Below are 54,989 nucleotides of genomic sequence, written 5' to 3'. Positions count from 1 at the left end.
TTCGGGAAGTATAGTCGGAATCCGCTTTCAAAGGCAATGGAGTGAATCGAAGTTCGTGAATTTCTTGGGGCGGCGGGCTCGTTCAAGCCCGGTTTACACGCCCGCCCGTACGGTCCGGGCATGAGACGAATTGCGGCGATGCTCGCGGCGGCCGTGCTGGCCGCCGGTTGCACGATCGAGGACGACCCGGACACGACCGAGGAGGCCGGCGGCTGCGACCCGGCGCTGGTGAGCGGGCTGGGGCGGTGGGCCGACGCCGGGTTCAGCGGGACCGTGGCGATCACCGGGGAGGGTGTGGAGTGCAGGGCCGCGTTCGGGACCGCCGACGGGACGGCGCCGGTCACCGATGAGACGGTGTTCGCGATCGGGTCGGTGAGCAAGGCGTTCACGGCCGCCGCGGTCCTCGGCCTCGCGCACGACGGGCTCCTGTCGCTCGACGACACGGCCGGGTCGCTGCTGCCGGGCCTGTCGGGCCCGGCCGCCGAGGTCACCGTGGAGCAGCTGCTGCTGCACACGAGCGGCCTCGAAGGCGAGCACGGCCGCGACCACGAGCCGCTCGACCGGGACGCGGCGGTCGCGGCGATCAGCGGCCTCGCGTCGGCGTTCGAGCCGGGGAGCGACTTCCTGTACTCGAACGCCGGGTACTCGCTGCTCGCGCTCATCGTCGACGAGGCGACCGGGAACTACCGGGACCACATGGCGGACAACATGCTCGTGCTCGGCGGGGAGCGGTTCGGCGGGTTCTGGGACGGCGAGCCCGCCGCGCCCGGGCCGCGCGCGGTCGGGCGGGTCGACGGGGCGCCGTCGACCGCGAACGGGGACTTCGCGGGGCCGTTCTGGGCCATGGAGGGCAACGGCGACCTCGCCATGACCGCCGGGGAACTCGCGGACTGGACGCGGGCCCTGTTCGAGGGCGAGGTGATCGATCCCGAAGCGGTGCAGGCGCTGCTGGACACGACGTTCGACAACGGGGACGGCACCGCCGAGATCCCCGGGTGGGTGTCCGTGGGGCCCGAGCTGCTCGGCACGCCCGTGATCACCGCGTCCGGGGGCGGCGGCGACACCGGGCACAACGCGGTCGCCGCCTGGCTGCCCGAGCAGGAAGTGAGCATCGCGGTGGCGTCGAACGGCGAGGACGTCACCGCCGGGGACCTGGTCGACGCGATCGGGCCCGCACTCGCAGCCGGTGAGCCGATCCCGCTGCCGGAGGGGCACGCCGAAGTCGATCCCGAAGAGCTGCAAGCAAGGGAGGGCACCTACGTGCTCGACTCGGGCGGGTCGTACACGGTGACGGCGGGCGAGGACGGCCTGGAGGCGGCCGCGACGGGCGCCGACGCGGTGGCGGCGATGTTCGCCTCCGCGGACTTCACCGCCGAGGACGTCGCGGCCCATGAGGCCCTGGTGGAAGCGCTGCTGGGCGGCGAGACCGAGGCCGGACGCGAGGAGCTGGAGGCCGTCGAGGGCGACATCGGCGCGATCGAGGAGGTCCGCCTCGCCGGCACGGCGGTCGAGCAGGACGAGCTGCGCACCTACGTGGAACTCGTGACGGCCGAGCAGACCGTGCTCGGCTGGTACGCGCTCGACGAGCGCGGCGGGATCGGCGGCGTCTGGCTCGGGGCCGAGCGGCCGGTGTTTACGCTGGTGCCGACCGGTGAAGGCGAGTACCGCCGCGAACTCGCCGGGGTCGGCGACGGCGTGCGGGTCGTCTTCGACGGCGACGCGATGACGGTGACCGGCCCGGCCGGGACCGCCGCGGCCCGGCGCGAGTGAGAGGAGCGGGCGTGCGCATCCTGCTGGTGGAGGACGACCCGGACCTGGGCCCGGTGCTCGCACTGGGCCTGCGGAACGAGGCGTACGCCGTGGACCTCGCGGCCACGGTCGCCGCGGCCGAGGAGCTGCTGTGCGCCAACGACTTCGACGTGGCCTGCCTCGACCTGGGGCTGCCGGACGGCGACGGGCTGGCGCTGCTGCGGCGGCTCGGGTCGGAGGCGCACCTGCGCCGCCCGCGGCGCCTGATCGCACTCACCGCCCGCGACGCCGTGGAGGACCGGGTGGCCGGGCTCGACGCGGGCGCGGACGACTACCTGGTCAAGCCGTTCGAGTTCGCGGAGCTGGCGGCGCGGCTGCGGGCCCTGTCGCGCCGCGCCGACGTCAGGGACGCGGTCCTCGAAGTCGGGGACCTGCGGCTCGACGCCGCCGCCCACCGGGCCTGGCGCGGCGACGCCGAACTCGAACTGACCGCGAGGGAGTTCTCGATGCTGCGGTACTTCATGCACCACCCCGGCGAAGTGCTGTCCACTGAGGACCTGCTTGAGCACGTGTGGGACGCGCAGGCCGACCCGTTCACCGCCTCCGTGCGGGTGATCCTCAGCCGCCTGCGACGCAAGCTCGGCGAGCCGGGTCCGATCAGCACGGTCACCGGCGCGGGCTACCGCCTGGAGGCGCGGTGAACTCGCTGCGGGTCCGCTTGGCGCTCACCGGGTTCCTCGCGATCTACCTCCCGGTGGTCCTGGTCTTCGCGGTCACCTCGATCAACCAGGAGGAGGTGACCGAGACCGGCGCCGACGGCGTGGCGCGCACCATCATGCGCACCGGCGTCGACCCCACGGCGTGGGCGGTGCTCACCGTGGCGCTACTGCTGCCGGTGACCGCCGCGCTCGCGTGGTGGTGGTCGGGCCGGGCGGTGCGCCCGTTCGAGCGGGTGCGGGCCGCGGCCGAGCGGATCGGGGCCTCGGACCTCGCGCTGCGCGTGGGGAGCGCGCAGGGGACGGCCGAGGCGCGGGCGCTCGCGGCCGCGTTCGACGCGATGCTCGACCGGCTGGAGCAGTCGGCCCTGGTGCAGCGCAAGCTCGTCGAGGAGGCCAGCCACGAACTGCGGACGCCGCTCGCGGTGCTCATCACCGGCGCCGACGTGGTCCTGGCGCATCCCGATCCGGACCCCGACCTGTACCGGGAGGGCTTGGAGCGCAGCCGGAACGCGGCGCTGCGGCTGCGCGACGTCGTGGGCGAGCTGCTGGTGGACGCCCGCGGGCGGGCCCGGGTGATCGACCGGCGGCCGGTGGACCTGGCCGCGCTCGCGCGGGAGGTCGCGGCGGAATTCGCGCGGCCGGTCGAGGTGACCAAGGCGGCGAGTGCGGAGGCCGCGGTGGACGGCCCGAGCGTGCGCCGCGCGGTGGCGAACCTCGTCGGGAACGCCGTCCGCCACGCTCCTGAAGGGACCGCGGTGCGGATCGAGGTCGAGGCGGGCCTGGACGCGGTGGCGCTCACCGTGGTCGATGAGGGCCCGGGGATCGCGGCGGCGGACCGGGAGCGCGTGTTCGAGCGGTTCTGGCGCGGCGGCCGGGCCCCGGGGACGGGGCTCGGCCTGCCGATCGCGCGCCAGATCGCGCAGGCGCACGGCGGGGACGTCGCGCTTCTCGACAGCACTGAAGGATGCCGGTTCCGGCTGACGCTGCCGCGCGGGCCCGGGGTGCGGCCGTTAGGGACCGCCGTTGGCCTCGCGCTCCTTCTCCATGTTGGAGATCTGGTTCTCGCCCGCGGCCGTGGAGTTCGCGGTGTACTTCACGGTCTTCATCTTGTCGATGGGGTTCTTCCAGCTGTTCTTCAGCGGGTCCAGGGACTTCGCGAGCGGGGTGTTGGAGAGGCCCCGCAGGTTCTGCGCGCCGTCCATGACCCTGCTGCCGCCGCGCATGAGGCCCGTGGAGGTGCCCTTGAGCATCGTGTCGGTGGCGCCGTCGAGGGCCTTCTTCAGGCCGGTGGACTGAGTGCCGAACTTGCGGAGCGAGGCGACCCAGCGGCCGAGCTTCGACATGAGCTGGCCGAGCTTGCCGACGAGGTTCGCGAAGACCGACACGGCCTTGGAGACGACGCGGGCGACGGCGGCGGCCGCCGTGGCGCCGAAGGTGAACCCGGCGGTGGCGAGCGCGGAGAGGATCCACAGGATCGCCTCGGCGATGAAGTTGGAGATGATCTCCAGGAACATGGTGCGGAAGATCGCGACGAGGACGCCCGCGCCGGTGATGAGGTTCGCCGTCCACTTCGCACCGTCGGCGGTCCCGGCGATGACAGAGCCGAAGGCGGCGGCGCTCTGGCGGTACGCGTCGGCGTCCTGGCCGTCCCAGTCGGCGGTGGACTGGAGCTCGGCGTTCCAGGCTTCGGAGGCGTCGTGGAGGGCCATGGAGATGTTGTTCCAGGTCATCGCCAGGCCCTCGATGGCGTTGGGGTTGCCCGCCAGCCAGTCGAGGGGTTCGCGCAGGAACGAGATGTGCTCGAACAGCCAGGAGACGCCGGCCTGCACGAGGTGCTTGAAGGGGTTGGAGATGAACGAGAGCGCGTCGAGGCCGAGGGAGAACGTCGAGGAGGCGATGTCGCCGACGTCGACCTGGCCCTGGGTGATGGCGTTGCCGTACGCCTGCCCGGCTTTGTAGACGCCGTAGAAGATCTTGGAGCTCTGCGGCATCGAGGTGGGGGTCTCGCCCTCGATGAGGGGGTTCGCGGCGTTCACCGGTCGAGCTCCTTCTGGAGGGCGTCGAAGACCGCGGCGACCTCGTCGTCGACGGTCTGGTACTGCTGGGCGGTGGCCTGGAGGGCCGTGGTGAAGCCGGTGCCGAGGTCGTCGATGGAGTCGAGGGTCTCGGACCCGTCGTCGAGGAACAGGTCCAGGGCGGGCGGGATGAGCTGGGCGAAGACGATGCCGTAGGCGTTCTCGTCGCCGAGGCGCACGGTCTTGGCGGCGTCGGCGGCCTGCACTACGAGGGGCATGGGGCCGTTGACGAGCCGCGACGCGTGGTCGCGCAGCATCTGGGGGTCGACGTGGACCATCTAGGACTCCGTCCGGGGCTGGGTGAAGCCGGTGATGACGCTCATGGCCTCGGAGTCGCCGCCGAGGAGGCCGGACATGATCTCCGCGGTCTTGCGGCCGGACGCTTCGAGGGCCTGGCCGTAGACCTCCAGGACGAGGTCGGCGAGGCCGGTGCCGGAGAGGCCGCGCGCCTGGGGCGAGAAGCGCAGGCCGGTGAGGGTGCCGCCCGCGTTCACGGTGACGGTGACGATCTCGTCCTCGTCGGCCGCGGTGGTCTCGGATTCGGCGAGGAGCGATTCGGCGCGCCCGGCCTGCTCCTGGATGACGGCGACGCGGGACTCCAGCTCCTGCATGATCTCTTCTGGCGTTCGCATTCGTCCTCCTTCCTCGTTGTGCCGTTGGGGCGGATGTCAAGCTAGCCAACGAGAGTGAACCGGAGGTGGCCCCGTGCTGAACGGGTGCGCTCAGTCAGGGCGCACCACGGCCGCAAGGAGTTCGGGGCCGGTGAAGTCGCGGCGGCCCCCGGCCTCGGCGGCGTGGACGAGCGCGGTGAGGCGTTCGTTGACGGGCGCGGCGGCGCCGTGCTCGGCGGCGAGCGCGGCGATCTCGCCGTTGAGGTAGTCGACCTCGGTGGGGCGGCCCGCGGCGAGGTCGTCGGCGGTGGAGGAGCGGGCGTGGGGGTCGACGGCGAGCATCCGGGCGGCGATGCGCGTGAACAGGGCGTCGGGCAGGCCGAGGACGTGGGGGACGAGGCGCGGATCGGCCCCGGCGGTCTTCGCGGGCCTGATCCCGGCGGCCTTGTAGGCGGCGAGGGCCTCGCGCTGGGCGCGGGCGAGGACGCGCCGGTAGGGCCGCTGGGACAGCTCGGTGCGCAGCGGCAGTCCCGAGAGGGCGTTGACGGCGTTGTTGAGGTTGAGGAGGAGCTTCGCGGCCTGGACGCCGAGGAGGTCGTCGTGGAGGGCGAGGGGCATTGCGGCCCTGGCGAAGGCGTCGAGGTGGGGCGCGAGGGCGGGGTGGGCCTGGGCTTCGAGGCCGCCGCCGGTGCCGCGGTGGAAGGCGCCGTCGCCGCGGTGGACCACGTTGAAGGCGACCATGCCCGGGATGACGACCGCCTCGGGGAGTCCACTGCGGAGGGTCGCGGCGTTGCGCAGGCCGTTCTGGAAGGACACGACGGGCGTGCCGGGCCGCAGGAGCGGCGCGAGCTGGGCGGCGGCGTCGGCGGTGGCGGCGGACTTGACGGCGACCAGCACGAGGTCGGCGTCCGCGGCGGCGGCCGGGTCGGTCTCGTAGCGGGGGGCGGGGACTCGTTCGTCGGCCCCGTCGAGGTCGGTGAGGCGCAGGCCGTGGGCGCGGACCTCGGCGGCGATGCGCTCGCGCCCGACGAACACGACGTCCGCCCCGGCGGCGGCGAGCCGCCCGCCGACGTAGCACCCGATGCTCCCGGCCCCGTAGACGCAGATCATCCCCGGATGCTATCGGCGCCGGGCGGTTATTGAGGAGGCGGCCGGAGCCCGGGAGGCATACAGTGGACTGGCCCGTCCCCTCTTCGCCCCTCGGGAGCCCCCATGGCGTGGCTCGACGCCGTCCTTGAAGGCGTGCAATCGATCCTGTCCGATCTCGGCGCCGACGTCGAGCTGCCGGTGCTGCGGTCCCTGTTCTGGCTCCTGGCCGGGATCTTCGCCGCGTACTGGGCGTACCGGGCGATCCGGTGGGCCGTCGACGCGGGGGTCGCGGTCGGCCGGTTCGCGAAAGTCCAGGTGGACCAGAAGTTCTGGCGCGACCCCGGCAAGCTGCGGCTGATCATCGGCGTGCTGCTGTTCGCGGTGGCGTACGGCTTCTACGGCGCCGACCAGTCCCGGCCGCTCGGGCAGGCGCTCGGCGACACCGTGCGCGGGCAGGTCCTCGCGTTCATGCCGCTCGCGATCACCGCGCAGTGGCTCCTGCTGCTGCTGTTCTGGCTGCTGCTGGGCCTCGTCATGGGCGTGCCGTTCCTGAAGCTCGCCAAGCCGATCGGCGACGTCCTCATCGGCACGGTCGTGATCGCCGCCGAGGTGCTGTGCTACACGCTGTGGGTCGCGGCGCTGCGCGACGGGCGGTACGCCGAGTCGTGGGGGTGGCTCGCGGCGTTCGCGGCGATCAACCTCGTCCTCATCGGACTCGCCCAGGCGAGCCCGCGCACGCGCCGCTCCTAGCCCGCGGCGCTCGGCGTCTGGCTGCTGCTCGACGTCCTGCTGATCGTGCTGTTCTCGATCGTCGCCGGGGTCATCGCCGCCGTCCGCGCCGCGATGGACCTGCCGCCCTCGGACCAGGCCGGGATGGTGCGGCTCGCGCTCATCGCCATGACCGTGGTGTTCCTGATGCTGTGCTTCGCGTTCCGGTCGACCTACCTCAACGAGGTCGAGGTCCCCGAGTCGCTGCTGTACTTCATCGACTTCAGCCTGGCCCTCGCCGCCGGGATCGTGGCGGTCGCCGGGGTCCAGCAGTCGCCGGTCACGCTCGGGCCGGTCCCCGCGTGGGTCGTCGCCGTCGGGCCGCCCCTGATCGTGGCCGGGATGCTGTTCACGGTGCGGCTGCGGCGCCTGCGCGAGTCGACGCCCAGGTGGACGGCGGTCCTCGTCGTCGCGATCGGCGCCGCGTTCCTGGTCCTGCCCGCCACGATCCTCATCAGCAGGGCGCTCGCCCCGCTGCTCCCCCAACCGGACCTGCCGTTCCTGTAAGCGGGGCTCATGCACCGTTTCGACCCGCGTTCGACATCCGCCGTTCAAGATGGGGTCATGGGATGACACCCCGCGAGGAGTGGAATCTCCGGGTGCCATACTCCAGGCATCCCCGCAAGTCAGGTGCTGAACAAGGAGCGACCCCGAATGCCAGCAGTCAACCGCAGAACCCTCCTCGGCGCGTCGGCCGCCGGGGCCGCGGCCGCCGTCGCCGCCGCCTCGCCCGCGGCCGCGAAGTCCTCCACGAAGCGCTACTCGTTCACGGTCATGGGCACCACCGACCTCCACGGGAACGTCTTCAACTGGGACTACTTCAAGGACGCCGCGTACACCGACGCCGCCGGGAACACCCGCGGCCTCGCCCGCGTCGCGACCCTCGTCGAGGAGATCCGCGAGGAGGTCGGGAAGCAGAACACGATCCTCATCGACGCGGGCGACACCATCCAAGGCACGCCCCTCGCGTACTACTACGCGCGCGTCGACCCGATCGCCGCCGACGGCGGGCCCGTCCACCCCATGGCCCAGGCCATGAACGCCGTCGACTACGACGCCGCCGCGCTCGGCAACCACGAGTTCAACTACGGCCTCGACACGCTCCGCAAGTTCGAGTCGCAGCTCGACTTCCCGCTCCTGGGCGCCAACGTGATCGACACCGAGACCGGCCGCCCCGCGTTCCCGCCGTACCACATCGTGCGCCTGCGCACGCCCCGCGGCCGCGACGTCAAGGTCGCGATCCTCGGCCTGTGCACCCCCGGCGTGACCATCTGGGACAAGGCCATCGTCGAAGGCGTCCTCGAATTCCCGAGCCTGGAGACCGAGGCCGCCTACTGGGTCAAGCACCTGCGCGAAGAGCAGTGCGTCGACGTCGTCATCGTCTCCGCGCACTCGGGCACCTCCGGGACCTCCGCGTACGACACCTCCACCGGCCTGGGCATCGAGAACGCCTCGAAGATCGTCGCCGAGACCGTCCCCGGCATCGACGCGATCCTGGTGGGCCACGCCCACGTCGAGATCGCCGAGACCCGCGTGGCCGGCCCCGACGGGCGCGAGGTGATCCTCTCCGAGCCGCTCTGCTACGGCCAGCGCCTCACCCGCTTCGACTTCGACCTGGTGTGGGACAAGGGATCCTGGAAGGTGGAGGCCGCGGGCGCGACGGTCCTCAACTCGAACACGGCCGAGGAGCACCCGGCGATCACCGAGATCCTCACCGCCGAGCACGACGAGGTCGTCGCCTACGTCAACCAGGTCGTCGGCCAGGCCTCGATCGACCTCGACACGGCCGAGGCCCGCTACAAGGACGAGCCGATCATCGACCTCATCACGAAGGTCCAGGAGGACGTCGTCAAGGGCGCGCTGGCGGGGACCGAGCACGCGGACCTGCCGGTGGTGTCGCAGGCGTCGCCGTTCTCGCGGACCTCGCTGATCCCGCAGGGCGACGTGAAGATCAAGGACCTGTCGAGCCTGTACATCTACGACAACACGCTGGTGGCGAAGCTGCTGACGGGCGCCGAGATCCGGGACTACCTGGAGTACTCCGCGCAGTACTACGTGCAGACCGCCGCGGGCGGGGCCGTGGACCCGGATGCGATCACGAACGCGGACAACCGGCCCGACTACAACTACGACTACGTCTCGGGCTTCACCTACGAGATCGACATCGCCAAGCCAGCGGGGTCGCGGATCGCGAACCTGAAGCACGCGGGCGCGGAGGTGGACGACGCGCAGCAGTTCGTGTTCGCGGTGAACAACTACCGGGCGAACGGCGGCGGGAACTTCCCGCACGTGGCCGCGGCCGAGGAGATCTGGAGCGAGTCGATCGAGATCCGCACCCGGATCATCGAGTGGGTGACCGCCAAGGGCGCCCTGGACCCGGCCGAGTTCGCGTCGGTGGACTGGGTGCTGACCCGCGACGGGGCCCCGGTCTTCTGAGCACCGACCCTATAGGATATATCCTATAGGATTAAGGGCGCCGCGGCCGATTGCCGCGGCGCCCTTTCACGTTCGGGGCGGACGTGGCAGTATTGCGTCCACCAGGCGAACTGACCGCCCGGCTAGCAGACGAGAACCCAATACGCCAGGAGCGCACATGGACTTCCGGGAAGAGGCCGCCGCCATCGAGGGCGAGCTGATCGCGCTGCGGCGCGAACTCCACCAGATCCCCGAGATCGGACTCGACCTGCCCAAGACGCAGGCGGCCGTGCTCGCCGCCCTGGAGGGCCTGCCCCTCGAAATCACGCTCGGCGAGTCGTCGACCGCGGTGACCGCGGTGCTGCGCGGCGGGAAGCCGGGCCCGGCGGTGCTGCTGCGCGGCGACATGGACGCGCTGCCGGTGACCGAGGAGAACCCCGCCGAATGGGTGTCGAAGCACGTCGGGACCATGCACGCGTGCGGGCACGACCTGCACACGGCCGGGCTCGTGGGCGCCGCGAAGCTCTTGTCCGCGCACCAGGCCGAGCTGGCCGGGGACGTGGTGTTCATGTTCCAGCCGGGCGAGGAGGGCTGGGACGGCGCCGGGCACATGATCGCCGAGGGCGTGCTGGAGGCGGCGGGCCGGAAGGTCGACGCGGCGTACGGGCTGCACGTCATCTCCGACACGGTGCCGCGCGGGGTGTTCACCACGAAGCCGGGGCCGATGATGGCCGCGTCCTCGGGGCTGTTCGTGAACGTGATCGGCAAGGGCGGGCACGGGTCGCGCCCGAACACGACGCTCGACCCGATCCCGGTGGCCGCCGAGATCATCACGGCGCTCCAGGCGCTGGTGACGCGCCGGTTCAACGTGTGGGACCCGATCGTGATCACCGTGGGGACGTTCAACGCCGGGACCCGGCACAACATCATCCCCGACAACGCGAAGTTCGCGGCGACGGTGCGCACGTTCTCGGAGGAGGCGCTCGCGCAGGTCGAGAAGGAGTCGGTGAAGCTCGCCGAGGACATCGCGACCGCGCACGGGCTCACCGCCGACGTGCGGTTCGAGCGCGAGTACCCGGCGACGGTCAACGACGCGGACGAGGCGGCGTTCGTCGCCGAGACCGCGAAGGACCTGTTCGGCGAGGACCGGTACGTGGAGATGCCCGACCCGGTCATGGGCTCGGAGGACTTCTCGCGCGTGCTGGAGGCGGTGCCGGGGAGCTACATGTTCTACGGCGCCACCGTGAAGGAGGACCCGGCGGACGCGGCGTCGAACCACTCGCCGCGCGCGGCGTTCGACGACTCGGTGCTGGCCGACGGCGCGGCGCTCCTCGCGGAGCTGGCCGTGCGCCGCATGAACCGCGGTTAGAAGACGAAATGGAGGGGAGGCGGGCCGCGGCCCGCCTCCCCTCGCTCCCTCAGTGAATCAGCTTGCGAGCTGTCAGCCTGCGAGCGTGGCGATCCCGTAGACCGCGCACGCGAGGCCGAAGCCCAGGAGGCCGATCGTGGTCTCCATGACCGTCCAGGTCTTCAGGGTGGTCTTGACGTCCATGCCGAGGAACCGGCCGACGAGCCAGAACCCGGAGTCGTTGACGTGGCTGGCCATGACCGAGCCCGCGGCGAGCGCGAGGACGATCGCGGCGAGCTGCACGGCGTTGTAGTCCCCCGCGCCGACGACGGGCTGGACGAGCCCGGCCGCGGCCGTCAGGGCCACGGTCGCCGACCCTTGGGCGATGCGCAGGGCGGTGGCGATCACGAAGCCCGCCACGATGACCGGCAGGCCGATCCCCGAGAGCGCGTCGGAGAGCGCGTCGCCGATGCCGCTGGTGCGCAGCACGCCGCCGAACATGCCGCCCGCGCCGGTGATGAGGATGATCGCGCAGACCGGGCCGAGGGCGTTGTTGAGGAGGTCCTCGACCCAGGCGCGGGTGCGGCCGCGGCGCTCGCCGAGGACGTAGGACGCGACGAACACGGTGACGAGCAGGGCGATCGGCGTGGAGCCGAGCGCGCGGGCGATGCTGAACCAGGAGGCCTCCGAGTCGACCCAGCCCGCGGACCCGGCGGTGTTCAGGCCGGTGTCGAAGAAGATCATCACCAGCGGGAGCAGCAGCAGGAGGATCACGGTGCGGGCGCGCGGCGGGTTCTCGGCGTCCTCGACCTGCGGGCCGCCGGAGAGCACGTCGGGCACGGGCAGCTCGATCCGCCTGCCGACCCACAGGCCGTACAGGTAGCTCGTCAGGTACCAGGTGGGGATCGCGACGAGCAGGCCGAGCGCCACGACGAGGCCGACGTCGGCGCCGAGCAGCGACGAGGCGGCGACCGGGCCGGGGTGCGGCGGCACGTAGATGTGCATCACGGAGAACGCGCCCGCGGCGGGGAGGGCGTACTTGAGGACGCCGCCGCCGAGGCGGCGCGCGACCGCGAAGATGATGGGCAGCATGACGACGAGCCCGGCGTCGAAGAAGATCGGGAAGCCGAAGATCAGCGACGCGACGCCCAGGGCGAGCGGCGCGCGGTCCTCTCCGAACTTCGCGATGAGCATGTCGGTCAGGGCTTTCGCGCCGCCGGAGACCTCGACGAGGCGCCCGAGCATCGCGCCGAGGCCGACCAGGAGCGCCACGCTCGCGAGCGTGGTGCCGAAGCCCGAGGAGATCACGGGGATGAGCTGATCGGCGGGGATGCCGGTGGCGAACGCGGTGAGCACCGAGACGGTGACCAGGGCGAGGAACGCGTGTACGCGCAGCCAGATGATGAGGACGAGCAGCAGGGCCACGGCCCCTGCGGCTATCCCCAGGAGCGGTCCCGCTCCGAGGGTCTGGGTCCAGTCCATTTCCATGGGGTGCAAGCTCCTTTGCATTGCGGGGGAATCGGGAGGAAAAGGGGAGGGGACGGGGGTCGAGGGGACCGGGGTCGGAGGGGCCGGGTCAGTGTTCGAGGAAGGCGAGGACCTGGTCGGCGATGTCGGCCGGGGTGTCGGCGACGTTCACGACGAGGCCGTCCTCGCCGGGGCCGAGCGGTTCGAGCGCGGCGAACTGGGAGTCGAGGAGGCTCGGGGGCATGAAGTGGCCGCCGCGGTGGGCGAGGCGCTCGCCGATGAGCTCGCGGGAGCCGTCGAGGTGGACGAAGCGGACGCGGGCGTCGGCCTCGCGGAGGATGTCGCGGTAGGCGCGGCGTAGGGCGGAGCAGGTGACGACGGTCGAGCGGCCCTGGGAGGCTGCGGCGCTGATGCGGTCGCGGATGATCCGCAGCCACGGCTCGCGGTCCGCGTCCGTCAGGGGGATCCCGGCGCTCATTTTCGCGATGTTGGCCGCGGGGTGGAGCTCGTCGCCCTCGGTGAAGGGCCAGCCGAGCCGGTCGGCGAGCAGCTCGGCGACGGTGCTCTTCCCCGAGCCCGACACCCCCATGACGACCAGGCAGGTCGCGGACATGGACCCCTCCTCCTTGAAAGGTAATACTTTTCAGACGGAAAGGTAACACCATTCGTACCGCGGCGCAACCCGGCCCCGGATAGGATTCCGGCATGGGCGACACGCGAAACCCCCTGGGCCTCCACGATCCCGTGCTCGACAAGCTCGGGCTGGAGATCGCCTCCGGCGAGCTCCCCGACGGCCGCGTGCTCACCCTCGACTGGATCCAGGAGCGCTTCGGCGTCTCCCGCACCGTCGCCCGCGAGGCCATGCGGGTCCTGGAGAACATGGGCATGGTCCGCTCCCGCCGGCGCGTCGGCATCACCGTGCGCCCCATCGCCGAATGGAACGTCTTCGACCCCAAGGTCATCTGGTGGCGCCTGGCCGGGCCCGGCCGCAACGCCCAGCTGCGCACCCTCACCGAGATGCGCATCGCCGTCGAGCCCCTCGCCGCCGGCGCCGCCGCCCGCGCCGCCACCGCACCCCAGCGCGCCCGCGTCGTCGAACTCGCCGCGGCCCTCCGCGACCTCGGCGAGGCCGCCGAGCTCACCGAGTTCATGGAGCGCGACGTCGAATTCCACGACCTCCTCCTGCGCGCCAGCGGCAACGAGATGTTCGGCGCCCTCGCCGACCCCGTCGCCGCCGTCCTCCGCGGCCGCACCCAGCTCGGCCTCATGCCCCACAAGCCCGTCCCCGAGGCCCTCGACCTCCACGACGCCGTGGCCGCCGCCGTCGCCTCCGGCCGCTCCGAGGACGCCGAGAACGCCATGCGCGAACTCCTCGCGGAAGTCCGCACCGCCATGCTCCCCCGCTTACGACGCGACCGGCCTCCACCCAGAGCGAGCCCGAGGCAACCCCCGGGAGGCCTGACAGCGCCTTCCAAGCGACAGGGGCGCACCCGTGTTCGCCCACCGCACACCAGGACCACCACACGCGCGGTCGGCAACCCCACGCCGCGCGCGCACCACTCCGCTGACGGCACCGGCGTGTTTGGGCCGCGACACGGCGTTTCGCCTGGTCTGAACAGAGAAGTACACGCAGTAACCGATTAGCATGAGCCCCAAAGACACCACGGCTCACAAGGCCGCGACTCCACCGCAGATCGGACTAGCCATGCCCGAGTTCGCACCCGTGCGATTGCCGCACTACGACGGCCGGGGCCCCGGCCCCCGCTCGCTCCTCGACGACGTCGCCGCCTGGGTCGAATCCGCGCCCATGGCCGCCCTCCTGCACCGCTTCGGCGGCGCGCTCCCGGGCACCGGCACCGCGACCGACCTCGCCTACCTCGAAGCGTTCTCCGCCGTCCACTGGGACTTCCGGGCCGGACGCGAACGCCACGAGACCGCGCCGCAGCCGCTCGACCCCGAGCAGGAGCTCGCCGTCACCGAAGCCGCGCTGGCCCTCGGCCTCGGCGCCGAGCTCAAGCCGCGCCTGGACCACTACACGCACGTGCTGGTCCTCGGCGGCCTCGTCGCCTCCTGCCTGTTCCGCACCCGGTTCGCCGCCGAGATCCTCGCCGCCGGGACCCGCGCCGACCACGTCACCGGCGTCGGCGGCTTCCGGCCGCTCGGCCCCGCCGACCTGGAGGCCGCGCGCCTCAGCGGACTCCACTGCGGCGCCTTCGAAGTCGACGCCATCGAAGCGTCCCTCAAGCGCGCCTTCGGCATCGACGGCCGCCCGCACATCGCCGAAGGCGGCGACCCGCACCGCGAACCCGGCCGGTCGTGGAAGGTCGCGACCTACGAGACCGGCCGGATGACCGTCCGCGCCGTCGCCGCCCCCTCGTCCGTCCCCGACCGACGCCGCGCCGACACCGTCGACACCTGCCGCTTCTGGGCCGACGAGATCGCCGACCTCACCCCCGGCGACAGCGTCCTGGTGGTGACCTCCGCGCCGTACACGGCGTTCCAGCACTGCGACGCCATCGCCCACATGGGACTGCCGTACGGCGTCGCGATCGACACCGTCGGCCTCGACCCCGCCGTGCTCCCCGAACCGCACTTCCGCAAGGCGCACAGCGCGAGCGGCTACCTCCAGGAGATCCGCTCGGCGATCCGCTCGATGCGGCGCCTCCACTACGCGGCCGCCACGGCCGAGGCGGAACTCGCGGTCGAGGCGGCGCGCGCATTACTGCGCGACGACGAATGAGCCGCTTAGGAGACGGCGCTCACGACGACCGACTCGACGACCTCCCGCACCGCGGACTCGTCGGGCAGGCCGCCCAGCTCCCCCGCGAACAGCAGGTGCCCGGTCCCGACGAGGGTCATCGCGAGCGTGCGCGGATCGGCGTCCGGCTTGAGGCGCCCCACGCGGCGCTCGGCGTCGAGGTAGGCCGCGAGGGACGCGCTGGCCTCGTTGAGGATCGGGAGCCCTTGCGGGGTCGTCTCGCGCAGGCGCGAGCGCAGCCCGTCGCGGGCGATCACGGCCTTCACCAGGCCCAGGTTCACGGGCGTGAACACGGAAGTAAGCGCCTGGGCCAGGTTCTCCACGAGCGGTTCCGAGCCCTGGAGCGAGCCGATCTCGTTCTCGGCCAAGGCGATGCGGGTGCGCACGAGCTCGGCCAGGAAGTCGTCGAAGTCCGCGAAGTGCCGGTGCAGCACACCTTTCGAAACTCCGGCCTCCTCCGTGACGGAGCGGCTGGTCAGCGCGTTCTGGCCGTCGCGCAGCAGGACCCGTTCGGCGGCGGCGAGCAGCCGCTCCCGCGCGTCGTGCATGGCGATACCGGTCGGCATGGGTCCTCCTCCAGGCGGCTCACTCTACCGCCAGGGGTGCAAGGTAGTCGGCGACGGACCGGTCGTCCCAGGCGCCTCCCGCCAGCGCGATGTAGCCGTCGGGGCGGACGAGCACGAGGCCGCCGTCCTTGACGCCGTAGCGCTCGAACGCCTCGTCCCCGGCGATCCGGTGGACGCGGACGTCCTCCCCCGCGACCGGTGCGGGCCGGGACCCGAAGAGCAGCAGGGTGAAGTGCGTGCCGCGGAACAGGTCGAAGAGCCGCACCCGCTCGCCGGTCCCGGTGTCGGTGCCGTGCGCGTCGGGGGCGCGGTCGCCCGCGCGGACGCCGATGCCGTCGTCGAGCTGCCGGGCGAGGCTGGAGCCGCGGTAGTGGAGGCTGAGGCCGCTGACGTCGCTGAACGGGTCCTTGCCCTCGAAGGTGCCGCGCATGCGGTCGGCGACCTGCGCGGCCCCGGCGGCGGCCCAGTGGCGGCCGCGGGCGACGGTCGTGTCGAGCACGTGGCGGGCCACGGGCATCCGTTCTTCCTCGTAGGTGTCGAGGAGGGACTCGGGGGCGCCGCGCAGGACGCGGGCGAGCTTCCAGCCGAGGTTGTAGGCGTCCTGGACACCGGTGTTCATGCCCTGGCCTCCGGCGGGCGGGTGGACGTGGGCGGCGTCCCCGGCGAGGAGCACGCGGCCGGAGCGGTAGCGGTCGACCATGCGGATGTTCACCTGGTAGACCGAGAGGTAGACGGGGTCGCGGAAGCTGACGCCGGGCAGGCCGACCCGTTCGGCGAAGATGCCGGCGAAGGCCTCCACCGAGACCGGTTCGCCGCCGCCCTCGGAGGGGAGCGGCGCGGTGAAGAACCACGTGCCGCTCTTGGGCATCGGGGCGAGGCTGAGCATCCCGCCGGGGCCCGCGGCCCACAGGTGCGCGACCGAGTCGTCGAGCCCGTCGACGGTGAGGTTCCCGAACAGCATCCGCTGCCGCTCCCACGTCTCGCCGAGGAAGCTGATCCCGGCCTGCTTGCGCACGGTGCTCCCGGCGCCGTCGCAGCCGACGAGGTACCGGGCCCGGATCTCCTCGCGGCGCCCGGCGAACCGGACGTCCGCGGTGACGCCGTCGCCGTCTTGCCTGAAGCCGGTGAACTCGCCGCCGAGCTCCACTGCGACCCCGTGGGACGCAAGGCGTTCGCGCAGTACGGCTTCGGTGAACTGCTGCCCGGCCATGAGGCTCCCGGGGTAGGGCGCGCCGGGGACGGGCGGGGCATCGTACATGACGACGTCGCGCACCACATTGCCGTCCTCGTCGTAGAAGCGCGAGGTGCCCGGCGCTTCCGCGTGCTTGCGCAGCTCGTCGAGGACGCCGAGGTCCTCGAAGACCTCCTGGGTGCGTCCGCGGACGCCCCGCGCCCTGGTCCCGACCTGGAACTGCTCGGCGCGGTCGATGATCCGCACTCCCACTCCGCGGCGGGCGAGGTCGCACGCGAGCGTGAGCCCGACCGGTCCGGCGCCGACGATGACGACCTTGGTCGCCGTTGCATCCTCCATGGGCACTTCCCTCCTCGCAGCCGATAATGACCGTGTGCCCATTATGAGTGGGCGGTTGCCCACTTGTCAATTCGGGAAGGCCGCTTACATCGATTCCGACATATATCTTGTGATCCCCGGGGGGCGGCCGACCCCGCGCGCCAGCATGCGGGGTCGGCCGAGGGAGTCGGCCCTCAGATGAGGAACCGGGTGTACGCGGGCAGGGTGAGGAACGTCGGGTAGTCCTCGCCCAGCGCGCACTCGGTGAAGACCGACAGGGCGTCGTCGAAGCGGTCGCCGTCGAAGCGCTGGAGCGACGCGTACTCCTCCTTGAGGAGCTGGCCGACCCAGTCGCGGGTCACGGTGCGGCCGTCATCGGTCTTGGCTCCGGCGTTGATCCACTGCCAGATCTGCGAGCGCGAGATCTCGGCGGTCGCGGCGTCCTCCATGAGGTTGTTGATCGCCGCGGCGCCGACGCCGCGCAGCCAGGACTCGATGTAGCGCACGCCCACTTCGAGGTTCTTGCGGATGCCGGCCTCGGTGATCTGTCCGGGCGTGGCGGCGACGTCGAGGAGCGCGGCGGCGTTCGGGACCACGTCCTCGCGCTGCCGGTCGATCTGGTTCGGCAGCCCGCCGAGGGTCTCGTCGAAGACCTCCATCGCGACGGGCACGAGGTCGGGGTGGGCGACCCAGGAGCCGTCGAAGCCGTCGTCGGCCTCGCGGGTCTTGTCGGCGCGGACCTTCTCCAGCGCGACCGCGTTGGCCTCGGGGTCCTTGCGGGAGGGGATGAACGCGGCCATGCCGCCGATCGCGGAGGCGCTGCGGCGGTGGCAGGTGCGCACCAGCAGCTCGGTGTAGGCGCGCATGAACGGCGCGGTCATGGTGACCTGGTCGCGGTCGGGCAGCACGAAGCGGGCGCCGCGCTCGCGGAAGTTCTTGATGACCGAGAAGATGTAGTCCCAGCGCCCGGCGTTCAGGCCCGAGGAGTGGCGGCGCAGCTCGTAGAGGATCTCCTCCATCTCGAACGCGGCGGTGATCGTCTCGATGAGGACGGTGGCCCTGATCGTGCCGCGCGGGACGCCGAGGAGGTCCTGGGCGGTGTCGAACACGTCGTTCCACAGGCGCGCTTCGAGGTGCGATTCGAGCTTCGGCAGGTAGAAGTAGGGGCCGCGGCCCAGTTCCAGGAGCCGGTGGGCGTTGTGGAAGAAGTACAGGCCGAAGTCCACGAGGGACCCGGCGACGGGCAGGCCGTCGACGCGCAGGTGCAGTTCGGCGAGGTGCCACCCGCGGGGGCGCACGATGATCGTCGGCAGGTCGGTCAGGGTCTCGCCCTTCAGGCGGTACTCCTTGCCCTGCTCGGAGGTGAAGTCGATGCGCCGCTCGATGGCATCGCGCAAGTTCACCTGCGAGTCGATGACGTTGTGCCAGTTGGGGGTGGAGGAGTCCTCCAGGTCGGCCATCCAGCATTTCGCGCCCGAGTTGAGCGCATTGATCGTCATCTTCCGGTCGCAGGGGCCCGTGATCTCGACGCGGCGGTCCTCCAGGCCGGGGGCGAGGGTGGCGACGCTCCAGGAGAAGTCGTCGCGCACGTCGGCGGTCTCGGGCAGGAAGCCGGGGTCGGCGCCGTTGGCGATGCGGATGCGCCGCTCCTGCCGGGCCTGGAGGATCTCCTGGCGGCGGGGCGCGAACTTGCGGTGCAGGGCGGCGATGAAGTCGAGCGCCTCGGGCGTGAGGACCTCGTCCTCGCGCGCGACGCGGGGCCCGTTGACCGTGATGCCCGCGTCGGTGCGGATCTGGGAATCGATGACCACTGGTAACTCCTCATGTGGTTGGGCGGGACCGGCTCCGGCCCCGCCCGAACGGACTGGTCGCCGGACGGCTAGTGGAACTGCCCCTGCTCGGTGGACCCGGCGAGCGCGAGGGTCGCCGAGTTCGGGTTGAGCGCGGACGTGACGAGGTCGAAGTAGCCGGTGCCGACCTCGCGCTGGTGCTTCGTGGCGGTGTACCCGAGTTCCTCGGCGGCGAACTCGCGCTCCTGGAGGTCCACGTAGGCGGTCATGCCCTCGCGGGCGTAGCCGTGGGCGAGGTCGAACATGGAGTGGTTGAGCGCGTGGAACCCGGCGAGGGTGATGAACTGGAACGTGAACCCCATGGAGCCGAGCTCGCGCTGGAACTTCGCGATCGTGTCGTCGTCCAAGTGGCGCTTCCAGTTGAACGAGGGCGAGCAGTTGTAGGCGAGCATCTGGTCGGGGCGCTCGGCCTTGATCGCCTCGGCGAAGGTGCGGGCCGCTTCGAGGTCGGGCGTGCCGGTCTCCATCCACAGCAGGTCGGCGTAGGGCGCGTAGGCGAGGCCGCGGGCGATGCACGACTCGATGCCGTTCGCGACGCGGTAGTAGCCCTCGGCGGTGCGCTCGCCGGTGAGGAACCTGGCATCGCGCTCGTCCACATCGGAGGTCAGCAGGGTGGCGGCCTCGGCGTCGGTGCGGGCGACGATGACGCTGGGGACGCCTTCGACGTCGGCGGCGAGCCTGGCGGCGTTCAGGGTCCTGATGTGCTGGCCCGTGGGGATGAGGACCTTGCCGCCGAGGTGGCCGCACTTCTTCTCGGAGGCGAGCTGGTCCTCCCAGTGGACGCCCGCGGCGCCGGCGGCGATCATGCCCTTCATGAGCTCGAAGGCGTTGAGGGGCCCGCCGAAGCCCGCTTCGGCGTCGGCGACGATCGGCACGAGCCAGTCGTCCACGGACTGGACGCCTTCGGCGGCCTCGATCTGGTCGGCGCGCATGAGCGCGTTGTTGATGCGGCGCACCACCTGCGGGACGGAGTTCGCCGGGTACAGGGACTGGTCGGGGTAGGTCTGGCCCGCGAGGTTCGCGTCGGCGGCGACCTGCCAGCCGGACAGGTAGATCGCGTGCAGGCCGGCCTTGACCTGCTCGACGGCCTGGCCGCCGGTCATCGCGCCGAGCGCGTGGGTGTACCCGCCGGTGGCGGCGTCCTCGGTGAGCCGGGACCAGAGGCGCTCCGCACCGCGGCGGGCGAGGGTGTGCTCCTCGGTGACGCGGCCGCGGAGGCGCACGACGTCGGCGGCGGTGTAGTCGCGGGCGGTGTCGGCCCAGCGGGGGTCGGACGCCCACTCGATGGCGAGGCGTTCGGCGGCGAGTTGCGTGTCGATCGGGTCGCGCTTGCTGTCGGACATCGTCGGCTCCGAGAGTCGGGACCGCCGCAGCGGTCATTACTTGCAGGTAACAGCAATCTTTCATCGATCGGGACGACGCATCAGAGGTTCCCGGTAGAAAGATTCGCGTTTCTTCGCGATACTGGGGAAATGACGAACCTGCCGCCGCGCCCCTCCGAGGCCCCGCACCGCCCGTGGGGCGCCGCCGAGGCCGCCGAACTGGCCGCCGACGACGTCTCGGTCGACCTCATCAGCCTCGGCAAGCAGATCCGGCACCTGCGCAAACAGCGCGAGATGAGCCTCGACGACCTCGGCGCGGCCGTCGGCGCCGCGCCCTCGCAGCTCTCGCTCATCGAGAACGGCAAGAAGGAGCCGAAGCTGTCGATGCTGCGGGCGCTCGCGAAGGCGTTCGGCGTTTCTTCCGACGAGCTGCTCGGCGCGGAGCCCCCGAACCGGCGCGTGGCGCTGGAGATCGAGCTGGAGCGGGCCCAGCGCAGCAGTCAGTACCGGTCGCTGGGGCTGCCGTCGGTGAAGCCGTCGAGCCGCATTCCCACCGAGGCACTCGAAGCCCTCGTGGGCCTGCACCGGGAAGTGGACCGCCAGGTCAACCTGCACACGGCCACGCCGGAGGAGGCCCGGCGCGCGAACACGGAGCTGCGGCGGCGGATGCGCGACAAGGACAACTACTTCGCCGACATCGAGGCCGAGGCGCGCACGCTGCTCGGCAAGGTCGACTACGCGGGCGGCCCGCTGTCGCAGCACCAGATCGCCGACCTCGCGGCGCACCTGCGGTTCACGCTCCACCACGTGGACGACCTGCCGCATTCGACGCGGTCGGTCACCGACCTCAAGCACCGGCGGATCTACCTGACGCAGGTCGGGACCGGCTCGCACGACCCGCGCACGGTCCTGCTCCAGGCCCTCGCGAGCTACGTCCTGGAGCACGAGGTGCCGCGCACGTACCTGGAGTTCCTGGGCCAGCGCGTGTCCACGAACTACCTGGCCGCGGCGCTGCTGATCCCGGAGTCGAGCGCGGTGGCGTTCCTGCGGAGCGCCATGGCGGACAAGGAGGTCGCGGTCGAGGACCTGCGCGACAACTTCGCGGTCTCGTACGAGGCGGCGGCGCACCGGTTCACCAACCTCGCCACGCACCATCTGGGCATTCGCACGCACTTCCAGAAGGTCCACAAGTCGGGGATCATCTTCAAGGCGTACGAGAACGACGACGTGGCGTTCCCGGCGGACCCGACCGGCGCGATCGAGGGCCAGCCGATCTGCCGGTACTGGACGAGCCGCCAGGTGTTCGACGTGCCCGACAAGTTCAACGCCTTCAACCAGTACACGGACACGGCGACGGGCACCTACTGGTGCACGGCCCGGACCGAGCGCAGCGCCGACGGGCTGTTCTCGCTGTCGATCGGCGTCCCCTACGAGTCGGCGAAGTGGTTCCGCGGCAAGGAGACCAAGGCCCGCTCGGTCTCCCGCTGCCCCGACCCCGACTGCTGCCGCAACCCGCCCCGCAACCTCGCCAAGACCTGGGCCGGCCAGGTCTGGCCCACCGCCCGCGCCGCCAGCTCCCAACTCGCGGCGATGCCCCTGGGCTCCTTCCCAGGCGTCGACGAGACCGAGGTCTACCAGTTCCTCGAAAGGCACTCCCGACCCTGACCCATATATTGACTTTCTTCGATGAAAGTGGTTACCGTGGCATTCGGGACGGCAAGCGCCTTCCCGATCTCGTACCCGGCACCAGCGAGAAAGTCACCCTCACATGACCCACCAGCATTCGGGCCGACTCCGGAAGGCGGTGTTCGCCATCGCAGCGGTCGTCGCCGTCGCGGCCGGCACCGCCTCCGCGTTCGCTTCGACCTCCGCCGCCTCCGCCCAGACCACCACGATCACCGTGGCCGTCAACGGGAACGACGCCAACGCGGGCACCGTCGCCGCGCCGCTCAAGACCATCCAGGCCGCGGTCGACAAGGCCGTGCCCGGCACCGTCATCCAGATCCGCGGCGGCACCTACGCGCCGAGCACCAACATCCAGGTCAACTCCAACGGCACCGCCGGTGCCCCGATCACCATGCGCGCCTACGGCACCGAGAAAGTCGTCATCGACGGCGAGAACATGCCGTACACGCCCGGCGCCGTCGACTCCTCGATCCCCCGCGCCGACCGCGGCGCGCTCCACGTCGAAGGCGACTTCTGGCGCTTCGAGCGCCTGGAGATCGTCCACGGCCCGTACGCGATCTTCGCGCTCGACGCCAGCGGCAACGTCTACGACCGCCTCGTCACCCGCGACAACTACGAGTCGGGCCTCCACATCCAGGGCGCCTCGGCGAACAACACGATCCTCAACCTCGACTCGTACGGCAACCGCGACCCGCGCAAGAACGGCGAGAGCGCCGACGGCCTCGCGATCAAGGAGGGCTCGGGCACCGGCAACAAGGTGATCGGCGCGCGCCTGTGGAACAACGCCGACGACGGCTTCGACGCGTGGGAGTTCCTCTCGCCCATCCGCATCGAGGACACCGCCGCCTGGGGCAACGGCTACAACTACTGGAACCTGCCGAACTACTCCGGCGACGGCAACGGCTTCAAGCTGGGCGGCGGCGACGTCGACCCGCCCGCGAACCACGTCGTGGTGAACTCCATGGCGTGGAAGAACTCCGCGCACGGCTTCACCGACAACGGCAACCCCGGCTCGCTCCAGATCAGCCGCTCCACGGCGTGGAAGAACGGCAAGACCGGCTTCGACTTCGACTCCTCGACCTCGACGCTCACCGCGAACCTCGCGGTGAACAACGCGACGCCGGTGGCCCTCGGCTCCTCGACCGGCTCGGGCAACTCGTGGAACATCAAGTCGAGCTGGGTCGACGCGGACCTCGCGAACACCAGCGCCGCCGTCGTCACCGGCGCGCGGGCCGCCGACGGCTCGATCGCCTCGACGAACTTCCTCGTCCCGAAGAACTACCCGAACCTAGGCGCGACGTTCGCCTAGCCCCAGGGGGCCGGGCCGCGGACGCGGCCCGGCCCGGCGCCTCCACCCTGGTCCCCCACCCCGCCGACCTGCCCCGCTGTCCCGTCACACACTGCCGCCCACCGGGGCCACCACGGCATCGACGTCTTTGCAATCATGAGCGCCATGACACCGACGTTCGTCCTCATCCACGGTTCCAACGCCAACTCGTTCTCCTGGGCCCCGCTCATGCGGGAGCTGGCCCTGCGCGGCCACCGCTCCCTCGCGGTGGACCTGCCGGGCCACGGCTTCGCGGCGGGCATGCCGTCCGCGTACCAGACCCAGGACGCGGCGGAGCTGGCCGTGGCGGCGTCGAAGCTCGACGGCGTGGGCCTCCAGGCGAACGTCGACCACGTCACCGCGATCCTGGAGCGCGCGAGGGAGCACGGGCCGGTCATCGCCGTGGCCCACAGCCGCGGCGGCGTGACCCTCACGGCGGTCGCCAACCGCCGCCCGGACCTGCTCGACCGGATCGTCTACGCCTCGGCGTGGTGCTGCGTCGACCACACCCCGCGCGAGTACGTGGCCCGGCCCGAGAACGCCGGGAGCGTCCTCGACCAGGCCATGGGCGTGGCCGCGGCGAACCCGGCCCGCCTCGGCGCGGTCCGCATGAACTGGCGCACCGCCGACCCCGTGCTCCTCGGGGCGCTCAAGGAGTCGATGCTCGCCGACGGCACCGACGACGAGTTCCGCGTGTTCCTCTCCACGCTCACCCCCGACGAGAGCCTCGACGCGGGCGGACCTGAAGACCGCGCCGACGCCGCCACCTGGGGCCGGATTCCGCGCAGCTACGTGCGGCTGACGCAGGACACGTCGATCCCGATCGAGCTCCAGGACCTGTTCATCAAGGAGGCCGACGCACTCACCCCGGACAACGTGTTCGACGTCCACACCATCGAGACGAGCCACGTCGGCGCCCTCGTCCGCCCCGAGCGCTTCGCCGAGATCCTGGCAGGCCTCGCCTGAGACCTGCCGCGCGCGGGGCAAGCCCTCTGGCACACCGCGTGCCATCTTTCCGGCCGGTCCGGCCCCGCAAAGGCGGCCGAACCGGCCGTTAGTCCTCATCGGACACTTGAGTTACGGTCGGGCACACCGGCGTGTACCCACGGTCAGCGCGCGGCGACTCCATACTGAGGCGGCAATCCACCCTTCCCCCAAGGAGTGCCATGAGCCTCGTCAGACGCCTCATGATCGCGGTGACGCTCGCCGTCTCCGCGGTCTTCTTCATCCCGGCCCCCGCGCAGGCGGGCGGCTACTGGATCGAGGTCTGCTTCCCCGACACCAGGACCGACGACCCCTTCGACCTCATCTGCGTGCCGGTTGAGGTCCCCGTCGAGGGGCCGCGCAAGTGGTGGCCGCCCGAGTGCTGGGTCTGCCTGCCGTCCTTCGACTTCTGGAGGGACTACGTCGACCCCGCCGTCCGCTACGACTTCAACGAGCGCTTCGGCAAGGGCCTCGGGCTCCTCGCCGAATCCCACCTCACCGACGACGAAAAGCTCGCCGAGCAGCTGCGCGCCGAAGCGGGCGGCCAGTTCCTCGCCGCCGCCGAGATCGTCTCCGAGTACGAGATCGGGTTCGACGGCTTCGCCTGGACCGACCCGGTCAACGGCGAGTACCTCGGCGACCCGCAGCCCGACCCCGGGATCGCGGCCGGGTACGCGATGGCCGAAGGCGTCCGGATCCTCCAGAACACCCTCGGCAAAGAGCCCGACATCGAAGGGGCCCTGAAGGAGTTCGACGCGGCCTACGAGAGCCTGTCCGAACTGGCGGCCGCGTGATGAGCGCCCGGACGACACTGCGCCGGACCCTCCGGCTCGCCGCGGGCCTAGCGGCCGCGCTGGCGCTCGCGCTCTCCACCGCGCTGCTCGTGCAGGCCCCGGCCCAGGCGGGCGGCGGCACGTTCAGGTACTGCTTCTTCGTCATCGACGAGGAGACCGGCACCGTCGAACGCGTCTGCCCCGAGTGGGAGATCCCCGTCGAGGGGCCGCGCAAGTGGTGGCCGAAGGACTGCTGGGTGTGCCTGGGGCTCTTCGACTTCGAGGACTACGCGGTCAACCCGGCCGAACGCGTCTCGTTCTACGAGCAGCTCGGGCAGGGACAGACGCTCCTCGCGCAGGCGGACCTGACGAAGGACGAGAAGCTCGCCGAGCAGCTGCGATCCGAAGCGGCGGCGGCGTTCTACTCGGCCGCGAAGCTCATCGACAAGGGCGGCGCGGTGTCCTATAAGGGCTTCAGCTGGTTCGACCCGCAGTCGGGCAAGGTGTACGACGATCCCGATCCGCAGCCGAACCTCGAATTCGGGTCCTCGGTGGAGGCCGGGCTCGCGTACATGCAGCAGGCGGTGCTGGAGCCCCAGCCCCATCCCTGGATCGAATCCGCGATGAAGGAGTTCGAGCAGGCGAACGCCGCGATCGAGGCCATCGCCGCGGGCTGAGCCGCGTCCGCGGGCCGGGGGCGGCGTCCCCGGCCCGTGGACGATCACGCATCGAACGTGGCTCTGCGGCCATTCATCCGCTACCGAATCGACGGTTGACTGGTCCCATGAGCGAACACACCCACACCCGAACCATCCTCGTCACCGGCGCCACCGGCAAGGTCGGCCGCCGCCTCACCGAACTGCTCCGCGCCGGCGGGCACGACGTGCGCGCGGTCTCCCGCAGCACCGCGATCCCCCTCGACTGGACCGATGAGTCCACTTGGGACGCCGCCCTGGAAGGCGCTGCCGCCGTCTACCTCGTGCCGCCGGACCACCCGTTCCCCGCCGACGCGTTCGTCGCCGCCGCGGAGAAGGCGGGCGTGCGCCGCATCGTCGCCCAGTCGGGCCGCAGGGTCCAGGACCTGGCCGCGGCGGCCGGGGTCGGCCCCGAGGCCATCGGCATGTACGCGGCCCAGACGGCCGTGCAGGCGTCGGGGATCGAGTGGACCGTCTTGCAGCCCAACAACTTCAACGAGAACTTCAGCGAAGGCGACTACTACCCAGCGGTGCTCGCCGGGGAGCTGGCGCTGCCGCTGGCGGGGACCGCGGAGCCGCTGATCGCCGTCGCCGACATCGCCGCGGTGGCCGCCGCGGTCCTCACCGGGGACGGCCACCACGGGCGCGTCTACGAGCTCAGCGGCCCCGAGTCGCTGTCGATGGACGCGGCGATGGCCGCCATCGCCGCCGCCTCCGGCAAGCCGGTGGCCTTCCGCGCCGAGGCCCCGGAGGAGCACGACGCGGCCCTCCGCGCCGCGGGCCTCCCCGAGGACCTCGTCGTGTTCCTCAACCTCATGTACGAGTTCATGCGCGGCGGCGCCATGGCCGCGACCACCGGCGACGTCGAACGCGTCCTCGGCCGCGCCCCGATCCGCTTCGCGGACTGGGCGGCCGAGACCGCGAAGACGGGCGTCTGGTCCGGCGCCTAGACCGTGCGCGCCGCGGCGAGTTCGGGGTAGAGGGCGGCCGGGTCGGCGTTGAGGACCGCCTTGAAGTCGACGGTGACCTGGTCGGCGAGGACTTCGAGCGCGCCGGTCTCGATGCCGTCGAGGCCGGCGCGGGCGATGTCGGCCGGGTCGCTCTTGTCGGCGGGGATGCCCTTGAGCATGTCGGTGTCGATCCCGGCGACGTGCAGCCCGGTCACCTGCGTCCCCTGGGCGGCGAGTTCGAGGCGCGCGCCGTTCGTGAGGCTCCACGACGCGGCCTTCGCCGCCGAGTACGCGTGGCCCATCCCGGCCGAGCGCCACGACAGGACCGACAGGATGTTGAGGATCGCGCCGCCGCCGTTCGCGCCGAGCACGGGCGCGAAGGCCCGCACCATGTTCAGGGTTCCGAAGAAGTTCGTCTCCATCTCCAGGCGGATCGCGTCCTCGGGGCCGCCGACGAGGTTCGCGAACGTCGCGATCCCCGCGTTGTTGACGAGGATCGTCGTGTCGGACGCGGTCGCGACGGCCGCCGCGACGGACGCCGGGTCGGTGATGTCGAGCTGCACGGGCTCCACGCCGAGCAGGTCGACCGAATCGATCCGGCGCGACCCGGCATAGACCTTGGCCGCGCCGCGTTCCAGAAGTTGCCGGGCGAAATGGCGGCCCATGCCGCGGTTGGCGCCGGTGACGAATGCGATTGATCCTTTGATGTCCATGCGGTCGACGCTATGACCTCACGTCAGCGTGAGGGGCAAGCGACGGTGGCGGACACCACAGCGGGAAACGGGAGGGCGCGGATGCGCATCGGAGAACTGGCCGAGGCGACGGGCGCGACGGTGCGCGCGCTCAGGTACTACGAGGAGCAGGGCCTCCTGCACCCCGAGCGCACCGCGAGCGGCCAGCGCGTCTACCCGGCCGACGCGGTCGACCAGGTCCAGTGGATCAAGCTCATGTTCGCGAACGGCCTGCCGAGCCGCGCGATCGCGAAGCTCCGGCGCTGCCGCAGCGCCGACGAGGTCACGCCCGAGCAGCGGGCGGTGATCTACGAGGAGCACGCCCGCGTCGAGGCCGAGTTCCGGGCCGCCGCGGCCACGAAGGCGCGGTTCGAGAAGATGCTCAGCTTCATCGAAGAGTCCTGAACGCGGTCCCCTGCGGCGTGAGAACGCGAGGGCATTACTGTTGCGCGATGAGTTTGCAATGGCAGTGCATCATCGTCGACTGCGCCGACCCGCAGGAGCTGGGCCCCTGGTGGGCCGAGCTGCTGGGCTGGCGCATCACCCACACCTCTGAGAAGGAGGTCGTGCTGGAGCCGCCGCTGGGCAGCCCGCAGGACGGCGTCTCCCCCGACATCCTGTTCGTCAAAGTCCCCGAGGGGAAGTCGGTCAAGAACCGTCTCCACCTCGACCTGCGCCCCGATGACCAGGCCGCCGAGGTCGCCCGCGCGGAGGCGTTGGGCGCCAAGCGGGCCGATGTCGGGCAGGACGATTCGTCGTCGTGGATCGTCATGAACGACCCCGCGGGGAACGAGTTCTGCATCCTGCGCGCGTTCACTCCCGAGGAGCTTGCAACGCTGTGACCTCCGCGTAGGTCAGCTGGTCCCCCGCCACCGGCTCCCCCTCGCCGATCAGTGCCGCCGTGCGGACCGCCGCCGTCAGGGCGGCGCGGTAGAGGAGGGAGCCGGTGCTGATTCGGGCGACGCCGAGGGCGGCGAGGTCGTCGACGGTGGGACCGCTCGGGGTGTACAGGATGTTGAGCGGGGCGTCGATGCGGGCGGCGAGGGTGCGGATGTCGCCGGCGGCGGTGGCACCCGGGACGAAGACGCCGTCGGCGCCCGCGGCCGTGTAGCGTGCGGCGCGGGCGAGCGCGGTCTCCAGTGGACTGCCGGTGTCGAGCCAGTACGGGTCGGTGCGGGCGTTCACGAACAGGTCGGGGCAGCGGTCCTTCACGGCCGCAATGCGGGCGGCGTGGAGATCAGGGTCGGCGAGGGTGCCGTCGGAGCGGCCGTCTTCGAGGTTGACGCCGACGATGCCGAGTCCGGCGAGGGTCGCGGCGAGGGCGGCGACCTCGGCGGGGTCGTCGCTGAAGCCGCCTTCGATGTCGACGGTGACGAGGACCGGGAGCGGCGCGAGGCGGCGGGCGAGGGCGATGGTGTGGTCGCGGGTGGCTCCGGCGCCGTCGGGGAGGCCGTGGGCTGCGGCGACACCGAGGCTGGTGGTGCCGATCGCGGTGAATCCGGCGGCGGCGAGGGCGGCCGCGGAGGCGTGGTCCCAGGCGTTGGGGAGCACGAGCGGGCGCGGGCCGCGGTGGGCGGCGGCGAAGGCGGCGTAGGTCACGGGTCCATCCTGACGTGGATCGAAGCGGGGATGCGGAGGTTCGGGCGCGGTTCGTACGCGATCGGCCCGGTCGGCGGCGCTACGCGTTTGAGGGCTTCGCAGACGCCGGTCGCGATGGCGAGGGCCTGGTCGCGGCCGGGGCAGGCGTGGGGGCCGGCGCCGAAGGGCGCGGTGCCGTCGAGTTCGATGCGGGCCGTACCGCCGGGTCGGAGGCCCTCGGTTTCGGTTGCGGCCGTTCGGGTCGTGGCTTTGACGGGCGGGTCGTCGCGGAGCTGTGCGGCGAGGTCGGCGGGATCGAGACCGCCTCCGGCGGCGAGGGTGTTGCCGATGAGCGCGGCGGTCGCTTCGCAGGCTTGGACGAGGAGGCCGATCCGGGCGGCCGTTGGCTCGTCGGGGACCCCGCCGAAGGCCGCGACCAGGGCCGCGACGGCGGCGTCGGTCTCGGGGGCCGCGTCGCCGGTGAGGTAGGCGGCGGCGACCGTGCGGACGGCCGCGGGGTCGAGGCCGGGCGCGCCGAGGGCTTCGGCGAGGGTGCGGACCGGCACGTCGCGGGCGATGCGGTCCATGACGTCGAGGGGCGCGTCCTCCAAGGCGATGCAGGCGAGGACTTCCGCTCGCAGGCGCAGCACGTCGAGGTCCATGGCCGCCAACAGGTCCGCGGCCTGGGTGCGCCGCCGGGCGTGGTCGCCGCCGGTCGCGAAGCGCGCGACACTGGTGCGCAGCCAGCCGAGGGTTCCAGGCGGGCCGGACTCGGCGGGCGGCGGGACGAGGCCCGGGTGGGCGAGGAGTTCGGGGGCGCGGTCGGGGCCGAACGAGATCATGGGGCGACGGTAGGGCCGGGACGGTTCGGCGACCGCCGAAGTGTCGCGGGGGCACAATCGGGGCATGACCGATCGCGCGCAGGGAACCAGGCTGGCGGAGGTCGCGGCGGTGCTCGCGGACCCGACGCGGGCCACGTTCTGCGTCGCGCTCCTCGACGGGCGCGCTTGGACCGCAAGCGAACTCGCGCGGGTCGCGGGCGTGTCGGCGCCGACGGCCACCGGGCACCTGCACCGGCTCGTCGACTCCGGACTGTGCACCGAGCGCAGGCAGGGCCGCCACCGGTACGTGCAGCTCGCCGACCCCGAGACCGCCGCGCTCATCGAGTCGCTCGCCGGGCACTTCCCCGCGGCCGCCGCGCCGACGGGCCTGCGGGCGTCCACCGCGTCGGCGGCGCTGGCGCGCGGCCGCACCTGCTACGACCACCTCGCCGGGCGGCTCGGCGTCGCGGTCACCGACGCGATGACCGGCCGCGGGCTCATCGACCGGGACGCGGGGTTCGCGTTGAGCGACAAGGGACGCGACTGGATGACCGCTGAGCTGGGCGTCGACACCGCGGCGTGGTCGACGGGCCGCCGCCCCGCCGCGAAGGAGTGCCTGGACTGGACGGAGCGCCGCAGCCACCTCGCGGGACTCGCGGGCGCGGCCGTCTGCGCCCGGTTCCTCGAAGCGGGCTGGATCCGAAGGATCGGATCGACGCGGGCCGTGCGCCTCACCGGCCCGGGCGCCGAGGCCCTGGAGCGGCTGCTCGACCTCGACGCTGCGGCATTGGAGTAGGTCAGTCGGTGCTGACGGCCTCGAACGTCCAGATCGACGCGTCCGCGCCCGCCTCGGCGTCCTCGTCGTAGTCGCCGTAGACGGTCACGTCGGCGAACCCGGCCTCGTGGAGGACCTGGAGGAACTCCTCGACCTCGAAGCACAGCAGGCCGCTGTTCTGGAGCTGCGTCTCGACCAGGCGGCCCTTGCGCCACAGCTCGTAGCGCAGCCAGCGGACGACCCGCAGGCCCAGCGGGTCGACGTCGACGTGCATGGTCTGCAAGGTGAGCAGGTCGTCGTCGCCGTCCTGCCAGTGCCGCAGGCCCCCGGGGTCGGTGAAGTGCCGCGAGGGCGGCAGGTCGACGAAGAGGCGCCCGCCCGGGCGCAGGCTGGCGTGCATGAGGCGCAGGGCCTCGACCGCGGCGGACCGGTCGGGCAGGAGCACGATCGACCCGGTCGGGACCAGGACCGCTTCGTACGCACCGGGTTTGACGTAGGAGGTCATGTCGCCGATGAACACGTCGGCGTCGAGCCCGGCCTCGTCGAGGTTGCGGCGGCAGATGTTCAGCATGTGCGCCGACGTGTCGTAGCCGGTCACGTTGAGCCCCAGGCGGACCAGCGGCACGAGCATCCGGCCGGTGCCCACGGCCGGTTCGAGGATGTCGCCCTCGGTCCCGGCGAGGCGGCGCGAGTAGAACTCGACGTCCCCGTTGAGGGACTTCCCGACCGGCTTGTCGAGCTCGTAGACGCGGGCGGAGAGTTCGCCGTAGTCCCAGTCGGCGCTGCGGGTCTGCGTCATCGCGGGGTCTCCCGTCGTCGTGCGTGGGAGTGAGCTTAGGGCGCGAACGCCTGGGAGGCAAGGGAGATCCGGGGCTGAAACGGGGCCGAAACGGGGCCGCGGCACCGCCGCGGCCCCGGCGCGGACTAGCGGGCCGCGCTCTGGTTCACGATGACGTCGAACCCTTCGAGCAGGCCGATCTGCTCGTACTGGCCCGGACCGGTCTCCTGGTAGAGGGCGACCGAGTCCTCCAGCGTGTACTGCTGGTTCACCGGCGGGAAGCCCTCCGCCGGGACCGCCGGTTCGAGCACGAACGGGTCGGTGACCAGCGTGATCGGGTCGCCGCCGCTCTCGAAGCCGCGCGGCAGTTTCCGGACGTCGAACGCCAGGCCCGTCGCGAAGTCGATGATCCCCGGGTCGTCGCAGTGCAGGCTCTCGCCGCGGTCGGGGCCGATCATGACGTCGACGTCGCCGAAGTCGCCGCCCGAGCCCCGCTTGCGGTGCAGGAACAGGTCCTGGATCTCCGAGTACCCCTCCGGGCTCGGGACGGCGAGTTCCGCGTCGCCCTTGAGCTTCCCGGTCCCGTACAGCTCGTCGCCGGTGTCGAGGAGGCTGATCGACGCCCGGCCGGACAGGTCGATCCTGGCGGCGTCGAGGTCCGGGACGACGTCGAGCTGCTGCGGCGGTGCCGCCGAGGCCCCAGCGGCCCCGATGAGCGCCGCCACCGGCACGGCGGCGGCAGCGGCCGCCAGGCGGCGCAGCCGCTCGGGATGGCGGAGTCGGAAGGATCGGACGGGTCGTGCGTTCGGCATGGCGCTCCCTGGTGTCGTCGGGCACCCCGGTCCACAGCGGACCGGAGCCGTTGCCGCACCGGACTCTATGCACTCCCGCAGCCGTCCAAGGCTTTTCGCCGAAACCCCGCCGCACCGGCACCGGACGCGGTATCCGGACGGCCCGGCGCGGATACTTGCCGTATGCGTGCTGGCCGCCTGGTGTCGATGATCCTGCTGCTCCAACAGCGCGGGCGGATGACCGCCGACGCGCTCGCGGCGGAGCTGGGCGTGTCCGTGCGGACCGTGTACCGGGACGCGGAGGCGCTCGCGGCCGCGGGCATCCCCCTCTACGGGGAGAGCGGCCACGAAGGCGGCTACCGGCTTGTCGAGGGCTACCGGACGCGGCTGACCGGGGTGACCGCGGGCGAGGCGGAGGCCCTCGCGCTCACCGGCGTCCCGCAGGCCGCGACCGACCTGGGCCTCCAGACCGAGCTGGCGGCCCTGGAGCTGAAGCTCTCCGCGGCGCTCTCGCCCCAGCAGCGGGAGCGCGCCGAGCGGGCGCGGCGGCTGTTCCACCTCGACGTGGTCACCTGGTTCCAGCGGTCCGAGCCGGTGCCGCTGCTGGCACTGGTGGCGAACGCCGCGTGGGAGCAGCAGCGGATCAGGGTCCGGTACCGGCGCTGGAAGGAGCCGCGCGAGGTCGAACGCGACCTCTGCCCGCTCGGACTCGTGCTCAAGGGCGGGCGCTGGTACCTGGCGGCTTCGCAGGGAACGGGGCCGGTGCTGCCGTACAAGGTCGCGAACCTGCTGTCGGCGGTGAAGACCGGTGAGGAGTTCGAGCGACCGGAGGGCTTCGACCTGGCGGCCTGGTGGGCCGAGAACCTCGACGCCTTCGACGCCCGCCGCTACAAGGGGACCGCGGTCGTGCGGTTCTCGCCCGAAGCGGTCGAGCGCGCCTCGGACCAGCTCGACGCGGACACCTTGGAGGCCATAGCGAAAGCCGACCGCGACGGAGACGGGTGGGCCGTCGCCACCATCCCCGTCGAGACCGACTGGGTCGCCTCCGGCGAACTCATGAAGCTCGCCGGCGTCGAAGTCCTCGAACCCGCCTCCCTGCGGGCGATGATGCGCGAACGCGCCCAGGCGGTCCTCAACCTTCACAACTGACCGCGCCGCTGCTGCCGGACACTTTGCCCCGCAATGAGAACGCCGTGGCCGCCATCGCCAGCGCGCAGACCGCGCCGAGCAGGTAGAAGCCGTAGCGGATGTGGGTGGCGTCGGCGACGGCCGCGACCAGGACCGTCATCGCCGCGCTCAGACCCAGCCCCGCCGCGTTCACCGCGCCGAACAGGCGCCCGGCGCGGCGCTCGGGCACCGAGCGGAGCAGGATCGAGCGCAGGCCGACCCGCGACGTCCCGACCATGAACGCCGCCGGGGGCACCGCGAGGAGCAGCATCACCAGGTGCAGCGGCAGCACGAACGACATCAGCGCGCACCCGACGCCGCCGACGACCGCCGCCCGGAACTCCCCGAACCGCGCGGCCACCCGCGGGAACAGCGCCGCCGCCACGCAGAAGCCCAGCCCCGCAAGCGCGTCCACGACCCCGTACACGCCCGCGCCCCGGTCGAACGCGACGTACACGAGCACGATCAGCGTCGTGTTGCTGACCATGATGAGCATCTGCCCGCACGCGTACAGCAGGCCCAGCCGCACCAGCGGCGCGCCCGGCACTCCCCCGTCCGCCGCCGCGTGCGCGGCGGCGCCGGTCCGGGCCGGGGCTTTGCGCATGGCCCACAAGGCGACCGCCGAGGCGAGGAACGTGACGCCGTTGAACATGAACAGGGGCGTGGTGCCGACATAGTGGATGAGGATGCCGCCGAGCGCCGCCGACAGGAGCAGCCCCAGCTGCATCGCGATCTCGTAGTGGGCGCTGAAGAGCGCAGTCCGCGCCGGGTGGACGCGCTCTTTGATGAGGGCGCCGCCCGCGGGCGTGAACATCGCCGACAGGAGCGACAGCGCGAACGCGGTCCCGTACGCGACAGGCCCGGGATCGCCCCCTGCGAGGATCCAGACCGGGAGGAACGCGGCGGCGACGGCGCTGGCGAGGTCGGCGATGAGGCAGAGGGTGCGCCGGTCGAAGCGGTCGGCGATCGAGCCGAACCACAGCGACAGGAGCGCGGGCGGGATCGAGACGAGGATGTAGAGCCAACCGACGGCGAGCGCGCTCTGTCCGGTGGTGAAGACGAGGACGGCGGCGGCGACGAGCTGCACGCCGTTGCCGAGGCTGGTGATGAACGTGGCGGGCAGGAGGAGGTGCTCGGCGCGGTTGCGGGGCGGCAGCGCGACGGGGCGGGCGGCCTGGGCGGTGGTCGTCATGGTGAAGAGGATGCGGCAGGTTCACTGACAGATCGTGTCAGTGAAGTGCGGTTAGCTGGCTCACACCGAAGCCGGGCGGACCGGAGCGCGATGCGCGTTCCGGCCCGCCCCACCGCCTTCCAGCGGCTACGGGTCAGACCGCCGTCGGCCACTCTCCCGGGCGCCGCGGCGTTTCGGGCGGCGTGAAGTGCGCCGCGCCCCGGCCCGCCAGATATGCCGCCAGCGAAGTCGGCACCACGTCCGGGTAGTCCGCGTTGCGCACGTCCCGCAGCGAGCCCGTTCCGTCGAACATGGCCACCTGGGCCTGCAGGGCCACGTACTCGACCAGGCTGGACGCGTTGAACTGCCGGCGCACCACTTCCGCGCGGAGGTCCTGGAGCGTGCCCTTGCGCACCAGTTCCCACTGCCGCCCGGACGCCGCTTCGACCTCGTCTCGCAGTTCCATCATGGACAACTGCTGGCCGACCACGTGCACGTCGCGGCCCGCGGTGCTCGGGTCGAGCGCGATCGCGGCCGTGAACGCGGCGGTGTCGGCGATGGTGGTCATGTCGATCGGGCGCGTGCCGTCGCCCCACACCGAGAACGTGCCGGCCGCCGGGTCGAGCACCTCGTGGACCGGTCCGAGGAAGTATTCCGGGAACGCGCCGATCGCCACCGACGTGCGCGCGACCGTCGATGTGGCGAACGAGTCCGCGAACACGCGGCGGAGGTCGGACAGGACGTTGACGCCGTAGCCGTATCCGTAGAGGTTGATCGAGAAGTCCGACGGGATCATCCGGTGCACGCCGGCCCGCTCCGCGGCCCGCAGCAGCTCCCGCTGCCCGTCGATGATCACTTCGGGACCGCCCTGGACCGCGGACACGACGACCTCCACGCCGTCGAGGTGACGCGCCAGCGCGTCCGCGCCGTCCGTCAGGTCGCCGACATGCGCCGTCAGATTCGGGTGCGCCGTCAGCTTGTCCACCGAGGACTTCCGGACCAGCGCGCGCACGTCGGCGCCCCGATCCAGCAGGTGCTTCACGATCTGGCCGCCGAGGCTGCCGGTCGCGCCCGCCACGAGCACTGTCGTCATTGCCGTCTCTCCTTGCTCGGATTGCTCGGGGATGGCCGATCGCCTTGCGCGTCTTCGCGAGACGCGGGGTGCGGCCTCGATGGTCAGGCTCCGGCGGGCAGGCTCGTGCGCCCCGGGATGCCGCCGAACCCGCCGGAATGGAAGTCGCGGTAGGCCTGTGCGATCTCGGCCCGGGTGTTCATCACGAACGGGCCGTGGGCGACGACGGACTCGCCGATGGGCCGGCCGGAGAACAGCAGCACCGCGGCCTGTTCGTCGGCGTCGGCGGCGGCGAAGGCCAACGTGGTCGGGTCGCCCTGCCCGGACACGGGATCGGACCAGGCGATCTGCCCGGCGCGCACGGTCCGGCCGCCGACCGCCAGCCGGCCCGCGATCACGTACGCGAACGTGCGTTCGCTCCCGTCGAGCATCTGGCGGTACTCGGCCTTCGGATCGAGCGTGATCACCATGCCCAGGATCGGCCAGTGGTTGACCGCCGGACCGCGCACCGCCCCGGTCGCTCCCGAGATCACCTGGACCAGCACGCCCGGCTCGGTGTGCACGGCGTGCCGGCCGGCCCGCAGGTCCTGGTAGCCGGTGGGCACCAGCTTCTTGTGCGACGGAAGGTTGAGCCACATCTGGATCACGTGGGCGTGCTCCGAGCGGGCGGCGACCTCGCGGTGGATGACGCCCCGCCCTGCGGTCATCCACTGCACGTCCCCCGGCCCGAGCTCACCGGCGTTGCCCATGCTGTCGCCGTGCTCCAGGACGCCGTCCAGGATGAGGGTCACGGTCTCCATCCCGCGGTGCGGGTGCCAGTCGAAGCCCGGCTGGTTGACCAGTTCCTCCCCCATGAGCAGGAACGGATCGGTCCAGGAGTCCCTGCCCGGCGGGATGATCAGCGAACTGCGAGCGGACATGGCGGTCGGGCCGAGGTCCACCTTGTCGGACACCCGGTCCACTCGCCGGGCCTCCGGCGCGGTCGGTGCGGTCATGGCGTGCTCCCCTCTCGTCGGTCAGGGAAAGCCTCGCACTCGCCGATCCGGCTTGGCAAACGTCGCCAAAGCGACTTACTTTTGAGAAGTGACCAGCTCTAGGGAAGCACTGAGACCGCCGGACGCGCCCGTCGACGAGGAGCACTGCCACCGGATCCTGCGCGCGATCGACATCATCGGGACGCGCTGGACCGGACCGATCCTGCTCGCCGGAGCCCGGGGCGCCCGCCGGTTCAAGGAGTACCGCGCCTTGGCCCCGGGCATCTCGGATCCGCAGTTGGCGTTGCGGCTCAAGCAGCTGCAGGCCCGCGGGCTCATCGAGCGCACGGTCATTCCCAGCACGCCGGTCCAGATCAAGTACACGCTCACACCCGACGCCGAAGAGCTGATCTCCCTCCTTCAGCCGTTGGCGCACTGGAGCGAACGCCACCTCCCGCCGGAGGACTCCTAAGCGCCCGTGTACTCGGCGAGGTGCTTGCCGGTGAGCGTCTGCTTCTGCTTGACCAGGTCGGCGGGGGTGCCCTCGAAGACGACCTTGCCGCCGTCGTGGCCGGCGCCGGGGCCGAGGTCGATGATCCAGTCGGCGTGGGCCATGACGGCCTGGTGGTGCTCGATGACGATCACGGACTTGCCGGACTCGACGAGGCGGTCGAGGAGGCCGAGGAGGTTCTCGACGTCGGCGAGGTGGAGGCCCGTGGTCGGCTCGTCCAGGATGTACACGCCGCCCTTGTCCCCCAGGTGGGTCGCGAGCTTGAGGCGCTGGCGCTCGCCGCCGGAGAGGGTGGTGAGCGGCTGGCCGATCTTGATGTAGCCCAGGCCGACGTCGTGGAGGCGCTGCACGATCTTGTGCGCCGCAGGCACTTTCGACTCGCCGTCGGCGAAGAACGCCTCCGCTTGGGCGACGGACATGCCGAGGACCTCGCTGATGTCCCTGCCGCCGAGCTTGTACTCCAGGACCGCGGCCTGGAACCGCTTCCCCTCGCAGTCCTCGCAGGTGGTGGACACCGAGGCCATGATGCCGAGGTCCATGTAGACGACGCCCGCGCCGTTGCAGGTGGGGCAGGCGCCCTCGGAGTTGGCGCTGAACAGGGCGGGCTTGACGCCGTTGGCCTTCGCGAACGCCTTGCGGATCGGGTCGAGCAGGCCCGTGTACGTGGCGGGGTTGGAGCGCCGCGAGCCCTTGATGGCGCCCTGGTCGATCGCGACCACGCCCTCCTGGCCCGCGACGGACCCGTGGATGAGGGACGACTTCCCGGACCCGGCGACGCCGGTGACGACGCACAGGACCCCGAGCGGGATGTCGACGTCGACGTCCTGGAGGTTGTTCTCGTTCGCGCCGCGCACCGCGAGCTTCCCGGTGGGCTCGCGCAGCTCGTCCTTGAGCTTGGCGCGGTCGTCCAGGTGGCGGCCGGTGAGCGTCCCGGACTTGCGGAGCCCTTCGACGGTGCCCTCGAACTGGACGGTGCCGCCGTCGGTGCCCGCGCCGGGGCCGAGGTCCACCACGTGGTCGGCGATGGCGATGGCCTCGGGCTTGTGCTCCACGACGAGGACGGTGTTCCCCTTGTCGCGCAGTTGGAGCAGCAGCTGGTTCATGCGCTCGATGTCGTGCGGGTGCAGCCCCACGGTGGGCTCGTCGAAGACGTACGTGACGTCGGTGAGCGAGGAGCCGAGGTGGCGGATCATCTTGGTGCGCTGGGCCTCGCCGCCCGAGAGCGTGCCGGAGGGCCGGTCGAGGGACAGGTAGCCGAGGCCGATCTCCACGAACGAGTCGAGGAGGTCCCGCAGGGACTTCAGCAGCGGCTCGACGGACGGCTCCTTGATCCCGGAGACCCAGGCGGCGAGGTCGGAGATCTGCATCTTGCAGGCGTCGGCGATCGAGACGCCCGCGATCTTGGACGAGCGGGCCTCGGGGCCGAGGCGGGTGCCCTCGCACTCGGGGCAGGTCTGGAAGGTGACGGCCCGCTCCACGAACGCGCGGATGTGCGGCTGCATCGCCTCGACGTCCTTGGACAGCATGGACTTCTGGATCTTGGGGATGAGGCCCTCGAACGTGACGTTGATGCCCTCGGCCTTGATCTTGGTGGGCTCCTTGTACAGCAGGTCGTGGAGCTCGCGCTTGTTGTACTTCTTGACCGGCTTGTCGGGGTCGAAGAACCCGGAGGCGCGGTAGATGCGCCCGTACCAGCCGTCCATCGAGTAGCCGGGGATGAGGATCGCGCCCTCGTTGAGGGACTTCTCGCCGTCGTAGAGCGCGGTCAGGTCGAAGTCGTTGACCGAGCCGACGCCCTCGCAGCGGGCGCACATGCCGCCGAGCCGGTTGAACGTGGCCTTCTCGGCGATGGTCTTGCCGCCGCGCTCGACGGTGATCGCGCCCGAGGCGGACACCGACGGCACGTTGAAGGAGAACGCGCCGGGCCCGCCGATGTGCGGGTCGCCGAGGCGGCTGAAGAGGATGCGCAGCAGCGCGTTCGCGTCGGTGACCGTGCCGACGGTGGAGCGGATGTTCGCGCCCATGCGCTCCTGGTCGACGATGATCGCCGTGGTCAGGCCGTCGAGGACGTCCACTTCGGGGCGGGCGAGGGTCGGCATGAAGCCCTGCACGAACGCCGAGTAGGTCTCGTTGATGAGCCGCTGCGACTCGGCGGCGATCGTCGAGAACACGAGCGAGCTCTTGCCGGAGCCGGACACGCCGGTGAAGGCGGTGAGGCGGCGCTTGGGGAGGTCGACGCTGACGTCCTTGAGGTTGTTCTCGCGTGCGCCCTGCACGCGGATCAGGTCGTGCGCGTCGGCCGGGTTGGGTGTCGTGCCGGTGGCCATGGTGTGGTGGTCTCCATCCGTCTCCGGGGCCGGGGCGGCCCGCCGCCGAGACTACCGGCGGCGGGCGACAGTCCCGCGGACCTTACGAATCGAAGGCGTCTACTTACGCGGCTGGTTGAAGCGGAGCATGTTCCCGGCCGGGTCGCGGAACGCGCAGTCGCGCACCCCGTACGGCTGGTCCATGGGCTCCTGGAGGACGTCGGCCCCCGCGGCGCTGATCCGCTCGAAGGTCGCGTCGACGTCGTCGGTCTCGAAGATGACGCCGCGGAGCAGGCCCTTCGCGAGCAGCTCGTTCATGGTCGCCCGATCGGTCTCGGAGGCGTTCGGGTCGGCGAGCGGCGGTTCGAGGACGATGTTCACGTCGGGCTGGTCCGGGGAGCCGACGGTCACCCACCGCATCCCCTCGAAGCCGACGTCGTTGCGGACCTCCATGCCCAGGACGTCACGGTAGAAGGCGATGGCCTTGTCGTGGTCGTCGACGGCGATGAAGCACTGGGAAAGATTGATGCTCATGGGACCAACTTACGAGGACGCGGGGGGCTTCGCTTCTCGATTCCTGACCGGTCTCGTATAGGCCTTCGCGATGCACGCGGGGATGTTCGCGCCGTTGTCGTGGTCCCGGGCCCGGTACGCGCTCGGGGACTCCCCAACCAGCTCGGTGAACCTGGTCGAGAACGTCCCCAGCGAGTTCACCCCGACCGCGAAGCACACCTCCGTCACCGTCATGTCGCCGCGCCTGAGCAGGGCCTTCGCGCGTTCGATGCGGCGGGTCATGAGGTACGAGTACGGGGTCTCGCCGTACGCGGCGCGGAAGCTCCGCGAGAAGTGCCCCTGCGACATGAGCGCGATCCGCGCCAGCGCCGCCACGTCGAGCGGCTTCGCGTAGTCGCGGTCCATGGCGTCGCGGGCCTTCCGCAGCCGGGCCAGGTCCTCCAGGTCCATCCCGTCAGTTTCCCTCAAGGTAGGCGAGGACGGCCAGCACGCGCCGGTTGTCGTCCTCCGACTGGCCCAGGCCGAGCTTGCGGAACACGTTCGCGGAGTGCTTGCCGACGGCCTTCTCCGTGATGAACAGGGACGCGGCGATGGCGGCGTTCGTGCGGCCCTCGGCCATGAGCCCGAGGACCTCCAGCTCGCGGGGGGTGAGCGCGTCGAGGCGGTTCTGCTGCTTGCCGAGGAGGCGGGCGACGACCTCGGGGTCCATGGCGGTGCCGCCCGCGGCGACGCGCCGGAGCGCCTCGATGAACTCGCCGACGTTGGAGATGCGGTCCTTGAGGAGGTAGCCGACGCCGCCGCGGCGGTCGCCGAGGAGCTCGCGGGCGTACAGCTGCTCCACGTACTGGGAGAGCACGAGGATCGGGAGCGCGGGGATGTGGCGGCGGGCCTCGATGGCGGCGCGCAGGCCCTCGTCCTTGAACGTCGGGGGGAGGCGGATGTCGACGACGGCGACGTCGGGGCGGTGCTTGAGGAGCGCGGCGGTGAGCGCGGGGCCGTTGTCGACGGCCTCGACGACGGTGAAGTCGTGCGCTTCGAGCATCCGGGTGAGGCCGTCGCGCAGGAGCGAGTGGTCTTCGGCGAGGACGACGTCCATCAGAGCTCCTTGCGTTCGGTGGTCCGGGCTCAGCTGCCGGCCGCGCGTTTATTCTCGACCGCCGCGGGGCCGACCGCGACGGCGGGGATGGTGAGCGTGACGGTGGTGGGGCCGCCGTCGGGGCTGTCGACCTCCAGGGTGCCGTCGAACGCGGCGAGGCGCCGGGAGACGCCGTCGAGGCCCCCGCCCGAGGCGACCGCCGCGCCGCCGCGGCCGTCGTCGCGCACCTCGATGCGGACGAGGCCGTGCTCGTGGGTGACGACGACCTGCACCTGGGTCGCGTCGGCGTGCTTGGTGATGTTCGTGAGGATCTCGTTCGTCGCGAAGTACGCGGCCGCTTCGAGCGGCGCGGGGAGCTTCCCGCCGAGCCGGTCGACCACGGACACCGGGAGCGGGTGGTCGAGGGCCATGGCCTGGAGCGCGCCGGTGAGGCCGCGGTCGGCGAGGACGGGCGGGTGGATGCCGCGCACGAGGTCGCGGATCTCCTCCAGCGCGTCCGAGCAGGTCTGGCGGGCCTCTGCGACAAGGGCGGCGGCCTGCTCGGGCCGGTCCTGGTGGAGCAGCTCCTCGGCCATGCCGAGGGTGAGGCTGAGCGCGGCGATGCGGCCCTGGGCGCCGTCGTGGAGGTCGCGCTCTATGCGGCGCAGCTCCGCGGCGGCGTAGTCGACCGTGAGGTCGCGGGACTGGCGCAGCTCGGAGACGCGGGCCGTGAGCAGCGCGTTCGCGGTGGGGCCGAGGAAGAGGACGCCGAGGTGGGAGTACCAGCGCAGGAACAGCTCGCCCCAGCGCCACCAGGCGAAGCCGAGGCCGAGGGCGAGCGGTACGAGCATGAGGGTCTGCGCGGGGGTGTCGAAGTGGAAGAACCCGAAGTCGTTGATGCTCGGGATGGGCGCGGCGTGGAAGACGGTCGCGAGGAGGAACGGCTGGACGAGGTAGTAGACCGCGATGCCGAACACGCCGAGGTAGAGGAGGTTGACGAGGAACCCGAGGGTCGCGTCGATGGCGAGCCACGCGAAGTCGCGCCAGGTGGCGGCCTCGCGCACGAGGTGGAGCGCCTGCTGGTCGAGGCGCGCGCGCTTGGGGCGCTCGCGGTAGGGGACGGGGATGTCGACGCCGAGCTGTTCGCCGATCATGCGCCGCTGGGAGTTGGCCCAGACGCGGATGGCGAGGAACACGCCGACGGCGACGGGGATGCCGATCCAGAACACGACGAGGATCCCGGTGGCGAGCGACGCGGCCAGGAGGACGGCGGCGATCAGCGTGAAGCTGAACCGCAGGACCGACCAGCCGGGAAGGGCCAGTCGGCGCGTGATCGGATGGGCCGGCATCGTCATGGTACGGCAAGCGTACCCGTACAGAGGCCGCGACCTGCGGCGCTGTCCCGGCTACGCTGTGGGCGGAGGAACGGGGGGACCGGATGGGGTCGTGGGCGCTCGTCACGGGCGCGTCGTCGGGGATCGGCGCGGCGTTCGCGCGGCAGCTCGCCGGGCGGGGCATGGACGTCGCGGTCGTGGCCCGCTCGCGGGACAGGCTCGAAGCGCTCGCGGCGGAGCTGCGGCAGGAGTACGGCGTCGAGGCGCTGGTGGTCGCGGAGGACCTCGCGGTCCCGGACGCCGCGGACCGGGTCGCCGCGGCCGTGGCCGGGATCGAGGTCGAGGTCCTGGTCAACAACGCGGGGATCGGGACGTTCGGGCGGGACGTGTCGATCGGCGCCGAGTACAGCCGCGACACCGCGATGGTGAACGTCGTGGCCGTGACGGGCCTGGTGAAGCGGTTCCTGCCGGGCATGGTCGAGCGCGGGCACGGGTCGGTCGTGAACGTCGCGTCGATGGCGGGCTTCCAGCCGCAGCCGTACATGGCGCTGTACGCGGCCACGAAGGCGTTCGTCGTGAACTACAGCCTGGGCCTGTGGGCCGAGACCCGCGGGTCGGGCGTGAAGGTCCTCGCGGTGTGCCCGGGGCCGGTGGACACGGGCTTCCCGATCGCGAACGGCATCAAGTACGACCGGCGGCGCCTCGGCTGGCTCCTCGCCGCCCCGGAGACGATCGCGCGGCAGTCGCTCAAGGCCCTCGACCGCGACAAGGGCTACGTGGTCCCCGACGCGAGGAACTGGCCGGAGGCGCACCTGCTGCCGCGGCGCCCGCGCAAGCTCATGACGCGGCTGATCGGCATGGTGCTCAAGCGGTTCGCCGACTACCAGGAGCGGTGAAGGGCGCCGCCCCGTCCCGTCCGCCCTAGGCGAGGACGCGCGCGATCGACAGCCCGTCGTAGCCCTTGACGCCCACGGTCTGCATGACGGTGCCCTCCAGCTTCGGGTGCGCGGCGACCTTCTCCAGGTAGGACCGCACGCCCTGCACGTTCGGGTCGCGGCTGAGGCCGTCGGCCACGGCCCCGCCGCGCACCACGTTGTCGGCGATGATGAGGCTCCCCGGCCGGGTCAGCTTCAGCGACCAGTCGAGGTAGGTCGGGTACCCGCCCTTGTCCGCGTCGATGAACACGAGGTCGAACGGCTCCCCGCCCTCCTCGGCGAGCTTCGGGAGCGTCTCGGCGGCGGCGCCCACCCGGATCTCCACGGTCCCCACGAGCCCGGCGCGCGCCACGTTGCCGCTGGCGACCTCGGCGTGCCGGGGGCTGTACTCCAGGCTCACGAGGTGGCCGTCCGCGGGCAGCGCCCGCGCCATCCAGATCGCGCTGTAGCCGCCGAGCGTGCCGACTTCGAGGATCCGCTTGGCTCCCAGGGTCTTCGCAAGGAGGTAAAGGAGCTTGCCCTGCGCGGGCGAGACGGAGATCGGCGGCAGCCCGGCCCGCTGGGCCGCGGCCGTCGCGTCGGCGAGGACGTCGTCCTCCCCGACGAGCAGCGATCCGAGGAACGCGTCGACTTCGGTCCATTGCCCCTGGCCCATTGTTCGCCCCTTCCGACGGGTCCGAGAACGTCGATGAAACGCTATCACCGCGGCCCCGCGGAACTCGCTCCGTTAAATTCGGACTTTCCAGGCGAGTGGGACGAACGCGCTATCATGTCCGGGCCTCGGATGCGCGCGAAATGGTACCGCGAATGGGTGAAGCCTGTTGTTGTAATTACGACATTGACGGAAGATTAACGGTGGTCTTTTGTCGGATTTTGCCCCTGAATCAGCGGAACGCGCCGGGCTCGGTCTTGCCGATCGTCGTACGGCGCAAGGGCTTGAATGATAGACCTGAGTCACGACTTGTTCGCGGTCGCGAAACCGGTGCTCCGGTGCGGCGGCGGACTGGAATGACGGCCGGCTTCGGGGGAGCCGGCCGCACACTGGGGGGTAACGCTATGAGCATGGCACGATCGGCGACAGTCGATATCGGCACCACCATGCGGCTCGTCGCGCCCGATTTCGCGACGGTGAGTGTGCGCGCGAGTCTGCGATACGACCCGGACGACCCTTACGCGGTCTGCGTCATGTTCCATCCGGACGGGACGGACGCCGATCAGGTGGCCTGGTCCTTCTCCCGGGAACTGCTCGCCAAGGGACTGGAGGAGCCCACCGGCATCGGCGATGTGCGCGTCTGGCCCTGGACGACCCCGCGCGGCGAGTCGGTGGCCCTGGCGCTCTCCTCGCCCGACGGCAACGCCCTCTTCGAGATCAACCGCGGCGTCGTGCAGCGCTTCCTCCGCCGGGCCTACAGCCTGGTCCCCCGCGGCCGCGAATCGGGCTATGTGGACATGGACACCACCCTCACGAAACTGCTCGCCGGCGGTGTGTAGCCGCCGCAGGCGACGAAGGGGAAGGGCGGACCGGGATTCCCGGTCCGCCCTTTCCGTGTCCGCTAGGAGCGCAGGAGCGCCGCGGTCTGGGAGGCGATCTCGCCTTCCTCGTTCGTCGGGATGACCATCACCGTGATCGGCGACTGCGGCGTCGAGATGACCGGCCCGCCCGCCGCGTTCGCGGCCTCGTCGAGGTCCACGCCGAGCGCCACGAGCGACGACAGCGCCTGCGCCCGCACCTCCGCGCTGTTCTCGCCGATCCCGGCGGTGAACGCGATCGCGTCGGCGCCGCCGAGCGCCGCGATGTACGAGCCGATGTACTTGCGGATCCGGTAGCAGTAGATCTCCAGCGCGACTTGCGCCGCCCGGTCCCCCGCCCTGGCGGCCTGCTCGATCGCCCGGTTGTCCTGGTGCCCGCTCAGCGCGAGCATCCCCGACCGCTTGTTCAGGGCCGCATCGAGGTCCGCGAAGCTCGCCCCCGTCCGCCGGTGCATGTGGAACACGATCGCCGGGTCGATGTCGCCCGACCGCGTCCCCATGACGAGCCCTTCGAGCGGCGTCAGCCCCATCGACGTGTCGATGGAGCGGCCCCGCTCGACCGCCGTCACCGACGCCCCGTTGCCAAGGTGCGCCACGATCACGTTGACTTCCTTGGGGCTCTTGCCGAGCAGCTCGGCGGCCTTGCGGGAGACGTACGCGTGCGAGGTCCCGTGGAAGCCGTACCGGCGCACCCCGTGCTCCTCGCGCCACTCGCTCGGCACCGCGTACAGGTGCGCCCGCTCCGGCACCGTCGCGTGGAACGCGGTGTCGAACACGGCGACCTGCGGCAGCTTCGGGAAGAGCTTCCGCGCGGTGCGGATGCCCTCCAGGTTCGCGGGGTTGTGCAGGGGCGCGAGCGCCGACAGCTCGTCGATGGCGCGCTCCACCTCGTCGTCGACGACGACCGGCTGCACGAACCGCTCCCCGCCGTGGACGACGCGGTGCGCGACCGCGATCAGCCCGGCGTCCGCGAGCGGCGTCCCGGCCTCCTCGAAGGCCTCGACCATCGCTTCGAGGCCCTCGCCGTAGTCGGCGAAGCGCCCCTCCCGCACGGTCTTCTCCCCCTCGTGCTTGTGGGTGAGGACCGAACCGGACTGTCCGATGCGCTCGATCAGGCCCGAGGTCGACGCCTCCATCGTCTCGCCGTCGACCAGCTGGTACTTGATCGACGAGGAACCGGAGTTGATCACCAGGACCGGTGCGCCCATTGGCACTTCCCCTCTAGAGCGCCCGCCCGCTCAGGCGGTCTGGCTCGCTTGGATCGCGGTGAGCGCGACCGTGTTGACGATGTCCGGCACGGTGGCGCCGCGCGACAGGTCGTTGACCGGCTTGCGCAGGCCCTGGAGCACCGGGCCGACCGCGACCGCGTTCGCCGAGCGCTGCACGGCCTTGTACAGGTTGTTGCCGGTGTTCAGGTCCGGGACGATGAAGACGGTCGCCTTCCCCGCGACCTGCGAGTCCGGGAGCTTCGTGCCTGCGACGCCGGCGTCGGCGGCGGCGTCGTACTGGATGGGCCCCTCCACGGGAAGGCCGGGTCGGCGGGCGCGGACGATCTCGGTGGCCGCCCGGACCTTGTCCACGGCTTCGCCGTGGCCCGAGGTGCCGGTCGAGTAGGAGAGCATCGCCACCCGCGGTTCCACGCCGAACTCGGCGGCGGTGCCTGCCGAGGATAGCGCGATGTCGGCGAGCTGCTCGGCATCGGGGTTCGGGTTGACCGCGCAGTCGCCGTACACGAGCACGCGGTCTTCGAGGCACATGAAGAACACCGAGGAGACCACCGCGACCTCGGGCCGGGTCTTGATGATCTCGAACGAGGGCCGGATCGTGTGGGCGGTGGTGTGGACCGCGCCCGAGACCATCCCGTCGGCCATCCCGGTGTGGACCATCATCGTCCCGAAGTACGACACGTCGGCGACCTGGTCGTACGCGGCTTCTTCGGTGACGCCCTTGTGGGCGCGCAGCCGCGCGTACTCCTTCGCGAAGCGCTCGCGGATCTCGTGGTCGCCGGGGTTGAGGATCGCGGCCCCGGTGATGTCGACGCCCAGCTGCGCGGCCTGCGAGCGGATCTCGGCCTCGGAGCCGAGGAGCGTCAGGCGGGCGACGTCGCGGCGCATGAGGATCTCGGCCGCCTTGAGGATGCGCGGCTCGGCGCCTTCGGGGAGCACGATGTGCTTGTCGAGGGCCTTGGCGCGCCCCAGCATCGAGTGCTCGAACATGATCGGCGTGACGACAGTGGGCTTGGCGAGCGCGAGCCGGTCGAGCAGGTCGTCCCCGTCGACGCCCGCGGCGAAGTCCTCCAGGGCGCGGGTGATCTTGCGCTGGCCGCCCGCGGCGAGGGAGCCGGTGACGTCCCCGGCGAGGTTCGCCATGTCGAACGTGTCGTGCGGGACGAGCGCGATCGGCAGGCGGGAGTCGAGGCCCGCGACGATGTCGAGGATCTGCGGCTCGGGCCGGATGCCGCCGGTGAGGAACACCGCCGAGAGGCTCGGGGTGCCTTCGGCGAGGTGCGCGGCGATGAGGCCGAGGAGCACTTCGGAGCGGTCGCCGGGGAGGATCACGGCCTTGTCGTCGGCGAGGCGCGTGAGGAGGTTCGGGAGGGTCATGGCCGCGACGACGACGTCGCCGACGGTGCGGGTGAAGACGTCCGGGTCGCCGGAGATGAGCGTGCCGCCGGCGGCCTCGATGAGCTCGCCGACGGTGGGGGCGACGAGTTCGGCGTCCTCGGCGACGACGCCGGTCCCGGGGTGGGCGGCCCTGACGAGGTCGGCGTCGGCGGGTTCGACGCGGTTGACGACGGTGCCGAGCACGGTGGCGTGGTCGGCCTCGGCCTGCGCGGTGCCGAAGCGGAGCGCGGCGGCGATGTCGGCGGGGGTCTTGCGGTGGCCGGTGACGACCAGGAGCATCGGCGAGGCGAGGTTGACGGCGACGCGGGTGTTGTACGCGAACTCGACGGGCGAGGACACGTCGGAGAAGTCGGAGCCGACGACGAGGACGACCTCGTGCTTGTCGGCGAGTTCGTGGTAGCGCTCGACGATCTGGGTGAGCGCGGCGTCGGCGTCGGCGCGCACGTCCGAATAGGTCGTGCCGACGGAGGCGGCGTAGGAGGCGGGGAGCCGGTACTGGCCCCTGAGGAGGGTGATGATCGGGTCCCCGGCGGCCGTGTGGTCGTCGCGGACGATGGGGCGGTAGACGGCCACGGAGCCGGCGCGCCTGGTGAGCAGGTCCATGACGCCGACGGCCACCGTCGACTTGCCGCTGCCGGGGTCCAGGCTGGCGAGGTAGAGACTTTGAGCCACGGCTCCAACGCTATCCACCCCGTGCGCGCCCCGCAGCCGATCTGCGCGGCGGCTCACCTGTGAGCTTGGGCGCGAGCGGGGGTGGGCGGGTGGGGACGTCCATCCCTAGCCCCCACCCGCCCGGGGAAGAGGATAGGCGCCGATCCTCCCGCCCGGGTCCGACAAGAACGGCCGCGGGCGGCCGCCTTGTCACCCGAAAGCGGGAACGGACGCGGGCTGCGCTCAGTCGGCGAAGCCGTCCTCGGGGACCGGCACGGGCGGCGGGGTGCCGACGTAGCGGGCCCGGGGGCGGATGATCTTGGAGTCGCGGGCCTGTTCGAGGATGTTCGCGCTCCAGCCGACGACGCGGCTGGTGGTGAACGTCGGCGTGAACATGGGGCGCGGGACGCCCGCGAGCTCCATGACGACGCCCGCGTAGAACTCGACGTTCGTGTAGAGCTTGCGGCCGGGCTTGACCTCGGCGAGGATCTCGACCACGCGGCGCTCCACGGTCTTCGCGAAGTCCACGATGTCGCCGCCGAACTCGTCGGCGACGTCGCGCAGGTGCAGCGAGCGCGGGTCGTCGGTCTTGTAGACGGCGTGGCCGAAGCCCATGATGCGGCGCCCGGCCTCAAGTTCGCCGCGGATCCACGCGTCGATGTTGTCGCGTCCGCCGATCGCGTCGAGCGCGTCGAGGGCCCGCGCGGGGGCGCCGCCGTGGAGCGGCCCGGAGAGGGCGCCGATCGCGCCGACGAGGGCCGCGCCGAGGTCGGCGCCGGTGGAGGCGATGACGCGGGAGGTGAACGTGGAGGCGTTGAAGCCGTGGTCGATCGTGAGGATCAGGTAGTGCTCGATCGCGCGCGCGGCCTCCGGGGAGGGCACCTCGCCGGTGGTCATGTACAGGTAGTTGGCGGCGTAGCCGAGGTCCTCGCGCGGGTCGAGCGGCTCCTGGCCCTGACCCAGGCGCCACATGGCGGTGAGGATCGCGGGGGTGACGGCGCACGCGAACAGGGCGTCGTCGGCGCGGGCGGCCTCGTCGATGTCGAGGACGGGCTTCATGGGGCGGGCGGCGCACGCGGCCGAGAGCGCGGTGCGCAGGCCGTCGAGCGGCGAGTCGGCGGCGAGGTGCGGGAGCAGGTCGCGCAGCTGCGGGGTGAGGGTGCGGTAGGGCGCCACCTGGGCCTTGAAGGCGTCGAGCTGGGCGCGGGTGGGCAGCTCGGCGTGGGTCATGAGGTACCAGACCTGCTCGAACGAGCAGTGCTTCGCGAGCTCCACGGCGTTGTACTGGCGGTAGTGGTAGAAGCCCTCCTCGCCGCGGACGTCGCCGATCTCGGTGTCCGCGACGATGACGCGGTCGAGGCCCTTGGGGACTTCGATGAATTCGGGCATTGGGTCCTCCTCCGCTCGGTTTCGTTGCCAGCCTAGTGGATTTCGGGCCGGATGGACCCGAACGGGGACCCCGGACCTGCCGCGTGGCAAGCGGCCGTCAGACTGGTTCCCGTGGAATCGGGAACCCTTCTCGCAGGCCGGTACCGGCTCGACCGGCTCATCGACTCGGGCGCCATGGGCGCGGTCTGGCGGGCCCGGGACGAGCAGCTCGACCGCGACGTCGCCGTCAAGATCCTCCTGCCCGGCCTCGACGGCGCCGGGGAGCGCTTCGAGCGGGAGGCGAAGACCCTCGCGAGCCTCAAGGGCCCGGGCTACGTCCAGGTCTACGAGTACGGCGAGGAGCTCGACGGGGACCGCACCGTCCACTTCCTCGCGATGGAGCTGGTCGACGGCGTCTCGCTGGCGCGGCTGCTCGCCCGCGAGGAGCGGCTGGACCCGGAGCGGACGATGCGGATCGTCGCCGAGGCCGCCGACGCGCTCGGCGAGGCCCACCGGCGCGGCGTGGTCCACCGGGACGTCAAGCCCGCGAACCTCCTCATCGACGCCGACGGGCGGGTCCGGGTGGTGGACTTCGGGATCTCGCTGCTCGTGGACCGCTCGCGGCTGACCGACTCGAAGGAAGTGCTCGGCACGGTTCCTTACGTGTCGCCCGAGCGGCTGCGGAACCAGGACGTCACCGGGAAGTCCGACCTGTACTCGCTCGGCGCGGTCGCGTACGAGTGCCTGACGGGGACGCCGCCGTTCCCGGCGCGCGATCCGATGGCGGTCATCCACAGTCACCTCTACGAGGAGCCGCCCGCGCTGCCGGACACGGTCCCGCCGCAGATCGCGGCGGTGGTCTCGCGGTCGCTGCGGAAGGCCCCGGAGGAGCGCTGGGAGTCCGGCGCGGCGTTCGCCGCCGCATGCCGCTCGGCGGCGACCGGGGAGATCACGGTGCCGCCGTCGGTGGAGCCGGGCGTTCCCGTCGAGGAGACCGAACGGCGGCCGCGGCGGCGCCTCGCGCTGGTGGCTGTCGCGGTGGTGCTCGCGGCGGCGGTGTTCGGGGTCGTGGCGTGGAGCCCGTGGACCGGCGACGGCCCGCAGGGCGGCGCGGACGAGTCCACGGTGGAGGCCGCTGCGAACACGACCGGGGCCGTGGAGACGTCGGCCTCGCCGGACCCGGAGGCGTCCGAGTCCGCCACGGAGTCCCCTGCGGCGCAGGAGACCGAGAGCGGCGGCGGCACCGATGGCGGCGGCTCCGAAGGAGGCTCGGGCGAGACCGGCGGCGAGGAGACCCAGGAGGAAGAGGCCGACGAGCCGAAGTCCGGGACCACCGAGCTGCCCGACGTGACCGGCCGGACCACGTTCGACGCCCGCGACTACCTTGAGGGCCTTGGGTTCAGCAACGTCGTCGCCGACGTCGGCTACTACGCGATCACCCCGGAGCCCGCCCACTGCACCGTGGTCCAGCAGTTCCCGTCCGCGGGCTCCACGGTCGACTACGCCGACCAGGTCACGCTGTCGTACCACAGCCGCAACGCCGAAGGGACCACATGCGAGTGGTGAGCCGTTCGGGTTGACCGGCCGGGCCCCGGTCGGGATGATGGAACGGGCGACCGGTACAACAGTCCCCTGGTCACCTCTGATGCGATTGGTCTGTAGATGGAAGATAATCTGGGCGCCGCTCCCGGCGTGGTCGTCGGGGTCCTGCTCATCATCGCGGCGGTCATGTGGTTCTCCCCCGGCGCGCGCCACAAGTTCCGCAAGGCGACGCTCTGGCTGGTGATCGTCGCGGTCGCGATGATCATCATCTTCGGCTACCTGAACGCGGGGCAGGAGACCTAGGCCCCGGCGTTCCAGCAGCCCGAGCCCGCAGCGACATCGCTGCGGGATTTTTTCGGCCCCGCTATTGGAACAGATCATTCCGCTCTGCTATAGTGGAATCAAGCGTTCCGTTCCAAAGAACTCGGATCAACCGGAGGCACCCGTGACCGCCATCGTCGAAACCCCGACCCCCGCCGCGGCGGCGGACGCCGCGCCCCCGCGGACCTTCCCCCGCCGCTGGCTCGGCCTCGTCGCCATCCTCTCCGCGACCCTCCTCAACCTGCTCGACGCCTCGATCGTCAACGTCGCGGCCCCCGCGATCCGCGGCGACCTCGGCGGCACCGCCGCCACGATCCAGTGGCTCTCGGCGGGCTACACCCTCGCCCTCGCGGTCGGCCTGCTCACCGGCGGGCGCCTCGGGGACATGTTCGGCCGCAAGCGGGTCCTCATGATCGGCCTGGCCGGCTTCCTCGCCGCCTCGCTCGCGTGCGGCCTGGCCGACTCGATCGGGCTGCTCCTCGCCGCCCGCGTCGTCCAGGGCGTCTTCGCCGCGGTCATGGTGCCGCAGTGCTTCGGGCTCATCCGCGACATGTTCGGCCGCGACATGGGCAAGGCCTACGCGCTGTTCGGCCCCGCGATCGGGCTCGCCTCGATCGCCGGACCCGTCGTCGCCGGGGTCCTCGTCGACGCCGACCTGCTCGGCACGGGCTGGCGCTCGATCTTCCTCATCAACCTCCCGCTCGGCCTCGCCGCGATCGTCCTCGGCGCGAAGGTCCTGCCCGCGGGCGCTCCCGCGGTCAAGGGCCTCAAGCTCGACCTCGGCGGCGCGCTCATCGCGGGCGCCGGGATGTGCCTGCTGCTCGTGCCGCTCGTCGAGGGCCGCGAACTCGGCTGGCCGGCCTGGTCGATCGCGATGCTCGTCGCCTCCGTCCCGGTCCTGGGCCTGTTCGCCTGGACCCAGGCCCGCCGCGCCCGCTCCGGCCGCACCGCGCTGGTCGAGCTGAGCGTCTTCAAGAAGCGGTCCTACACCTCCGGCATCGCCTTCGTCGTGGTCTTCTTCGGCGCGGTCACCGGGTTCTCGCTCGCCGTCGGCCTGTTCCTCCAGCTCGGCCTCGGCTTCGGCCCGCTCCAGGCGAGCCTGGCGATGGCCGCGTGGGCGGTCGGCGCGTTCATCGGCTCCGGCTCCTCCGCGGCCCTCGCGCCGAAGCTCGGCCGCGGCGTCCTGCACCTCGGCCTCGCGGTGATGGCGGTCGGCCTGACCGTGGTCTGGCTCCAGTTCGGCGCCGCCGCCGCGCCCGGCACCTGGGCGCTGTCCCCGGCGCTCGGCGTCTTCGGGATCGGCATGGGCATGATCTTCGTGCCGCTCTTCGGGATCATCACCGGCGACCTGGAGGACCACGAGGTCGGCTCCGCGTCGGGCCTCCTGGAGTCCTTCCAGCAGGGCGCGTCGGCGCTGGGCGTCGCCGGGCTCGGGACGGTGTTCTTCAGCCGCTTCGCGATCGGCTCCGGCGCGGCCGAGTCGATGGACGCGGCCCAGGCGGTGGCGGGCCTGACGGTCCTGCTCACGCTGGTGGCGTTCCTCGTCGCGTTCGGCCTGCCGAAGCAGGCGAAGGCCGAGCACTGAACGCAATGAGCCCCCTCCGCCGGTCGTGCCTTCGGGTGCGGCCGGCGAAGGCGTACCAGAATGAACCGCTCTGTTCCGGATAGGATGCGTGCCATGACCGACAAGCCGCTCAGCGGGCGCAAGGCGCAGGCCGCCCGCAACGACAAGCTCATCCTCGAAGCCGCCCACGAGGTGTTCGTCGACGACCCGGCCGCGCCGATCGCGGAGGTCGCCAAGCGCGCCGGGGTCGGCATCAGCGCGCTGTACCGGCGCTACCCCAGCAAGGAGGACCTGCTCCGCAAGCTGTGCAGCGACGGCCTGGACCGGCACATGGAGCTCGTCCAGGAAGCCATCGACGACGACGGGGACCCGTGGGACGCGTTCTGCGCCTTCATGAGAGCCGTCGTCGCGGCCGACACCGCGTCGATCACCGTCAAGCTCGCCGGGACCTTCACGCCCTCCGAGGAGATGTTCAAGGCCGCGATCGAGGGCGACCGGCTCAACCACGTGCTCATGGAGAAGCTCCACGGCGCGGGCGTGCTCCGGTCCGACGCGCGGATCGGCGACCTCATCATGATCACCGAGTCGCTCGCGTCGATCCGCATCGGCGACAAGGAGCGGACCACCGAGCTGCGCCTCCGCAGCCTCGAACTGCCGCTCCAGGCCCTCCGGGCCCCCGGCGGCGACCCGCTCCCCGGGCGCGCGGTCGAGGACCAGGAGATGGGGGTCCGCTGGATTCCGAAGGACGCCAAGGCATGAGCAAAGGGGCCTCCCGTTCGGGAGGCCCCTTCTCATCTGAGCGGACGACCGGGATCGAACCGGCGACCTACACCTTGGCAAGGTGTCGCACCAGCGCGAAGCGCTGCAACGGCACAGCCAACTGCGCTACGTCCGCCCCGAACCGACCCCGGTCCCCGGGCACGCGAAAGGCCCGGTCATCCGACCGGGCCTTCACTTCAGAGCGGACGACCGGGATCGAACCGGCGACCTACACCTTGGCAAGGTGTCGCGCTACCAACTGCGCTACGTCCGCATTCCACAAGCCTTGACTTGCGAACGACCATACTGTAGCGCACGGTTCAATCGGACTTCATGGGGCCTTGGCGCCGATTGGGGCTCAGATCACGCTTCCGCGGCGGCCAGCCCGAGCATCGCGCGGGCCTCCTCGCCGAACCCCTCGATGCGCACCTCGTGCTTGCGGTGCGCCTCCCAGTCCGCGCGTGAGAGGCGCCAGCGGTTGTCCTGGCGGCGCACGCCGCGCACCACGTGGTGCTCGATGCCGTCGGCCTTGTAGCCGAGCTTGCGCGAGACGCCCGAGGACGGGCCGTTGCCGTCGAGCGAGGCGCTCGTGGCGTACTCGGCGCCGAGGCCGGTGAAGATGAACTCCAGGACCGCCGCGCGCATCTCCGTGCCGATGCCCTGCCCGTGGTGGGCCAGGCCGAGCCACGAGCCGGTGGACGCCTCGCGGGTCAGGGTGATCTGGTTTCCCTTCACTTCCTGGGTGCCGACGACCTGGCCGTCGTGGACGACGACGAACGGCAGGGTCCACTTCTCGGGGGTCAGCTCGGCGATGACCCGCAGCTGCCACTGGATCGTCCCGCGGCCCCGCTGGAGCGGCTCGGCGTCCGTCCACGGCATCAGGAACGGCATGAAGTCCGGGTCGTGGACGCCCTCGGCGGCGCGGTCGGCCAGCGCGGCGAGGTCGTCGAAGTCGGGCAGGCGCAGTTCGAGCCGTTCGGTGCGGAGCCGGATCTTGTAGACCGGCAGGTAGTCGGCGAGCATGGCTCGATTCTCGCGGGGCGCGACCGGTCCCGCAATCGAGTTATGCGGCGCCGAGCATGGCTTTGGCGTCGCGGTCGAGTCCTTCGACGGCGACCTCGTGGGTGCGGTGGGCCTCCCAGTCGGCGCGGGTGAGGCGCCAGCGGCGGCTGGTGACGCGCCGGTCCTTGTAGACCTGGTGGTCGATGCCGTCGGCTTGGTAGCCGAGTTTGCGGGAGACGCCCTCGGAGGGGCCGTTGCCGTCGAGGGAGTCGCTGAGGGCCCATTCGGCGTCGAGGCCGTCGAAGAGGAGGGCGAGGACGGCGGCGCGCATCTCGGTGCCGAGTCCGCGGCCGTGGTGGGCCCGGCCGAGCCAGGAGGCGGTGGTGGCTTCGCGGGTGAGGTTGTACTGCTTGGCGGCGAGGTCCTGCTTGCCG

The 54,989-nt window shown here is 71.6% G+C and carries 53 protein-coding genes, 2 tRNA genes and 2 pseudogenes (1 of these 57 only partly in view); 26 read left to right on the top strand and 31 right to left on the bottom strand.

Annotation, left to right across the window (positions count from 1 at the left end; translation table 11 throughout):
• Positions 1-120: 120 nt before the first annotated feature.
• From B0I28_RS04010 to B0I28_RS28590, 3 genes and pseudogenes are all read left to right on the top strand, one after another.
• The gene (locus B0I28_RS04010; RefSeq protein ID WP_106362482.1) at positions 121-1,770 is read left to right on the top strand and encodes a serine hydrolase domain-containing protein; all 1,650 of its coding nucleotides are present in this window, start codon (positions 121-123) and stop codon (positions 1,768-1,770) included.
• Positions 1,771-1,781: 11 nt separating this feature from the next.
• Positions 1,782-2,450 (top strand): winged helix-turn-helix domain-containing protein, encoded by a 669-nt coding sequence (locus tag B0I28_RS04005; protein WP_106362481.1) that lies wholly within the window; start codon positions 1,782-1,784, stop codon positions 2,448-2,450.
• Between the two features lie 134 nt (positions 2,451-2,584).
• Positions 2,585-3,400: pseudogene (locus tag B0I28_RS28590) on the top strand (sensor histidine kinase); the annotation flags it as partial.
• Between the two features lie 78 nt (positions 3,401-3,478).
• On the opposite strand, the gene B0I28_RS03995 reads toward B0I28_RS28590, so the two are convergent.
• The 4 genes from B0I28_RS03995 to B0I28_RS03980 form a co-directional block, all read right to left on the bottom strand.
• Entirely contained in the window at positions 3,479-4,504 is a 1,026-nt protein-coding gene (locus B0I28_RS03995) for a WXG100-like domain-containing protein (RefSeq protein ID WP_106362480.1), read from the bottom strand.
• Positions 4,501-4,821: a type VII secretion target gene (locus B0I28_RS03990; protein WP_106362479.1), complete on the bottom strand. Its 321-nt coding sequence runs from the start codon at positions 4,819-4,821 to the stop codon at positions 4,501-4,503. Before B0I28_RS03990 ends, B0I28_RS03995 begins: the two co-directional genes overlap by 4 nt.
• The gene (locus tag B0I28_RS03985) at positions 4,822-5,175 is read right to left on the bottom strand and encodes a YbaB/EbfC family nucleoid-associated protein (protein WP_106362478.1); all 354 of its coding nucleotides are present in this window, start codon (positions 5,173-5,175) and stop codon (positions 4,822-4,824) included.
• A gap of 90 nt (positions 5,176-5,265) precedes the next feature.
• Entirely contained in the window at positions 5,266-6,264 is a 999-nt protein-coding gene (locus tag B0I28_RS03980; protein ID WP_106362477.1) for a 2-dehydropantoate 2-reductase, read from the bottom strand.
• 102 nt (positions 6,265-6,366) lie between these two features.
• On the opposite strand from B0I28_RS03980, the gene B0I28_RS03975 reads away from it, so the two are divergent.
• The 4 genes from B0I28_RS03975 to B0I28_RS03960 all read left to right on the top strand — a co-directional run bounded on the left by B0I28_RS03975 (position 6,367) and on the right by B0I28_RS03960 (position 10,795).
• Positions 6,367-6,993 carry a hypothetical protein gene (locus B0I28_RS03975; RefSeq protein ID WP_106362476.1) on the top strand — a complete coding sequence of 209 codons (627 nt, stop codon included), beginning with the start codon at positions 6,367-6,369 and terminating at the stop codon, positions 6,991-6,993.
• Positions 6,994-7,038: 45 nt separating this feature from the next.
• The gene (locus tag B0I28_RS03970; protein ID WP_106362475.1) at positions 7,039-7,518 is read left to right on the top strand and encodes a hypothetical protein; all 480 of its coding nucleotides are present in this window, start codon (positions 7,039-7,041) and stop codon (positions 7,516-7,518) included.
• A 147-nt stretch (positions 7,519-7,665) separates the two neighbouring features.
• Complete coding sequence (locus B0I28_RS03965; RefSeq protein ID WP_106362474.1) at positions 7,666-9,447, top strand: bifunctional metallophosphatase/5'-nucleotidase; 1,782 nt, start codon at positions 7,666-7,668, stop codon at positions 9,445-9,447.
• A 157-nt stretch (positions 9,448-9,604) separates the two neighbouring features.
• On the top strand, positions 9,605-10,795 hold the full coding sequence (locus B0I28_RS03960; protein WP_106362473.1) for a M20 metallopeptidase family protein: 1,191 nt from the start codon (positions 9,605-9,607) through the stop codon (positions 10,793-10,795).
• Positions 10,796-10,867: 72 nt separating this feature from the next.
• Here B0I28_RS03960 and B0I28_RS03955 read toward each other — a convergent pair whose 3' ends face one another.
• Both B0I28_RS03955 and B0I28_RS03950 read right to left on the bottom strand, forming a co-directional pair.
• Positions 10,868-12,262, bottom strand: a complete 1,395-nt coding sequence (locus tag B0I28_RS03955; RefSeq protein ID WP_106362472.1) for a GntP family permease — start codon at positions 12,260-12,262, stop codon at positions 10,868-10,870.
• 88 nt (positions 12,263-12,350) lie between these two features.
• On the bottom strand, positions 12,351-12,854 hold the full coding sequence (locus B0I28_RS03950) for a gluconokinase (RefSeq protein ID WP_106362471.1): 504 nt from the start codon (positions 12,852-12,854) through the stop codon (positions 12,351-12,353).
• A gap of 92 nt (positions 12,855-12,946) precedes the next feature.
• Here B0I28_RS03950 and B0I28_RS03945 point away from each other — a divergent pair.
• Together B0I28_RS03945 and B0I28_RS03940 are read left to right on the top strand one after the other, a co-directional pair.
• Positions 12,947-13,654: pseudogene (locus B0I28_RS03945) on the top strand (FadR/GntR family transcriptional regulator); the annotation flags it as partial.
• A 292-nt stretch (positions 13,655-13,946) separates the two neighbouring features.
• A complete protein-coding gene (locus B0I28_RS03940; protein ID WP_219926531.1) occupies positions 13,947-14,981 on the top strand; it encodes a hypothetical protein in 1,035 nt (344 codons plus the stop codon).
• A gap of 5 nt (positions 14,982-14,986) precedes the next feature.
• On the opposite strand, the gene B0I28_RS03935 is transcribed toward B0I28_RS03940, so the two are convergent.
• The 4 genes from B0I28_RS03935 to aceA form a co-directional block, all read right to left on the bottom strand.
• Positions 14,987-15,565 carry a TetR/AcrR family transcriptional regulator gene (locus B0I28_RS03935; RefSeq protein ID WP_106362469.1) on the bottom strand — a complete coding sequence of 193 codons (579 nt, stop codon included), beginning with the start codon at positions 15,563-15,565 and terminating at the stop codon, positions 14,987-14,989.
• 19 nt (positions 15,566-15,584) lie between these two features.
• A complete protein-coding gene (locus B0I28_RS03930) occupies positions 15,585-17,096 on the bottom strand; it encodes an FAD-dependent monooxygenase (RefSeq protein ID WP_181245626.1) in 1,512 nt (503 codons plus the stop codon).
• A 173-nt stretch (positions 17,097-17,269) separates the two neighbouring features.
• Complete coding sequence (gene aceB / locus B0I28_RS03925) at positions 17,270-18,880, bottom strand: malate synthase A (protein ID WP_425433425.1); 1,611 nt, start codon at positions 18,878-18,880, stop codon at positions 17,270-17,272.
• Positions 18,881-18,954: 74 nt separating this feature from the next.
• On the bottom strand, positions 18,955-20,268 hold the full coding sequence (aceA, locus tag B0I28_RS03920; RefSeq protein WP_106362466.1) for an isocitrate lyase: 1,314 nt from the start codon (positions 20,266-20,268) through the stop codon (positions 18,955-18,957).
• 129 nt (positions 20,269-20,397) lie between these two features.
• On the opposite strand from aceA, the gene B0I28_RS03915 reads away from it, so the two are divergent.
• The 6 genes from B0I28_RS03915 to B0I28_RS03890 all read left to right on the top strand — a co-directional run bounded on the left by B0I28_RS03915 (position 20,398) and on the right by B0I28_RS03890 (position 26,662).
• Positions 20,398-21,912, top strand: a complete 1,515-nt coding sequence (locus tag B0I28_RS03915; RefSeq protein WP_106362465.1) for a helix-turn-helix transcriptional regulator — start codon at positions 20,398-20,400, stop codon at positions 21,910-21,912.
• A 103-nt stretch (positions 21,913-22,015) separates the two neighbouring features.
• Positions 22,016-23,242 (top strand): right-handed parallel beta-helix repeat-containing protein, encoded by a 1,227-nt coding sequence (locus B0I28_RS03910; RefSeq protein WP_106362464.1) that lies wholly within the window; start codon positions 22,016-22,018, stop codon positions 23,240-23,242.
• A 144-nt stretch (positions 23,243-23,386) separates the two neighbouring features.
• Positions 23,387-24,226: an alpha/beta hydrolase gene (locus tag B0I28_RS03905; RefSeq protein ID WP_106362463.1), complete on the top strand. Its 840-nt coding sequence runs from the start codon at positions 23,387-23,389 to the stop codon at positions 24,224-24,226.
• Between the two features lie 200 nt (positions 24,227-24,426).
• On the top strand, positions 24,427-25,038 hold the full coding sequence (locus tag B0I28_RS03900) for a hypothetical protein (RefSeq protein ID WP_106362462.1): 612 nt from the start codon (positions 24,427-24,429) through the stop codon (positions 25,036-25,038).
• The gene (locus B0I28_RS03895; protein ID WP_106362461.1) at positions 25,038-25,694 is read left to right on the top strand and encodes a hypothetical protein; all 657 of its coding nucleotides are present in this window, start codon (positions 25,038-25,040) and stop codon (positions 25,692-25,694) included. The genes B0I28_RS03900 and B0I28_RS03895 overlap by 1 nt, the downstream gene beginning before the upstream one ends.
• 107 nt (positions 25,695-25,801) lie before the next feature.
• Complete coding sequence (locus B0I28_RS03890) at positions 25,802-26,662, top strand: NAD(P)H-binding protein (RefSeq protein ID WP_106362460.1); 861 nt, start codon at positions 25,802-25,804, stop codon at positions 26,660-26,662.
• On the opposite strand, the gene B0I28_RS03885 is transcribed toward B0I28_RS03890, so the two are convergent.
• Positions 26,659-27,375, bottom strand: a complete 717-nt coding sequence (locus tag B0I28_RS03885; RefSeq protein ID WP_106362459.1) for an SDR family oxidoreductase — start codon at positions 27,373-27,375, stop codon at positions 26,659-26,661. The two genes, B0I28_RS03890 and B0I28_RS03885, sit on opposite strands and share 4 nt — an antisense overlap.
• A gap of 81 nt (positions 27,376-27,456) precedes the next feature.
• On the opposite strand from B0I28_RS03885, the gene B0I28_RS28190 reads away from it, so the two are divergent.
• Together B0I28_RS28190 and B0I28_RS03875 are read left to right on the top strand one after the other, a co-directional pair.
• Positions 27,457-27,798: a MerR family transcriptional regulator gene (locus B0I28_RS28190; RefSeq protein WP_106362458.1), complete on the top strand. Its 342-nt coding sequence runs from the start codon at positions 27,457-27,459 to the stop codon at positions 27,796-27,798.
• Between the two features lie 47 nt (positions 27,799-27,845).
• On the top strand, positions 27,846-28,235 hold the full coding sequence (locus B0I28_RS03875) for a VOC family protein (RefSeq protein ID WP_106362457.1): 390 nt from the start codon (positions 27,846-27,848) through the stop codon (positions 28,233-28,235).
• On the opposite strand, the gene B0I28_RS03870 is transcribed toward B0I28_RS03875, so the two are convergent.
• Entirely contained in the window at positions 28,207-28,992 is a 786-nt protein-coding gene (locus B0I28_RS03870; protein WP_219926530.1) for an isocitrate lyase/PEP mutase family protein, read from the bottom strand. The genes B0I28_RS03875 and B0I28_RS03870 overlap by 29 nt on opposite strands.
• Positions 28,989-29,813 (bottom strand): cytochrome P450 family protein, encoded by an 825-nt coding sequence (locus B0I28_RS27070; RefSeq protein WP_106362456.1) that lies wholly within the window; start codon positions 29,811-29,813, stop codon positions 28,989-28,991. The genes B0I28_RS03870 and B0I28_RS27070 overlap by 4 nt, the downstream gene beginning before the upstream one ends.
• A gap of 64 nt (positions 29,814-29,877) precedes the next feature.
• Between B0I28_RS27070 and B0I28_RS03860 the strand changes: the two genes are divergently transcribed.
• Positions 29,878-30,588, top strand: coding sequence for an ArsR/SmtB family transcription factor (locus tag B0I28_RS03860; protein WP_106362455.1), 711 nt, complete (start codon positions 29,878-29,880; stop codon positions 30,586-30,588).
• A gap of 1 nt (position 30,589) precedes the next feature.
• Here B0I28_RS03860 and B0I28_RS03855 read toward each other — a convergent pair whose 3' ends face one another.
• Positions 30,590-31,366 (bottom strand): class I SAM-dependent methyltransferase, encoded by a 777-nt coding sequence (locus B0I28_RS03855; protein ID WP_106362454.1) that lies wholly within the window; start codon positions 31,364-31,366, stop codon positions 30,590-30,592.
• A 125-nt stretch (positions 31,367-31,491) separates the two neighbouring features.
• Entirely contained in the window at positions 31,492-32,157 is a 666-nt protein-coding gene (locus tag B0I28_RS03850; protein ID WP_106362453.1) for a hypothetical protein, read from the bottom strand.
• 162 nt (positions 32,158-32,319) lie between these two features.
• On the opposite strand from B0I28_RS03850, the gene B0I28_RS03845 reads away from it, so the two are divergent.
• Positions 32,320-33,285 carry a helix-turn-helix transcriptional regulator gene (locus B0I28_RS03845; RefSeq protein WP_106362452.1) on the top strand — a complete coding sequence of 322 codons (966 nt, stop codon included), beginning with the start codon at positions 32,320-32,322 and terminating at the stop codon, positions 33,283-33,285.
• Here B0I28_RS03845 and B0I28_RS03840 read toward each other — a convergent pair.
• The 3 genes from B0I28_RS03840 to B0I28_RS03830 form a co-directional block, all read right to left on the bottom strand.
• On the bottom strand, positions 33,269-34,495 hold the full coding sequence (locus B0I28_RS03840; RefSeq protein WP_106362451.1) for an MFS transporter: 1,227 nt from the start codon (positions 34,493-34,495) through the stop codon (positions 33,269-33,271). The two genes, B0I28_RS03845 and B0I28_RS03840, sit on opposite strands and share 17 nt — an antisense overlap.
• A gap of 133 nt (positions 34,496-34,628) precedes the next feature.
• Complete coding sequence (locus B0I28_RS03835; protein WP_106362450.1) at positions 34,629-35,567, bottom strand: NmrA family NAD(P)-binding protein; 939 nt, start codon at positions 35,565-35,567, stop codon at positions 34,629-34,631.
• A gap of 83 nt (positions 35,568-35,650) precedes the next feature.
• Positions 35,651-36,541 (bottom strand): pirin family protein, encoded by an 891-nt coding sequence (locus tag B0I28_RS03830; RefSeq protein WP_106362449.1) that lies wholly within the window; start codon positions 36,539-36,541, stop codon positions 35,651-35,653.
• A gap of 88 nt (positions 36,542-36,629) precedes the next feature.
• Between B0I28_RS03830 and B0I28_RS03825 the strand changes: the two genes are divergently transcribed.
• On the top strand, positions 36,630-36,992 hold the full coding sequence (locus B0I28_RS03825; protein ID WP_106362448.1) for a winged helix-turn-helix transcriptional regulator: 363 nt from the start codon (positions 36,630-36,632) through the stop codon (positions 36,990-36,992).
• On the opposite strand, the gene B0I28_RS03820 is transcribed toward B0I28_RS03825, so the two are convergent.
• The 5 genes from B0I28_RS03820 to B0I28_RS03800 form a co-directional block, all read right to left on the bottom strand.
• Positions 36,989-39,358 (bottom strand): ATP-binding cassette domain-containing protein, encoded by a 2,370-nt coding sequence (locus tag B0I28_RS03820; protein ID WP_106362447.1) that lies wholly within the window; start codon positions 39,356-39,358, stop codon positions 36,989-36,991. The two genes, B0I28_RS03825 and B0I28_RS03820, sit on opposite strands and share 4 nt — an antisense overlap.
• 99 nt (positions 39,359-39,457) lie before the next feature.
• Complete coding sequence (locus B0I28_RS03815) at positions 39,458-39,871, bottom strand: VOC family protein (RefSeq protein ID WP_106362446.1); 414 nt, start codon at positions 39,869-39,871, stop codon at positions 39,458-39,460.
• 9 nt (positions 39,872-39,880) lie between these two features.
• Positions 39,881-40,300, bottom strand: coding sequence for a helix-turn-helix transcriptional regulator (locus B0I28_RS03810; RefSeq protein ID WP_106362445.1), 420 nt, complete (start codon positions 40,298-40,300; stop codon positions 39,881-39,883).
• 4 nt (positions 40,301-40,304) lie between these two features.
• Positions 40,305-40,946, bottom strand: a complete 642-nt coding sequence (locus tag B0I28_RS03805; protein ID WP_106362444.1) for a LuxR C-terminal-related transcriptional regulator — start codon at positions 40,944-40,946, stop codon at positions 40,305-40,307.
• 29 nt (positions 40,947-40,975) lie between these two features.
• Positions 40,976-42,280, bottom strand: coding sequence for a sensor histidine kinase (locus B0I28_RS03800; protein WP_106362443.1), 1,305 nt, complete (start codon positions 42,278-42,280; stop codon positions 40,976-40,978).
• 83 nt (positions 42,281-42,363) lie between these two features.
• Between B0I28_RS03800 and B0I28_RS03795 the strand changes: the two genes are divergently transcribed.
• On the top strand, positions 42,364-43,155 hold the full coding sequence (locus B0I28_RS03795; RefSeq protein WP_106362442.1) for an SDR family NAD(P)-dependent oxidoreductase: 792 nt from the start codon (positions 42,364-42,366) through the stop codon (positions 43,153-43,155).
• Positions 43,156-43,180: 25 nt separating this feature from the next.
• On the opposite strand, the gene B0I28_RS03790 is transcribed toward B0I28_RS03795, so the two are convergent.
• Positions 43,181-43,849, bottom strand: a complete 669-nt coding sequence (locus B0I28_RS03790) for an O-methyltransferase (RefSeq protein WP_106362441.1) — start codon at positions 43,847-43,849, stop codon at positions 43,181-43,183.
• A 401-nt stretch (positions 43,850-44,250) separates the two neighbouring features.
• Between B0I28_RS03790 and B0I28_RS03785 the strand changes: the two genes are divergently transcribed.
• The gene (locus B0I28_RS03785; RefSeq protein WP_091043033.1) at positions 44,251-44,685 is read left to right on the top strand and encodes an SsgA family sporulation/cell division regulator; all 435 of its coding nucleotides are present in this window, start codon (positions 44,251-44,253) and stop codon (positions 44,683-44,685) included.
• A 62-nt stretch (positions 44,686-44,747) separates the two neighbouring features.
• Here the strand turns inward: B0I28_RS03785 and B0I28_RS03780 are convergent, their stop codons facing one another.
• From B0I28_RS03780 to B0I28_RS03770, 3 genes are all read right to left on the bottom strand, one after another.
• Positions 44,748-45,932 carry an acetate/propionate family kinase gene (locus B0I28_RS03780; protein ID WP_106362440.1) on the bottom strand — a complete coding sequence of 395 codons (1,185 nt, stop codon included), beginning with the start codon at positions 45,930-45,932 and terminating at the stop codon, positions 44,748-44,750.
• A 30-nt stretch (positions 45,933-45,962) separates the two neighbouring features.
• Positions 45,963-48,020, bottom strand: coding sequence for a phosphate acetyltransferase (pta, locus tag B0I28_RS03775; RefSeq protein ID WP_106362439.1), 2,058 nt, complete (start codon positions 48,018-48,020; stop codon positions 45,963-45,965).
• Between the two features lie 222 nt (positions 48,021-48,242).
• Positions 48,243-49,388, bottom strand: coding sequence for a citrate synthase/methylcitrate synthase (locus B0I28_RS03770; protein WP_106362438.1), 1,146 nt, complete (start codon positions 49,386-49,388; stop codon positions 48,243-48,245).
• A 111-nt stretch (positions 49,389-49,499) separates the two neighbouring features.
• Between B0I28_RS03770 and B0I28_RS03765 the strand changes: the two genes are divergently transcribed.
• The 4 genes from B0I28_RS03765 to B0I28_RS03755 all read left to right on the top strand — a co-directional run bounded on the left by B0I28_RS03765 (position 49,500) and on the right by B0I28_RS03755 (position 53,553).
• Entirely contained in the window at positions 49,500-50,933 is a 1,434-nt protein-coding gene (locus tag B0I28_RS03765; RefSeq protein ID WP_181245625.1) for a serine/threonine protein kinase, read from the top strand.
• A gap of 96 nt (positions 50,934-51,029) precedes the next feature.
• Complete coding sequence (locus B0I28_RS26795) at positions 51,030-51,212, top strand: hypothetical protein (protein WP_146147958.1); 183 nt, start codon at positions 51,030-51,032, stop codon at positions 51,210-51,212.
• Positions 51,213-51,354: 142 nt separating this feature from the next.
• Positions 51,355-52,815: an MFS transporter gene (locus B0I28_RS03760; protein WP_219926529.1), complete on the top strand. Its 1,461-nt coding sequence runs from the start codon at positions 51,355-51,357 to the stop codon at positions 52,813-52,815.
• A 93-nt stretch (positions 52,816-52,908) separates the two neighbouring features.
• Positions 52,909-53,553 carry a TetR/AcrR family transcriptional regulator gene (locus B0I28_RS03755; protein ID WP_219926528.1) on the top strand — a complete coding sequence of 215 codons (645 nt, stop codon included), beginning with the start codon at positions 52,909-52,911 and terminating at the stop codon, positions 53,551-53,553.
• A 39-nt stretch (positions 53,554-53,592) separates the two neighbouring features.
• Here the strand turns inward: B0I28_RS03755 and B0I28_RS03750 are convergent.
• The 4 genes from B0I28_RS03750 to B0I28_RS27775 form a co-directional block, all read right to left on the bottom strand.
• A tRNA-Gly gene (locus B0I28_RS03750) sits at positions 53,593-53,689 on the bottom strand.
• Positions 53,690-53,754: 65 nt separating this feature from the next.
• Positions 53,755-53,827, bottom strand: a tRNA-Gly gene (locus tag B0I28_RS03745).
• A gap of 89 nt (positions 53,828-53,916) precedes the next feature.
• Positions 53,917-54,576 carry a GNAT family N-acetyltransferase gene (locus tag B0I28_RS03740; protein WP_106362435.1) on the bottom strand — a complete coding sequence of 220 codons (660 nt, stop codon included), beginning with the start codon at positions 54,574-54,576 and terminating at the stop codon, positions 53,917-53,919.
• A gap of 40 nt (positions 54,577-54,616) precedes the next feature.
• Positions 54,617-54,989, bottom strand: the 3' portion of a protein-coding gene (locus B0I28_RS27775; protein WP_245888876.1) for a GNAT family N-acetyltransferase. The gene runs 2 nt beyond the window's last position; 373 of the gene's 375 nt are visible here — the last part of the coding sequence; its start codon straddles the right edge of the window (only 1 of its three bases is visible, at position 54,989); it ends in the stop codon at positions 54,617-54,619.

This window comes from Glycomyces artemisiae (assembly GCF_003002955.1).
GTDB lineage: Bacteria > Actinomycetota > Actinomycetes > Mycobacteriales > Micromonosporaceae > Glycomyces > Glycomyces artemisiae.
The sequence above is the reverse complement of the archived record's forward strand: the minus strand, read 5'-3'. Positions and strand labels throughout refer to the sequence as shown.

Excerpts from the sequence above, each read along its gene's own strand:
- B0I28_RS04010 (WP_106362482.1), top strand. The coding sequence starts at position 121 with ATGAGACGAATTGCGGCGATGCTCGCGGCGGCCGTGCTGGCCGCCGGT.
- B0I28_RS03990 (WP_106362479.1), bottom strand. The coding sequence starts at position 4,821 with ATGGTCCACGTCGACCCCCAGATGCTGCGCGACCACGCGTCGCGGCTC.
- B0I28_RS03985 (WP_106362478.1), bottom strand. The coding sequence starts at position 5,175 with ATGCGAACGCCAGAAGAGATCATGCAGGAGCTGGAGTCCCGCGTCGCC.
- B0I28_RS03980 (WP_106362477.1), bottom strand. The coding sequence starts at position 6,264 with ATGATCTGCGTCTACGGGGCCGGGAGCATCGGGTGCTACGTCGGCGGG.
- B0I28_RS03975 (WP_106362476.1), top strand. The coding sequence starts at position 6,367 with ATGGCGTGGCTCGACGCCGTCCTTGAAGGCGTGCAATCGATCCTGTCC.
- B0I28_RS03965 (WP_106362474.1), top strand. The coding sequence starts at position 7,666 with ATGCCAGCAGTCAACCGCAGAACCCTCCTCGGCGCGTCGGCCGCCGGG.
- B0I28_RS03960 (WP_106362473.1), top strand. The coding sequence starts at position 9,605 with ATGGACTTCCGGGAAGAGGCCGCCGCCATCGAGGGCGAGCTGATCGCG.
- B0I28_RS03955 (WP_106362472.1), bottom strand. The coding sequence starts at position 12,262 with ATGGAAATGGACTGGACCCAGACCCTCGGAGCGGGACCGCTCCTGGGG.
- B0I28_RS03950 (WP_106362471.1), bottom strand. The coding sequence starts at position 12,854 with ATGTCCGCGACCTGCCTGGTCGTCATGGGGGTGTCGGGCTCGGGGAAG.
- B0I28_RS03940 (WP_219926531.1), top strand. The coding sequence starts at position 13,947 with ATGCCCGAGTTCGCACCCGTGCGATTGCCGCACTACGACGGCCGGGGC.
- B0I28_RS03935 (WP_106362469.1), bottom strand. The coding sequence starts at position 15,565 with ATGCCGACCGGTATCGCCATGCACGACGCGCGGGAGCGGCTGCTCGCC.
- B0I28_RS03930 (WP_181245626.1), bottom strand. The coding sequence starts at position 17,096 with ATGGAGGATGCAACGGCGACCAAGGTCGTCATCGTCGGCGCCGGACCG.
- aceA (WP_106362466.1), bottom strand. The coding sequence starts at position 20,268 with ATGTCCGACAGCAAGCGCGACCCGATCGACACGCAACTCGCCGCCGAA.
- B0I28_RS03915 (WP_106362465.1), top strand. The coding sequence starts at position 20,398 with ATGACGAACCTGCCGCCGCGCCCCTCCGAGGCCCCGCACCGCCCGTGG.
- B0I28_RS03910 (WP_106362464.1), top strand. The coding sequence starts at position 22,016 with ATGACCCACCAGCATTCGGGCCGACTCCGGAAGGCGGTGTTCGCCATC.
- B0I28_RS03905 (WP_106362463.1), top strand. The coding sequence starts at position 23,387 with ATGACACCGACGTTCGTCCTCATCCACGGTTCCAACGCCAACTCGTTC.
- B0I28_RS03900 (WP_106362462.1), top strand. The coding sequence starts at position 24,427 with ATGAGCCTCGTCAGACGCCTCATGATCGCGGTGACGCTCGCCGTCTCC.
- B0I28_RS03895 (WP_106362461.1), top strand. The coding sequence starts at position 25,038 with ATGAGCGCCCGGACGACACTGCGCCGGACCCTCCGGCTCGCCGCGGGC.
- B0I28_RS03890 (WP_106362460.1), top strand. The coding sequence starts at position 25,802 with ATGAGCGAACACACCCACACCCGAACCATCCTCGTCACCGGCGCCACC.
- B0I28_RS03885 (WP_106362459.1), bottom strand. The coding sequence starts at position 27,375 with ATGGACATCAAAGGATCAATCGCATTCGTCACCGGCGCCAACCGCGGC.
- B0I28_RS28190 (WP_106362458.1), top strand. The coding sequence starts at position 27,457 with ATGCGCATCGGAGAACTGGCCGAGGCGACGGGCGCGACGGTGCGCGCG.
- B0I28_RS03875 (WP_106362457.1), top strand. The coding sequence starts at position 27,846 with ATGAGTTTGCAATGGCAGTGCATCATCGTCGACTGCGCCGACCCGCAG.
- B0I28_RS27070 (WP_106362456.1), bottom strand. The coding sequence starts at position 29,813 with ATGATCTCGTTCGGCCCCGACCGCGCCCCCGAACTCCTCGCCCACCCG.
- B0I28_RS03860 (WP_106362455.1), top strand. The coding sequence starts at position 29,878 with ATGACCGATCGCGCGCAGGGAACCAGGCTGGCGGAGGTCGCGGCGGTG.
- B0I28_RS03855 (WP_106362454.1), bottom strand. The coding sequence starts at position 31,366 with ATGACGCAGACCCGCAGCGCCGACTGGGACTACGGCGAACTCTCCGCC.
- B0I28_RS03850 (WP_106362453.1), bottom strand. The coding sequence starts at position 32,157 with ATGCCGAACGCACGACCCGTCCGATCCTTCCGACTCCGCCATCCCGAG.
- B0I28_RS03845 (WP_106362452.1), top strand. The coding sequence starts at position 32,320 with ATGCGTGCTGGCCGCCTGGTGTCGATGATCCTGCTGCTCCAACAGCGC.
- B0I28_RS03840 (WP_106362451.1), bottom strand. The coding sequence starts at position 34,495 with ATGACGACCACCGCCCAGGCCGCCCGCCCCGTCGCGCTGCCGCCCCGC.
- B0I28_RS03835 (WP_106362450.1), bottom strand. The coding sequence starts at position 35,567 with ATGACGACAGTGCTCGTGGCGGGCGCGACCGGCAGCCTCGGCGGCCAG.
- B0I28_RS03830 (WP_106362449.1), bottom strand. The coding sequence starts at position 36,541 with ATGACCGCACCGACCGCGCCGGAGGCCCGGCGAGTGGACCGGGTGTCC.
- B0I28_RS03820 (WP_106362447.1), bottom strand. The coding sequence starts at position 39,358 with ATGGCCACCGGCACGACACCCAACCCGGCCGACGCGCACGACCTGATC.
- B0I28_RS03815 (WP_106362446.1), bottom strand. The coding sequence starts at position 39,871 with ATGAGCATCAATCTTTCCCAGTGCTTCATCGCCGTCGACGACCACGAC.
- B0I28_RS03810 (WP_106362445.1), bottom strand. The coding sequence starts at position 40,300 with ATGGACCTGGAGGACCTGGCCCGGCTGCGGAAGGCCCGCGACGCCATG.
- B0I28_RS03805 (WP_106362444.1), bottom strand. The coding sequence starts at position 40,946 with ATGGACGTCGTCCTCGCCGAAGACCACTCGCTCCTGCGCGACGGCCTC.
- B0I28_RS03800 (WP_106362443.1), bottom strand. The coding sequence starts at position 42,280 with ATGACGATGCCGGCCCATCCGATCACGCGCCGACTGGCCCTTCCCGGC.
- B0I28_RS03795 (WP_106362442.1), top strand. The coding sequence starts at position 42,364 with ATGGGGTCGTGGGCGCTCGTCACGGGCGCGTCGTCGGGGATCGGCGCG.
- B0I28_RS03790 (WP_106362441.1), bottom strand. The coding sequence starts at position 43,849 with ATGGGCCAGGGGCAATGGACCGAAGTCGACGCGTTCCTCGGATCGCTG.
- B0I28_RS03785 (WP_091043033.1), top strand. The coding sequence starts at position 44,251 with ATGAGCATGGCACGATCGGCGACAGTCGATATCGGCACCACCATGCGG.
- B0I28_RS03780 (WP_106362440.1), bottom strand. The coding sequence starts at position 45,932 with ATGGGCGCACCGGTCCTGGTGATCAACTCCGGTTCCTCGTCGATCAAG.
- B0I28_RS03770 (WP_106362438.1), bottom strand. The coding sequence starts at position 49,388 with ATGCCCGAATTCATCGAAGTCCCCAAGGGCCTCGACCGCGTCATCGTC.
- B0I28_RS26795 (WP_146147958.1), top strand. The coding sequence starts at position 51,030 with ATGGAAGATAATCTGGGCGCCGCTCCCGGCGTGGTCGTCGGGGTCCTG.
- B0I28_RS03755 (WP_219926528.1), top strand. The coding sequence starts at position 52,909 with ATGACCGACAAGCCGCTCAGCGGGCGCAAGGCGCAGGCCGCCCGCAAC.
- B0I28_RS03740 (WP_106362435.1), bottom strand. The coding sequence starts at position 54,576 with ATGCTCGCCGACTACCTGCCGGTCTACAAGATCCGGCTCCGCACCGAA.